This window comes from Blastococcus sp. SYSU D00669, assembly GCF_054050715.1.
In genome coordinates, this window is record NZ_JBJGZV010000002.1 from 112,995 (window position 1) to 170,665 (window position 57,671).

50 protein-coding genes, 1 tRNA gene and 1 pseudogene (2 of these 52 cut by a window edge) are annotated in these 57,671 nt (G+C 75.0%); 8 read left to right on the forward strand and 44 right to left on the reverse strand.

Annotated features, from left to right (window positions below):
* The 8 genes from ACI8AF_RS02845 to lepA all read right to left on the reverse strand — a co-directional run.
* Positions 1–1,234, reverse strand: partial view of an FAD-binding oxidoreductase gene (locus tag ACI8AF_RS02845; RefSeq protein WP_456538146.1) — the 5' portion only. It extends 170 nt beyond the left edge of the window; only the first 1,234 of its 1,404 coding nucleotides appear in the window; the start codon lies at positions 1,232–1,234; its stop codon lies off the left edge, out of view.
* Positions 1,235–1,343: 109 nt separating this feature from the next.
* Positions 1,344–2,723: an FAD-binding oxidoreductase gene (locus ACI8AF_RS02850; protein ID WP_456538147.1), complete on the reverse strand. Its 1,380-nt coding sequence runs from the start codon at positions 2,721–2,723 to the stop codon at positions 1,344–1,346.
* Between the two features lie 13 nt (positions 2,724–2,736).
* Positions 2,737–6,318, reverse strand: coding sequence for a BTAD domain-containing putative transcriptional regulator (locus ACI8AF_RS02855; protein WP_456538148.1), 3,582 nt, complete (start codon positions 6,316–6,318; stop codon positions 2,737–2,739).
* Between the two features lie 57 nt (positions 6,319–6,375).
* Positions 6,376–6,969, reverse strand: coding sequence for a dihydrofolate reductase family protein (locus tag ACI8AF_RS02860; RefSeq protein WP_456538149.1), 594 nt, complete (start codon positions 6,967–6,969; stop codon positions 6,376–6,378).
* A 68-nt stretch (positions 6,970–7,037) separates the two neighbouring features.
* A complete protein-coding gene (locus ACI8AF_RS02865; RefSeq protein WP_456538150.1) occupies positions 7,038–8,780 on the reverse strand; it encodes an MFS transporter in 1,743 nt (580 codons plus the stop codon).
* Positions 8,749–9,438: an LppX_LprAFG lipoprotein gene (locus ACI8AF_RS02870; RefSeq protein ID WP_456538151.1), complete on the reverse strand. Its 690-nt coding sequence runs from the start codon at positions 9,436–9,438 to the stop codon at positions 8,749–8,751. Before ACI8AF_RS02870 ends, ACI8AF_RS02865 begins: the two co-directional genes overlap by 32 nt.
* Before the next feature lie 56 nt (positions 9,439–9,494).
* On the reverse strand, positions 9,495–10,145 hold the full coding sequence (locus tag ACI8AF_RS02875) for an MOSC domain-containing protein (protein WP_456538152.1): 651 nt from the start codon (positions 10,143–10,145) through the stop codon (positions 9,495–9,497).
* Positions 10,142–11,986, reverse strand: coding sequence for a translation elongation factor 4 (gene lepA / locus ACI8AF_RS02880; RefSeq protein ID WP_456538153.1), 1,845 nt, complete (start codon positions 11,984–11,986; stop codon positions 10,142–10,144). The genes ACI8AF_RS02875 and lepA overlap by 4 nt, the downstream gene beginning before the upstream one ends.
* A 61-nt stretch (positions 11,987–12,047) precedes the next feature.
* On the opposite strand from lepA, the gene ACI8AF_RS02885 reads away from it, so the two are divergent.
* Both ACI8AF_RS02885 and rpsT read left to right on the forward strand, forming a co-directional pair.
* Positions 12,048–12,938: an alpha/beta fold hydrolase gene (locus ACI8AF_RS02885; RefSeq protein ID WP_456538154.1), complete on the forward strand. Its 891-nt coding sequence runs from the start codon at positions 12,048–12,050 to the stop codon at positions 12,936–12,938.
* Between the two features lie 98 nt (positions 12,939–13,036).
* The gene (rpsT, locus tag ACI8AF_RS02890) at positions 13,037–13,303 is read left to right on the forward strand and encodes a 30S ribosomal protein S20 (protein WP_456538155.1); all 267 of its coding nucleotides are present in this window, start codon (positions 13,037–13,039) and stop codon (positions 13,301–13,303) included.
* Here rpsT and ACI8AF_RS02895 read toward each other — a convergent pair.
* From ACI8AF_RS02895 to ACI8AF_RS02950, 12 genes and pseudogenes are all read right to left on the reverse strand, one after another.
* Complete coding sequence (locus ACI8AF_RS02895) at positions 13,284–14,141, reverse strand: hypothetical protein (protein WP_456538250.1); 858 nt, start codon at positions 14,139–14,141, stop codon at positions 13,284–13,286. The genes rpsT and ACI8AF_RS02895 overlap by 20 nt on opposite strands.
* Before the next feature lie 128 nt (positions 14,142–14,269).
* The gene (gene holA, locus ACI8AF_RS02900; RefSeq protein ID WP_456538156.1) at positions 14,270–15,271 is read right to left on the reverse strand and encodes a DNA polymerase III subunit delta; all 1,002 of its coding nucleotides are present in this window, start codon (positions 15,269–15,271) and stop codon (positions 14,270–14,272) included.
* A gap of 256 nt (positions 15,272–15,527) precedes the next feature.
* A pseudogene (locus tag ACI8AF_RS02905) lies at positions 15,528–17,627 on the reverse strand (ComEC/Rec2 family competence protein); the annotation flags it as partial.
* Entirely contained in the window at positions 17,624–18,436 is an 813-nt protein-coding gene (locus ACI8AF_RS02910) for a ComEA family DNA-binding protein (protein ID WP_456538157.1), read from the reverse strand. The pseudogene ACI8AF_RS02905 and the gene ACI8AF_RS02910, both read right to left, overlap by 4 nt.
* Before the next feature lie 129 nt (positions 18,437–18,565).
* Entirely contained in the window at positions 18,566–19,471 is a 906-nt protein-coding gene (locus ACI8AF_RS02915; RefSeq protein ID WP_456538158.1) for a DegV family protein, read from the reverse strand.
* Between the two features lie 64 nt (positions 19,472–19,535).
* On the reverse strand, positions 19,536–20,264 hold the full coding sequence (locus ACI8AF_RS02920; protein ID WP_456538159.1) for a histidine phosphatase family protein: 729 nt from the start codon (positions 20,262–20,264) through the stop codon (positions 19,536–19,538).
* Positions 20,261–20,797 carry a ribosome silencing factor gene (rsfS, locus tag ACI8AF_RS02925; RefSeq protein ID WP_456538160.1) on the reverse strand — a complete coding sequence of 179 codons (537 nt, stop codon included), beginning with the start codon at positions 20,795–20,797 and terminating at the stop codon, positions 20,261–20,263. Before rsfS ends, ACI8AF_RS02920 begins: the two co-directional genes overlap by 4 nt.
* Entirely contained in the window at positions 20,794–21,534 is a 741-nt protein-coding gene (gene nadD, locus ACI8AF_RS02930; RefSeq protein WP_456538161.1) for a nicotinate-nucleotide adenylyltransferase, read from the reverse strand. The genes rsfS and nadD overlap by 4 nt, the downstream gene beginning before the upstream one ends.
* 314 nt (positions 21,535–21,848) lie before the next feature.
* Complete coding sequence (locus ACI8AF_RS02935) at positions 21,849–23,279, reverse strand: vWA domain-containing protein (RefSeq protein WP_456538162.1); 1,431 nt, start codon at positions 23,277–23,279, stop codon at positions 21,849–21,851.
* Positions 23,279–24,166, reverse strand: a complete 888-nt coding sequence (locus ACI8AF_RS02940; RefSeq protein WP_456538163.1) for an AAA family ATPase — start codon at positions 24,164–24,166, stop codon at positions 23,279–23,281. The genes ACI8AF_RS02935 and ACI8AF_RS02940 overlap by 1 nt, the downstream gene beginning before the upstream one ends.
* Positions 24,167–24,174: 8 nt before the next feature.
* Complete coding sequence (locus ACI8AF_RS02945; RefSeq protein WP_456538164.1) at positions 24,175–25,428, reverse strand: glutamate-5-semialdehyde dehydrogenase; 1,254 nt, start codon at positions 25,426–25,428, stop codon at positions 24,175–24,177.
* Between the two features lie 37 nt (positions 25,429–25,465).
* Positions 25,466–26,074 carry a TetR/AcrR family transcriptional regulator gene (locus ACI8AF_RS02950; RefSeq protein ID WP_456538165.1) on the reverse strand — a complete coding sequence of 203 codons (609 nt, stop codon included), beginning with the start codon at positions 26,072–26,074 and terminating at the stop codon, positions 25,466–25,468.
* 66 nt (positions 26,075–26,140) lie between these two features.
* Between ACI8AF_RS02950 and ACI8AF_RS02955 the strand changes: the two genes are divergently transcribed.
* Positions 26,141–26,548 carry a RidA family protein gene (locus tag ACI8AF_RS02955; RefSeq protein ID WP_456538166.1) on the forward strand — a complete coding sequence of 136 codons (408 nt, stop codon included), beginning with the start codon at positions 26,141–26,143 and terminating at the stop codon, positions 26,546–26,548.
* A gap of 4 nt (positions 26,549–26,552) precedes the next feature.
* Here ACI8AF_RS02955 and def read toward each other — a convergent pair whose 3' ends face one another.
* The 11 genes from def to ACI8AF_RS03010 form a co-directional block, all read right to left on the reverse strand.
* Positions 26,553–27,035, reverse strand: a complete 483-nt coding sequence (gene def, locus ACI8AF_RS02960; protein ID WP_456538167.1) for a peptide deformylase — start codon at positions 27,033–27,035, stop codon at positions 26,553–26,555.
* A gap of 12 nt (positions 27,036–27,047) precedes the next feature.
* Positions 27,048–28,169: a glutamate 5-kinase gene (gene proB / locus ACI8AF_RS02965; RefSeq protein ID WP_456538168.1), complete on the reverse strand. Its 1,122-nt coding sequence runs from the start codon at positions 28,167–28,169 to the stop codon at positions 27,048–27,050.
* Positions 28,166–29,662, reverse strand: coding sequence for a GTPase ObgE (gene obgE / locus ACI8AF_RS02970; protein WP_456538169.1), 1,497 nt, complete (start codon positions 29,660–29,662; stop codon positions 28,166–28,168). Before obgE ends, proB begins: the two co-directional genes overlap by 4 nt.
* Positions 29,663–29,751: 89 nt before the next feature.
* Complete coding sequence (gene rpmA / locus ACI8AF_RS02975; protein ID WP_456538170.1) at positions 29,752–30,009, reverse strand: 50S ribosomal protein L27; 258 nt, start codon at positions 30,007–30,009, stop codon at positions 29,752–29,754.
* Between the two features lie 7 nt (positions 30,010–30,016).
* Entirely contained in the window at positions 30,017–30,328 is a 312-nt protein-coding gene (gene rplU, locus ACI8AF_RS02980; protein ID WP_456538171.1) for a 50S ribosomal protein L21, read from the reverse strand.
* Positions 30,329–30,499: 171 nt separating this feature from the next.
* Entirely contained in the window at positions 30,500–33,355 is a 2,856-nt protein-coding gene (locus ACI8AF_RS02985) for an Rne/Rng family ribonuclease (protein WP_456538172.1), read from the reverse strand.
* A 252-nt stretch (positions 33,356–33,607) separates the two neighbouring features.
* Positions 33,608–34,366, reverse strand: a complete 759-nt coding sequence (locus tag ACI8AF_RS02990) for a TIGR03936 family radical SAM-associated protein (RefSeq protein ID WP_456538173.1) — start codon at positions 34,364–34,366, stop codon at positions 33,608–33,610.
* Between the two features lie 8 nt (positions 34,367–34,374).
* The gene (locus ACI8AF_RS02995; RefSeq protein WP_456538174.1) at positions 34,375–36,405 is read right to left on the reverse strand and encodes a TIGR03960 family B12-binding radical SAM protein; all 2,031 of its coding nucleotides are present in this window, start codon (positions 36,403–36,405) and stop codon (positions 34,375–34,377) included.
* A gap of 124 nt (positions 36,406–36,529) precedes the next feature.
* Positions 36,530–37,363: an ABC transporter permease gene (locus ACI8AF_RS03000; RefSeq protein ID WP_456538175.1), complete on the reverse strand. Its 834-nt coding sequence runs from the start codon at positions 37,361–37,363 to the stop codon at positions 36,530–36,532.
* Entirely contained in the window at positions 37,360–38,142 is a 783-nt protein-coding gene (locus tag ACI8AF_RS03005; protein WP_456538176.1) for an ABC transporter permease, read from the reverse strand. Before ACI8AF_RS03005 ends, ACI8AF_RS03000 begins: the two co-directional genes overlap by 4 nt.
* 1 nt (position 38,143) lies before the next feature.
* On the reverse strand, positions 38,144–39,103 hold the full coding sequence (locus tag ACI8AF_RS03010) for an ABC transporter ATP-binding protein (protein ID WP_456538177.1): 960 nt from the start codon (positions 39,101–39,103) through the stop codon (positions 38,144–38,146).
* 159 nt (positions 39,104–39,262) lie between these two features.
* Here ACI8AF_RS03010 and ACI8AF_RS03015 point away from each other — a divergent pair, with 159 nt between their 5' ends.
* Positions 39,263–41,605, forward strand: coding sequence for a putative bifunctional diguanylate cyclase/phosphodiesterase (locus ACI8AF_RS03015; RefSeq protein ID WP_456538178.1), 2,343 nt, complete (start codon positions 39,263–39,265; stop codon positions 41,603–41,605).
* Positions 41,606–41,630: 25 nt separating this feature from the next.
* On the opposite strand, the gene ndk is transcribed toward ACI8AF_RS03015, so the two are convergent.
* Positions 41,631–42,053, reverse strand: a complete 423-nt coding sequence (gene ndk, locus ACI8AF_RS03020; RefSeq protein ID WP_456538179.1) for a nucleoside-diphosphate kinase — start codon at positions 42,051–42,053, stop codon at positions 41,631–41,633.
* A gap of 74 nt (positions 42,054–42,127) precedes the next feature.
* Between ndk and ACI8AF_RS03025 the strand changes: the two genes are divergently transcribed.
* The 3 genes from ACI8AF_RS03025 to ACI8AF_RS03035 are packed head-to-tail and all read left to right on the forward strand — an operon-like array spanning position 42,128 to position 43,214.
* Complete coding sequence (locus ACI8AF_RS03025) at positions 42,128–42,349, forward strand: helix-turn-helix domain-containing protein (protein WP_456538180.1); 222 nt, start codon at positions 42,128–42,130, stop codon at positions 42,347–42,349.
* 1 nt (position 42,350) lies between these two features.
* A complete protein-coding gene (locus ACI8AF_RS03030) occupies positions 42,351–42,872 on the forward strand; it encodes a Clp protease N-terminal domain-containing protein (protein WP_456538181.1) in 522 nt (173 codons plus the stop codon).
* A 36-nt stretch (positions 42,873–42,908) separates the two neighbouring features.
* Positions 42,909–43,214: a hypothetical protein gene (locus ACI8AF_RS03035; protein ID WP_456538182.1), complete on the forward strand. Its 306-nt coding sequence runs from the start codon at positions 42,909–42,911 to the stop codon at positions 43,212–43,214.
* Here ACI8AF_RS03035 and ACI8AF_RS03040 read toward each other — a convergent pair.
* Together ACI8AF_RS03040 and ACI8AF_RS03045 are read right to left on the reverse strand one after the other, a co-directional pair.
* Positions 43,211–43,597, reverse strand: coding sequence for a DUF4233 domain-containing protein (locus ACI8AF_RS03040; RefSeq protein ID WP_456538183.1), 387 nt, complete (start codon positions 43,595–43,597; stop codon positions 43,211–43,213). The two genes, ACI8AF_RS03035 and ACI8AF_RS03040, sit on opposite strands and share 4 nt — an antisense overlap.
* Positions 43,594–44,949, reverse strand: a complete 1,356-nt coding sequence (locus tag ACI8AF_RS03045) for a bifunctional folylpolyglutamate synthase/dihydrofolate synthase (RefSeq protein ID WP_456538184.1) — start codon at positions 44,947–44,949, stop codon at positions 43,594–43,596. The genes ACI8AF_RS03040 and ACI8AF_RS03045 overlap by 4 nt, the downstream gene beginning before the upstream one ends.
* Before the next feature lie 42 nt (positions 44,950–44,991).
* On the opposite strand from ACI8AF_RS03045, the gene valS reads away from it, so the two are divergent.
* Positions 44,992–47,538, forward strand: a complete 2,547-nt coding sequence (gene valS / locus ACI8AF_RS03050; RefSeq protein ID WP_456538185.1) for a valine--tRNA ligase — start codon at positions 44,992–44,994, stop codon at positions 47,536–47,538.
* A 52-nt stretch (positions 47,539–47,590) separates the two neighbouring features.
* Here the strand turns inward: valS and ACI8AF_RS03055 are convergent, their stop codons facing one another.
* The 10 genes from ACI8AF_RS03055 to ACI8AF_RS03100 form a co-directional block, all read right to left on the reverse strand.
* On the reverse strand, positions 47,591–47,902 hold the full coding sequence (locus ACI8AF_RS03055) for a DUF559 domain-containing protein (protein WP_456538186.1): 312 nt from the start codon (positions 47,900–47,902) through the stop codon (positions 47,591–47,593).
* Positions 47,903–48,223: 321 nt separating this feature from the next.
* Positions 48,224–48,898 carry a DUF4230 domain-containing protein gene (locus tag ACI8AF_RS03060; protein ID WP_456538249.1) on the reverse strand — a complete coding sequence of 225 codons (675 nt, stop codon included), beginning with the start codon at positions 48,896–48,898 and terminating at the stop codon, positions 48,224–48,226.
* A gap of 134 nt (positions 48,899–49,032) precedes the next feature.
* The gene (gene clpX, locus ACI8AF_RS03065; protein WP_456538187.1) at positions 49,033–50,307 is read right to left on the reverse strand and encodes an ATP-dependent Clp protease ATP-binding subunit ClpX; all 1,275 of its coding nucleotides are present in this window, start codon (positions 50,305–50,307) and stop codon (positions 49,033–49,035) included.
* A 315-nt stretch (positions 50,308–50,622) separates the two neighbouring features.
* The gene (locus tag ACI8AF_RS03070; RefSeq protein WP_456538188.1) at positions 50,623–51,252 is read right to left on the reverse strand and encodes an ATP-dependent Clp protease proteolytic subunit; all 630 of its coding nucleotides are present in this window, start codon (positions 51,250–51,252) and stop codon (positions 50,623–50,625) included.
* 17 nt (positions 51,253–51,269) lie between these two features.
* Positions 51,270–51,905, reverse strand: a complete 636-nt coding sequence (locus tag ACI8AF_RS03075) for an ATP-dependent Clp protease proteolytic subunit (protein WP_456538189.1) — start codon at positions 51,903–51,905, stop codon at positions 51,270–51,272.
* Positions 51,906–52,157: 252 nt separating this feature from the next.
* A complete protein-coding gene (gene tig / locus ACI8AF_RS03080; RefSeq protein ID WP_456538190.1) occupies positions 52,158–53,630 on the reverse strand; it encodes a trigger factor in 1,473 nt (490 codons plus the stop codon).
* A gap of 102 nt (positions 53,631–53,732) precedes the next feature.
* Positions 53,733–53,806 (reverse strand) — tRNA-Pro (locus ACI8AF_RS03085).
* 14 nt (positions 53,807–53,820) lie between these two features.
* Positions 53,821–55,263: an amidase gene (locus ACI8AF_RS03090; protein WP_456538191.1), complete on the reverse strand. Its 1,443-nt coding sequence runs from the start codon at positions 55,261–55,263 to the stop codon at positions 53,821–53,823.
* 28 nt (positions 55,264–55,291) lie between these two features.
* A complete protein-coding gene (locus ACI8AF_RS03095) occupies positions 55,292–57,232 on the reverse strand; it encodes a potassium transporter Kup (protein ID WP_456538192.1) in 1,941 nt (646 codons plus the stop codon).
* Positions 57,233–57,282: 50 nt separating this feature from the next.
* Positions 57,283–57,671: the 3' end of a glycosyltransferase gene (locus ACI8AF_RS03100; protein ID WP_456538193.1), read on the reverse strand. The gene runs 910 nt beyond the window's last position; only the last 389 of its 1,299 coding nucleotides appear in the window; its start codon lies beyond the right edge, outside the window; the stop codon is at positions 57,283–57,285.

Consider the following 57,671-nt stretch of genomic DNA (forward strand, 5'->3'; position numbering starts at 1 on the left):
GGGCGGCGAACACCCGGTCGGCGTCGACCATCGCGCGGGCGGCCATGTCGGCGTCGGCGGCCAGCCCGACGGCGAGCACGCTGAACCCCGCGTCGCGGTGGCAGAAGGAGTTGGGGTGCTCCCCCGGCCGCGCGTACGCGCCGCCCAGGGCACGCACCTCGAGCAGGATCAGCGAGGAGCCCGATCCGGAGCCGGCCACCTCGAGCAGCCGGTCGGCGGCCTCGGCCGGGAACTCCGACAGCAGGATCGCCGGGTCGACCGCGGGCGTCGGGTCGACGGGGTCGGTGTGCACCGAGTCCACCGCGGTGTAGGGCTTGAGCGCGGCGTCGTCGAGGACCACGGGCGCGACGGCGCGCATCCGGTCCAGGTGCCGCGCGCCCTCCTCCGGGTCGCCGGTCCACAGGAAGCGCAGGCTCAGGGTCATCCGGCCGGCCAGCGGCGGCGGGACCTCGGGCAGCGGCGGCAGCTGGAACAGCCCGAACGACGTCGTCCCCTGCTCGGGCAGCTCGGCCGCCCACGTCCGCCAGGCCGCGATGATCCGGGGTGCGTCCGCGGCGTCGAACCAGACCGAGCCGCCGTAGAAGGTGGGCAGGTGCACCAGGTCGAACTCGACCGCGGTGACGATCGCGGTGGTGCCCTTGCCGCCGCGCAGCGCCCAGAACAGGTCGGGGTGCTCGGAGGGCGTCACCCGGCGCAGCACGCCGTCGCCGGTGACGACGTCGAACGCGCGCACCTTGTCGGCCGCGAGACCGAACGTGCGGGCCATCGGGCCGACGCCGCCGCCGGTGGTGTAACCGACCACGCCGACGTCGGTGACCGAGCCGGACAGCGGGGCCAGCCCGTACGGGGCGGCCTCCTGCACGACCCGCAGCCACTTGACGCCCGCGCCGACCCGCGCCCAGCCCTCCGGGTGCACGGTCACCTCGTCGAGGTCGCGGGTGGACACCAGCAGGTGGCCGGCGATGCCGGGGATCGCGCCGTGACCGGTGCCCTGGACGCCGGCGGTCAGGCCGAACGCGCCGGCGAAGCGCACCGCCGCGGCCACGTCCTCCGCCGTCCGCGCGGCGACCACGGCGGCCGGGTGCAGCGGGACGGCGAGGTTCCACGGCGTGACGTGCGCGGCGTAGCCGGCCTCGCCGGGCTGGTGCACGGAGCCGGTGATGACGGCGTCGAGCACGTCGAAGGGGGCGTCGACGGTGAGGTCGGCGACGACGGTGTCGAGGGTGGAGCTCACGGTTTCCTCCTGGATCCGGGGAACGTCGGCGGTGACGTCTGCGGAAACCGTGGCCCCGGGCTCTTGCCCGGCTCTTGCGCACCTCTTGAGGGCGCGCCTCAAGAAGGCGTCAGACGGCGGGGTGCGGGGAGAGGAACAGCCCGTGCGGGTCGACGCCGCGCCGGATCGCCGACAGCCGCGCGTGCACCCCGGGCGGGAACGCCTTCCGGGTGTCGACCGGGTCGTCGAGCATCGGCAGGTACCGCCGGCCGGTCGCCCACGGCTCGACGGCGGACAGGAACCGCGCCGCGTCCACCCGTTGCACCGCCGGGTCGCCCTGGAAGCCGACGCTCAGGGCGAGGAAGCCGCCGTCCAGCGCGTTCAGCGCGCCGCCGGAGGGGTCCGGCCGGGCCAGCGCCCCACCGAGGTGGCGCAGCTCGGCGATGGCCAGGATCGTGCCCGAGCCCGGCCCGACGGCGTCCACGACCGCGGCGATCGCCGGCTCGGGCAGCGACCCGACCAGCGTGCTGCTGGCGTAGGCCGGCGTCGGGCCCTCCGGCTCCAGGTGCAGCCGCGCCAGGCTCGCCGCCGGCACCCGCGCCACCGTGTCGAACTCCGGCCGCAGCGCCCGCAGCGGGGCCAGCACCTCCGCGGCGGCGCCGTCGTCCCCCAGCACGGCGCCGTCGACCATGGCCAGCCGGCGGCCGCGCAGCGGCGGGGGGACGTGGTCCATCACCGGGACGTCGAGCAGCCGGAAGGACGTCGTCGCGGTCGCCGGGGCGGCCGCGCACCACCGCACCCAGGCCGGCAGCACGCGCTCGACCTCGGTCCAGTCCCAGGCGAGGAACCCCGCGACCACCGTGTCGAGCGGGAACAGGTCGAACTCCAGCGCCGTCACCACGCCCAGCGGCGCCGCCCCGCCGCGCAGGGCCCAGAACAGGTCGGCGTCGTCGTCGGCGGTGGCGCGCACGAAGGTGCCGTCGGCGAGCACCAGCTCCACCGCCGTCACGGCGTTGCACTGCAGCCCCCGCCGCCGGGCGTACCAGCCGATGCCGCCGCCGAGGGAGTAGCCGACCACGCCCACGTCGGGCGAGGACGGGTGCAGGGCGGCCAGCCCGCTCAGCCCGGCGGCGTCCGTGAGGTCGCCCCAGAGCACCCCCGCGCCGACGCGGGCGGAGCGCCGGTCGGCGTCCACCACCAGCTCGGTCATCGCCGAGGTGCGCAGCAGCACCGCCTCGGTCAGGTGCCCCTGCAGCGGCGGGGCGCCGTGCCCGGTGCCCTGCGGCGCGACCGCCAGGCCCTCGGCCGCGGCCCGGCGGAGCACCTCGGCGACCTCGTCGGGGAAGGCCGGGTAGACGACCGCCGCCGGGTAGTCGGACATCTGCAGGTTCCACGGCGAGCGGGCCAGGTCGTAGGCCGGGTCGCCGGGCAGGTGCACCGCTCCCCCGCACAGCCCGCGCAGGCCCTCCGCCCGGAGGTGGGCGGGAGCCGGCGTCTGCTGCTGGGTCACGGGTCTCCTCGTCTCAGTGGTGGACAGCGTCCGTCGGCCGACTTGAGGGGAACTTGAGACGCCCGCCGTCGGCCGCCTCGAGGACGGCGCCGACGGTCCCGGGCGTCAGGAACAGCCGCTGGGCGATCTGCACGACGTCGAGGCCCGACGCGGCGAGCGCGAGGACCTGCCGCTCGGCGCCGGACCGCCGGGGCGCGGGCACCGGGTGGTCCTCCCGCACCCCCCGGGCGGCCAGCGCGGCGCACGCCCGGGCCAGGACGCCCTCCGCGCCGAGCTCCGTCGCCGCCTCGACCGCCGCGCGCAGCAGCGGGACGGCCTCGTCGTCGGCGACCTGCGGGGTGGCGCCGAGCGCACAGCGGGCGCGGGCCAGGTCGACCGCGGCGGGGGTCGTGGACAGCAGGTCGACGGCCTCCCGCAGCAGGTCCACCCCGGAGGGGCCGCGCAGCCGGCCGAGCAGGAGCAACCCGTCGCCCAGGTAGCTCGGCGCACCCCACCGGCGCAGCAGCCGGACCTCCTCCTCCGCGAGCCGGACCGCCTCCTCCGTGCGGCCCAGGCCGCGCAGCGCGAGCGCGCCCGTGCCGCGCCAGGGGTGCCAGACGGGGTTGGGGATCGGCACCGGGGCCGCGATCCCGACGACGGCGCCGAGGGCCTCCTCGTAGCGGCGCTCCGCCACCAGCAACCGGGCCACCGCGTGCCGGAAGAAGCGGTACCCGTCCCCGGCGGCCGGCAGCGCGGCCCCGGCGTCCGCCGCGCTCCGGGCCGCGGTGACGTCGCCCCGGTCGAGGTGGCAGGCGATCTCGACCCCGAAGGCGTACGCGTCGCCCAGGCTCTCGTGCCCCCAGATCCGCGCCTGGTCGTGGGCCATGCGGACCAGACCGAGCGCGTCGTCCAGCTCGCCCCGCCGCCAGTGCCAGAGCCCCTGCCAGAGGTTGGTGGAGTGCACGGCGAACACCGATCCGCGGGCGTGCGCGGCGCGGCGCGCCCGGGTCCAGAAGTCGCCCAGGTCGTCGTCGGCGAGCATGCGGACGACGGCGGCGACGATCCAGAACAGCCCGTTGTCGACGGTCCAGAGCCGGTCGCCGGCGAGGGCCGCCCGGGCGAGCCCGACCGCTCGTGAGCGCTGCTCGCCCTCGAGCGTCGCCTCGAACGCCAGCGTGGCGGCGAGCATCAGCGCCCCGGTGCCGTCGCCGCCGGGTTCGGGCAGATCGGCCGTGCGCCACACCGCGGGGTCCACGTCGTGCATGAAGCCGGTGATGCGCTCCAGCGCGGTCAGCGCCTGCCGGTGGTCGTCCAGCTCGGGCGGCAGGGCCAGCCGCGCCTCGCGGGCGAAGGCGGTCGCCACCCCCAGCGCACCGGCGAACACCTGCGTCCGGCCGATGACGACGGCGAGGTCGGCCCGGGTCCGCGGGTCGTCGTGCAGCGCGTAGGCCTGCAGGAGGTGCTCGGCGCCGGCCGCGCCCTCGACCAGCGACTCGAGCAGGCCGAGCTCGGTCAGCACGTCGCGGCGGGCGCCGTCGTCCGCCGGCGGCTCCTCCAGCGCCCGGCGGAGCAGGGTCACCGCGGTCTCCGCGGCGCCGCGCTCGGCGGCCGTGGCGGCGGCCCGGCGCAGCAGCGCGACCGTGCCGGCGTCGCCCCGCCGCGGCGCCCGCAGCAGGTGGGCGGCCACCTGCTCCGCCCCGGCGCCGCCGAGGAGCCGGGCGGCGCGCTCGTGCAGCAGCGCGCGCTCCGCCGCGGGCAGGTCGCGGTACACCGCGTCGCGCACCAGCGGGTGGGCGAAGGCCAGCGGCCACTCGTCCTTGACGACCTCGATGCGGGCCAGCACCGCGAGGGCGGCGGCGGCCTCCTGGTCGGACCGCCCGGCCAGCGCGGCAACCACCGGCAGGGCGGCGCCGTCGCCGAGCACCGCGGCGGCCCGGGCCACCGGCAGCACCTCCGGCGGCAGCCGCCGCAGCCGCATGGTGACCATGCTGGACACGGCCCGGGACCCGACGGCCACGACCCGGTCGGCGTGGGCGGCGTCAGGGCGCACCCGGTCGGCCTCCAGCCCGCGCAGGAGCTGGCGGAGCAGCAGCGGGTTGCCCGAGGTGGTGCGGTGGCAGGCCTGGGCGAACAGCGGCGAGACCGGGTCGCCGAGGCGCTGCGCCACCATGCGGGAGGTCGCCTCGGGAGTGAGCGCGGGCGGGGTGACGACGACGGCGGCGGGTTCGAGCTGCAGCTCGGTCAGCAGCTCCTCGTCGTCGACCTGCTCGCCGGTGCGGATCGTGCCGACGAGCAGGACCGGGACGCCGTCGAGCCGGCGGGCGAGGTAGACCAGCCAGCGCAGCGAGGCGGTGTCGCACCACTGCAGGTCGTCCACGGCCAGCACCACCGGCCCGTCGGCGCCGGCGTTGACCGCCAGCCAGTACAGGCCGTGGAGGACGGCGAACGAGCCGTCGCCCTCGCCCGCGGTGAGGTCGAAGACCCCGCCGGCAGCCGACGCGGCGCCGCGTAGGAGCGCCGCCCGCCGGTCGGCACCGACCAGCTCGGGTTCGAACAGCTGCCGGACGACGCCGAAGCCGAACGCCTTCTCCATCTGGCTGCCGCGGGCGGCGAGCACCCTCAGCCCGCGCTCGGCGGCCAGCCGCCGGGCCTCGGCCAGCAGCCGGGTCTTGCCGATGCCGGCCGGGCCCTCGACCAGCAGGAGCCCCGGGCGTCCCCCCGCGAGGTCGTCCAGGGCGGCGCGGACGGCGGCGAGCTCGCGGTCGCGGTCGACGAGGTCGTCGGGCACGCGGGGCGGGGGCACCGGGGGCCCGGCGCGGGGCGGGGGCTCGGCGCGGGGCGGGGGCACGCGCGGCCGCAGCGCGGGCGACTGGTCGAGGACGGCCCGCTCCAGCTCCCGCAGCGCCGGGCCGGGGTCGACGCCGAGCTCGTCGGCGAGGTTGGTCCGCGCCCGGCGCAGCGCGGCGAGGGCGTCGGCCTGCCGGCCGGCGCGGTAGAGCGCCAGCGCGAGCAGCCGCCAGCGCTCCTCGCGCAGCGGCTCCTCGGCGACCATCGCCTCGAGGTCGGCCACCAGGAGGGCGGCCTCGCCGCCGTCGAGCCGGGCGGCGAGCAGCCGCTCGCGCGCGGTGGCGCGCAGCTCGGCGAGCCGGCCGATCTCGGCCTGCGCCCACGGCGCGTCGGCGTAGTCGGCCAGGGCCGGGCCCCGCCAGAGCCCCAGCGCCTCCTCGAGCAGCGGCACCGCCCGGTCGCGCTCGGCGGCGGCCTGCTGCAGCAGCCGCTCGAACCGCCACGCGTCGACGGCGTCGGCGGGCAGCCGGACGGCGTACCCCGGCCCCTCCCGCACGAGGACCGTCGAGCGGGCCCGCGCGGCGCTGCCCGGCTCGAGCCGGCGGCGCAGGTGCGAGACGTAGGACTGCAGGGCGGCGGTGGTGTCGGCGGGCGGGGCGTCACCCCAGACCGACTCGACGAGCCGGTCGGCGGGCACGATCTCGCCGCGGGCGAGCAGCAGGACCGCCAGGACGGCGCGCTGGCGTGGCCCGCCCAGGTCGAGCGGTGCCCCGTCGCAGGCGGCGGTGAGCTCGCCCAGGAGGTTCACCCGCAGCCGGCCGCCGTCCACCCACCCCTCCTCGTTGGCCGGACAAGGTAGACGAGGACGGCCGTTCCGTGGAGGGGGTCAGACCCGGTCGAAGACCAGGTGCGTGACGCGCCTGCCCCGGACGACCTGCGGGTCGCCGAAGAGCAGGGGCTCGGCGATCCCGCCCGTGCCGAAGAACGGCCGGCCGGCGCCGAACACGGCCGGGACGAGGTTCATCACGACCCGGTCGACCAGCCCCTCGCGCAGCGCCTGACCGCCGATCTGGCCGGCGGCGACCGAGACGTCGCGCTCGCCGGCGAACGCGCGGGCCTGCTCGACGGCGCTGCGCACGCCGTCGGTCACGAAGGTGAACGGCGCCGTCCCGACCTGCGGCCAGTCGGTCGGCGCGGCGTGGGTGACGACGTAGACGTGCTCGCCGCTGGGCGGCCGGCCCTCCCAGCCGTGGGTGATGTCAAACAGGCGCCGCCCGCAGACCATCGCGCCGATGCCCGGCGTGGTGGACCGGAGGAACTCGGCCGTAGTCTCGGTGACGGAGAAGACCCGCTCTTCGTCGGCGAAGGTGAAGGGCACGTCGCCGTTGCCGTACCAGTCGAACAGGGGGCCGACCTCGTCGTGCTCATCGGCGACGAAGCCGTCCATCGACACCGCCGCGAAGGTGATCGTCCTGCCCATGACAGCCCTCCTGGGGTCCGGCGCCGCCCTCGTGCGGCGCGCTGCTCCCTAGGACCGGGCCAGCGTGCTCAACTCATCGGTTGAGCACGACTCCCCCGCAGCAGGAGGAGCGCGGCGACGGCGGCCAGGCCCGCGGCGATCGCGGCACCGGCGAAGACGGTGTGCAGCTGGGTGAGGACGGCGGCGTCGGTGGCGGCGTCGTAGGCGGGGCAGTCGGCGGGCGTCCGCGGGCAGAGCTCGACCGGCGAGCCGATGGCGGCCACCTCGGCGGTGAACCGGCGCAGCGCCACCGCCGTCAGCAGGGAGAGGCCGACCAGCATGCCCACGGTCCGGGCCACCACGGCCAGCGCGCTGGCGCTGCCGTGCACGGCCGGGCCGGTGACGGCGAGCAGGACCGCGTTGACCGGCGCGATCGCCAGGCCGAAGCCGAGGCCGGCGGCGAGCAGCACGGCCCAGGAGGCGGCGCCGTCGAGCGACCGCGCGTCCCACTGCGTCATGGCCGCCAGCGCCAGCGCGGTGAGCGCCGTGCCGGCCGCGGCGACGACCCGCGGCGGTACCCGCCGGCACAGCCAGCCGCCGGCCACCGCGCCGACCGGCACGGCGACGAGCAGCCGGAGCAGCACCAGCGCCGCGCCGAACTGGTCGCCGGGGGTGGTGGTGGCGCGGGCGAACAGCGGGACGTCGACGAGGGCCGCGACGAGCGCGACGCCGACGAGCAGGTTGACCAGCAGGGCGCCCCAGGCACCGACGGGGCGGAGCGCGGCCAGCGGCAGGACCGGGTCGGCGGTGCGCCGCTCGTGCACGACGAAGGCGACCGCCGCGACGGCGGCGACCGGCAGCAGCACCGGTCCGTGCGCGACGACCTGGGTGGCCGGGTCGGCCGCGGCGAAGGCCCAGACCAGGCAGCCCAGCGCCACGACGACCAGCAGCGAGCCGACGACGTCCACCTCGCGCGCCAGCCGCCGCAGCCCGCGCAGCGGCAGCACGGCGCCGTCCGGGTGGGTCAGCGAGCGCACGCCGGTGGCGACCCCGGCGACGACGGCGACGAGCACCAGCGGGGTCGAGGCCGGGACGGCGTCGACGACCGGCACGTAGAGCAGGCCGAGGGTGACGTCCTCGGCGAGCGCGGCAGGCTCGGCCAGCTGCAGGCCGAGCGCGAGCGACGCGAGCGCGGCGAGCGCGGCGCCGACCGGGTCGGGCCGGCGGGCCCGGCCGGTGACCAGCGCGCCGACCGCCAGCGCGAGGCCCAGCAGCAGGTTGAGCCAGAAGATGGCCCGCCAGTCGGCGACGGCGAGCACCGCGGCACCGGCCAGCGGGCCGAGGACGGCGCCGGCCTCCTGCACGGCGCCCACGACGCCGAGCGGCAGGGCGCGGCGCTCGGGCGGCCAGCGGTCGGCGACCAGGGCCAGCGTGGCGGGCACGAGCCCGCCGGCGCCGACGCCCTGCAGCAGCCGGCCGGCGACCGCGGGCCCGAGCGACACCGCCGTCGCCGTCAGCAGGGAGCCGAGGGCGAACAGCAGCAGGCAGCCGACCAGGACCGGCACCCGGCCGCGCAGGTCGGCCAGCCGGCCGAGCAGCGGCAGCGTGGCGGTGTAGCCGAGCAGGAAGCCGCCGACGATGGGGGTGGCCCGCTGCAGCTCGTCGATGCCGACGCCGACCCCGGTGAGGATGTCGGGCAGCGCCAGGACGACGACGTAGGTGTCGGCCGCCGTGACGAGGACGGCGAGCGTCGCGAGGACGACGGCGGCGAGCCCGGGGGCCGCCGGCGCGGCCGCCGCGTCAGCCGGTGGGCGGTGCGCTGATCTCGACATCGGCCTCGAAGTCGCTGAGCTCGAGGGTGTAGGTGCCGTCCTCGTCGGCGGAGAAGAAGGGCCCGGTGAGCTCGGCGCGCCGCAGCTCGCCGCTCTCGGTCGCGATGGCGAACCGGGCCCGGACCGCCTGCTCGGGGTCCTCGCTGGTGAGCAGGTCGGCGACCAGCTGCCCGGGCAGCTCGGCGGTCACCTCTCGCACGACCTCGCCGTCCACCCGGCGCTCGTCGCCGAGCTCCGGGTTCTCGGCCTCGGCCAGCAGCTGCGAGATGCCGGTGTCGGGGTCGAGCAGGGCGCCGGGGTCGCCGAAGCCGAACTGCGCGGGGTCGATCTCGCTCCAGGCCTGCACGAAGGGCAGCTGGGCGTAGACGGTGCCGTCGACGGAGATGACGTCGAGGTCGGCGGTGGCGCCGGAGGTCTGCACCTGCAGGGTGCCCTGGAAGGAGGCCGGCCGGAGGATGTCGCCCTCACCGCCGACGAGCAGGGTGCCGGTGGCCGGGGCGCCGTCGCTGCTGAGCACGAAGTGCGCGCTGTCGGCGGCGTCGAGGGTCTGCTTGGCGCGGTCGAGCAGGTCGGGCGCGGACTCGTCGGAGCCGCCGCCGCACCCGGCGAGCACCAGCCCCACCGCGAGCAGCCCGGCGCCGGCGCGGCGCAGCAGCATGACGACCTCCCCGTCGCCGGCGGGGTCCCGGCGTACCGCGGCGGACAGTACCGGGCTCAGGCGCCGACGCCGGTGCGCGCCGCGATCCGCGCGGCCAGCTTGGGCTGGTCCTTGAGCGGCAGGTGGGGCAGTGCCGGCTCGAGCTCGGGCAGCCGGGCCTGCTGGGTGGTCACGATGCGGAAGGCCTCCCCCACCGTGACCCCGTGGTCGGGGCGGTCGAGCACCAGGACGTCGTCCCCGTCGCCGAGCTCACCGGTCTCGAGCACCCGCAGGTAGGCGCCGGTGGCGCCGTGCGCGGCGAAGCGCTTGACCAGGTCGGGGACGCCCCAGTACCGGGCGAAGTTGGCGCACGGCGTGCGCCAGGCGGTCACCTCGAACAGCGCGGTGCCGATGCGCCAGCGCTCGCCGAGGACGGCGCCGAGCAGGTCGAGGCCGCTTGTGCGCAGGTTCTCGCCGAAGCGGCCGGCCGGCAGCTCGCGGCCGAGCTCCCGCTCCCACCAGGCGGCGTCCTCCTGGGCGTAGGCGTAGACGGCCTGGCCCTCGCCGCCGTGGTGCTTCTTGTTGACCTGCACGTCGCCGTCCAGGCCGAGGGGGTGGACGGTGACCCGGCCGGCCACCGGCTGCTTGTCGATGCCGCTGCGGCGGGTGGGCAGCCGGTAGAGGTCGGTGGTGCCGGAGACGCAGACGGCCTCGACGCGGCCGCTCACTTCTTCGCCGAGGACTGCTCGGAGGAGTTGGACAGCGCGGCGACGAAGGCCTCCTGCGGGACCTCGACCCGGCCGACCATCTTCATCCGCTTCTTGCCCTCCTTCTGCTTCTCCAGCAGCTTGCGCTTGCGGGTGATGTCACCGCCGTAGCACTTGGCGAGCACGTCCTTGCGGATGGCGCGGATGGTCTCGCGGGCGATCACCCGGCTGCCGACGGCGGCCTGGATGGGCACCTCGAACTGCTGCCGCGGGATGAGCTCGCGCAGCTTGCCGGCCATCATCACGCCGTAGCTGTAGGCCTTGTCCTTGTGCACGATCGCGCTGAAGGCGTCGACCGGCTCGCCCTGCAGCAGGATGTCCACCTTGACCAGTTGCGACTCCTGCTCGCCGGCCTCGGCGTAGTCGAGGGAGGCGTAGCCGCGGGTGCGCGACTTCAGCGCGTCGAAGAAGTCGAAGATGATCTCGCCGAGCGGCAGCGTGTAGCGCAGCTCGACCCGGGACTCGGACAGGTAGTCCATGCCGGTGAGGCTGCCGCGGCGGCTCTGGCAGAGCTCCATGATCGTGCCGGTGTAGTCGCTCGGCGCGATGATCGTGGCGTTCACGACCGGCTCGAAGACCGTGTCGATCTTGCCGCTGGGCCAGTCGCTGGGGTTGGTCACCGTGTGCTCGGTGCCGTCCTCCATGACCACGCGGTAGACGACGTTGGGCGCGGTGGAGATGAGGCTGAGCCCGCCCTCGCGCTCCAGCCGCTCGCGGACGATCTCCAGGTGCAGCAGGCCGAGGAAGCCGACGCGGAAGCCGAAGCCCAGCGCCGCGGAGGTCTCGGGCTCGTAGACCAGGGCGGCGTCGTTGAGCAGCAGCTTGTCCAGCGCCTCGCGCAGCAGCGGGTACTCACTGCCGTCGATCGGGTAGAGGCCGGAGTAGACCATCGGCTTGGGGTCGCTGTAGCCGCCGATCGGCTCGGCGGCCGGCTTGTGCTGCAGGGTGACCGTGTCGCCGACGCGGGACTGGCGGACGTCCTTCACCCCGGTGATGAAGTAGCCGACCTCGCCCACGCCGAGGCTGTCGACCGGCTTGGGCTCCGGGGAGATGACGCCGATCTCGAGCAGCTCGTGGGTGGCGCCGGTGGACATCATCTTGATCCGCTCGCGGGCGGAGATGCGGCCGTCGACGACGCGGACGTAGGTGATGACGCCGCGGTAGATGTCGTAGACGGAGTCGAAGATCATCGCCCGGGCGGGGCCGTCGGCGTCGCCGACCGGCGCCGGGATCTCGGCGACGATCTTGTCCAGCAGCTCGGGGACGCCCTCGCCGGTCTTGCCGCTGACCCGCAGCACGTCGCCGGGGTCGCAGCCGATGATGTGTGCGATCTCGGCCGCGTACTTCTCCGGCTGCGCGGCCGGCAGGTCGATCTTGTTGAGCACCGGGATGATGTGCAGGTCGTTCTCGAGGGCCAGGTAGAGGTTGGCCAGCGTCTGCGCCTCGATGCCCTGGGCGGCGTCGACGAGCAGGACGGCGCCCTCGCAGGCGGCCAGGCTCCGGCTCACCTCGTAGGTGAAGTCGACGTGCCCCGGGGTGTCGATCATGTCGAGGACGTACTCGGTGCCGTCGACCTGCCACGGCAGCCGCACGTTCTGCGCCTTGATGGTGATGCCGCGCTCGCGCTCGATGTCCATGCGGTCGAGGTACTGGGCGCGCATCTGCCGTGCCTCGATGATCCCGGTGACCTCGAGCATCCGGTCGGCCAGCGTCGACTTGCCGTGGTCGATGTGGGCGATGATGCAGAAGTTCCGGATGCGGGCCGGGTCGGTGGCAGCAGGAGTCGTCACAGTGCTGCCCATCGTCCCACGGTCCGGGCAATCGCTTCGCCGGCGGCGCGGCGCAGCTGACAGGGTGTCGGCGATGGAGCACCGGATCGCCGTCGCCGAGGGCGTGTCGCTGTGGGCGGAGGACCGCGGCGACCCGGCCGGCACGCCCGTGCTGCTGGTCATGGGCGCCAATGCCAGCGGGGCCACCTGGCCGCCGGCGCTGGTGGACCGGCTGGCCGAGCGGCACCGGGTGGTCGTCTACGACCACCGCGACACCGGCCGCTCGACCCGGGCCTTCGACACCCGGCCCTACGCGATCCGCGACCTGGCCGCCGACGCCGTCCGGGTGCTCGACGCGCTGGGCATCGAACGGGCGCACGTGGTGGGGATGTCGATGGGCGGCACGCTGGTGCAGCTGCTCCTGCTCGACGCCCCGGAGCGGCTGCTCAGCGCGACGCTGTTCGCGACCTCCGCCCTCGGCGCCGGGCTCGCCGACGTCACCGGGGGGTCCGAGCTGCCCGGCCCGGACCCGCGGCTGCTGGAGCTCTGGCAGACGATGGGCGAGGAGCGGGACGAGGCCGCGGAGCTGGAGTGGCGGGTGGCGCACTGGCGGCTCCTGGACGGCGGGGTGCTGCCGTTCGACGAGGCGGAGTTCCGGGCGCTCGAGGAACGTGTGATCGCCCACAGCGGGAGCGCGCGCAACCCCTCGGCGCACGCGCTGGCCGACCAGGGCGGCCTGGACCGGGGTGCGGAGCTGGCCGCCGTGCGGGTGCCCACGCTGGTGATCGAGGCACCGGAGGACCCGGTCAACCCGCCGCCGCACGCGGCGCACCTGGCCTCGGTGATCGGTTCCGCGCGGCTGGAGGTCCTCCCGGGCATGGGGCACGCCCTGAGCGGCCGGATCGTCGGTCCGCTGACCGCCCTCATCTCGGCGCACCTCGACGCGGTGGACGGTGCGGCTGCCGCCGGACGCGGGTTGGGCTGACCGCGACGACGCTGGTAACCTGGCAGGCCGGTCCGCGTGCGCACGTGCGCCCGGACGTTGGACAGCAGGCATCCCCTTCCAGACACCGAGGCTCACGCGTGGCGAACATCAAGTCCCAGATCAAGCGGAACAAGACCAACGAGCGACGCCGGCAGCGCAACGTCGCGGTCAAGTCCGCCCTGAAGACGGCGGTCCGGCGGTTCCGCACCGCTGCCGACGCCGGGGACGCCGAGGCGGCGGCCACCGCGCTCGCGACCGCCAGCAAGGCGCTCGACAAGGCGGCCAGCAAGGGCATCATCCACAAGAACCAGGCCGCCAACCGCAAGTCGGGCATGGCCAAGCAGCTCACCAGCATCCAGGGCTGAGCTCCCGCACCGCTCGCACGAGCCCTCGTCCCCACCGGGGACGGGGGCTCGTCGCATGTCGGGGCCGTCGGCCCGGGGTCACGCGGAGTCGCAGACGTCCTCCAGCGGACGGCGGGGCGCAGGACGCGGCGGTCGGGCCGGCACGCCGAGGCGGAGGACCAGCTGGGGGTGGCCGGTGCTCCGCGTCCTCGCCGGCGGTGCCCGCGCCCACGTCCACGTGCGAGACGACGAACCGGGTCAGCGCACCGGTGACCGGCGGAACGGTCAGGCCGTCGCCGCGGCGACGGGGATGCATCCACGCCGCGAGCTCGCGCCGCCACGACGGGTCGTCGAACCGGGCCCGGTCGGCCTCGGCCACCAGGTCCGCCGGCGCGGCGCGGTCCGCGTCGCCGGTCACGACGTAGAGGGCCACACCCAGGTCGGCGCAGCCTCGCGCCATCCGGGCCAGCGTGCCGTCGGCCGGCCCGTCGGCGAACTGCTCGCGGTACGTGTGGCGGGCGGGGATCGCCGCTGCCAGCTCCCGCTCCGCCCGGTCCCCGGTTGCACGCAGGACCACCCGGGCCAGCAGGTCCGTGTCGCCGGGGTCGGGCACCACCTCGACCGCCGGCTCGAGGCCGCCGGCCCGCGCCGCGACGACCAGGTTCGCCAGCGCGGCTCCGCAGCCGATCGTGAGTTCGCGGTCGACGGGGTCGTTGACCGGCAGCTCGCGGGTGCGGTCGGCGAGGAGGTCGACGGTGTCGCCTCGAACCCGGAACCTCCACGGCTGGGTGTTGTGCGACGACGGAGCGAGCGTCGCGGCCTCGACGGCCCTCCTTGTGCCGGTGAGCAGCTCGGTCATCAGCACCTCCCGCGGCCCACCGTCGCCGCGCGCGGACGGCCGGACCAGTGGCGATAGCCCTGCCCCGACGGGCCGAAGGGGCGGCGCGACCGCTTCTGAGGGCGGCAGCCGATCGACCGGATCGCGGGTCAGCGACCGCGGACGGCGCGGTCCCGGCGGGTCTCGGTGCGGATCTCGATGATCCGGCGGACCGCCCGCTCGAGGGCGTAGTCGGCGCTGGCCGCCGCACCCTTGACGTCGGCGTTCAGCTCGGCGGTGACGCCGATGGCCCGCTGCAGCCCGTCGATGCTCCAGCCGCGGGACTGCGCCTGGGCCCGCTTCACCTTCCAGGGCGGCATCTTCAGCGCCCGGGCCAGGTCGCCGGGGTTGCTGCTGTTCAGGCTGGCCACCCGGGCCGCGGTCCGCACGCCGTCGGCGATCGCGTCGGCGATGAGCACGTGCGCGACACCGCGCTCCAGGGCCCAGCGCAGCGTCTCGACGGCCCCCTGCCGGTCGCCCACCAGCACCTTCTCGGCCACGGTGAACCCGGTGACCTCCGCCTGGCCGCGGTGGAATCGGGCGACCGCGTCGGCGTCGATCGTGCCGCCGAAGTCGGAGACCAGCTGGCTGGCCGCCGACGACAGCTGCCGCAGGTCGTTGCCGACCGCCTCGACCAGCGCGGCCAGGGCGTCGGCGGTGATCCGCCCGCCCGCCGACCGCACCTCGTTGCGCACGAAGTTGGCGCGGTCGCCGGGTGAGGTGATCTTGGGGCACTCGTCGACCGCGGCGCCCGCGGCCCTGAACGCCTTGACCAGCGCCTCGTTGCGCTTGCCGCCGGCGTGCACGATCACCAGCGTCAGGTCGGGATCGGGGTCCTTGGCGAAGGCGGTCAGCGCGTCGGCCAGGGCGCCCGCCGCCTCGTGCACGCCGCTGACGGTGACCAGCCGGTGCCCGCCGAACAGCGACGGAGCCAGCACGTCGGCGAGGTGGCCCACGGGGAGGCCGGCGGCTACGAGGTCGTGCTCCTCGGCGTCGGGGTGGCGCTCGAGCACCGCGGCGCGCACGGCGCTGACCGCGCGGGCGCGCAGCAGCTCCTCCTCCCCCACCACGACCCGGAGCCGGGAGGTCGGTGCCGGAGGTGCCGCTGCCACGCCTGCATGGTGTCACGGCGCGCCGACGGTCCCGGCCCGGCGCGGGGGTGGCGACCGCGACGCCCCACTCCTCCGCGGTGCCGGCGACGGCGACGTCGCCCTGGCGGTCGGTGCGGTAGACCCGCATCCCGTCGCGGGCCAGCAGGCGCAGCGCGGTGGCGGTCGGGTGGCCGTAGCCGTTGTCGGCGCCGACCGACACCAGCGCCACCCGTGCACCGCTCGCGGCGAGGAAGGCCGGGTCGACGTCGGCGCTGCCGTGGTGCGGCACCTTGAGCACGTCGGCCCGCAGGTCGACGCCGCGGGCGAGCACGCGGGCCTGCGCCTGGGCGCTGAGGTCGCCGGTGAGCAGCACCCGCACCCCGTGCACCGTGACGCGGGCGACCACCGAGAGGTCGTTGGGCTCGGCGCCGGCGGTGGCGATCTCCGGTGGGGGCGCCAGCACCTCCAGTCGCGCCCTCCCGAGGGTGCGCCGGTCCCCGGGCACCAGGACCTCGCGGCGGGCGCCGGACGCGGCCGTGAGCCGGTCGACGGCGGTGCCCCGCTCGTCGGCCGGGGACAGGGTGCCGGTCGCCACCACGTCCACCCGGCGGCCGCCGAGCGCGCCGGCCAGGCCGCCGGCGTGGTCGGCATCGAGGTGGGAGAGCAGGACCATGCGCAGCCGGTCGACGCCGAGCCGGTCCAGGCAGCGGTCCACCGCCCCGATGTCGGGCCCGGCGTCGACGAGCAGCGCCTCCCCCGGGCCGGTCGGGAGGACGAGGGCGTCGCCCTGGCCGACGTCGCAGGCGACGGCCACGGTGGACGGCGGCGGCCACCCGCGCACCGCCTGGCGCAGCGGCCAGCCGACCACGACGAGGCCGACCACGACCGCCAGCGCGAGCGGGCGCGTGCGCGGGAAGCGCCACAGCACGGCGGCGCAGCCCAGGAGCAGCACGGTGAGACCCACCGCGCCCGCGGTGCCGGCGGTCCACCCCACGGCGGCGTCGGGCAGCGCCGCACCGCGCTCGGCCACGACCACCAGCCAGCGCACCGGCCAGCCGGCCAGCCACACCAGGACGTCACCGGCCGCCGGGCTGACCGGGGTGGCCAGCGCCGCCAGCAGCCCCAGCACGGTGGCCGGGGCGACGGCGGGCGCGGCGAGGAGGTTGGCCGGCAGCGAGACCAGGCTGACCTGCCCGCTCAGCGCGGCCACGAGCGGCGCGGTCGCCAGGCCGGCCGCCGCGCTGACCGCGAGCGCGTCGGCGACCGGCGTCGGGACGCCGCGCTGGCGCAGCGCCCGGGACCAGCGGCGGGCGAGGAGGACGATCGCGGCCGTGGCGGCGACCGAGAGCGCGAAGCCAGGGTCGGCAGCCAGCGCCGGCTCCACCAGCAGCAGGACCAGCACGCCGGCGCACAGGGCCGGCACCGCGGCCCGCTCCCGCCCCGAGGCGAGGGCGATCAGCACGACCGCGCCCATGGCCGCGGCCCGCAGCACGCTCGCGCTCGGCCCGGCCAGCACCACGAAGCCGGCCAGGCCGGCCGCCCCGGCCAGCGCCTGCACCCGCCGGTCGACCGCCCGGCGGCGCAGCGGCCACAGCACGCCGGCGACCACGATCGCCACGTTGGCCCCCGAGACCGCGGTCAGGTGTGCCAGGCCGGTGCGCCGGAAGTCCTCCCGGAGCACCGGGTCCATGCCGCTGGTGTCGCCGACCACGAGCCCCGGCAGCAGTCCCGCCGGTCGCGGCGGGAGCACCCGTGCCGACGACGCGGCCAGGCCCTCGCGCACACCGGCGGCGACGCGCTGTGCCCGGCCCGGCGGCCCGACGAGCTCCGGTGGGCCCCGCGCGCCGAGCACGGCCACCAGGTGCCCGTCGGGGGGCAGGGACGCACGGACCGGCGCCCGCACCGGCTGACCGGGCGGCAGGTCGGCCCAGGCCTCGGCGGGGGCGAACAGCAGGACGTCGTCGTCCACCCGGGTCGTCGTCCCGCCCACCCGGACCGCGCGCACGGTCGCGTCCGCGACGACGCGGGAGGCGCCGGCGCCGGTCAGGCGCCGCGGCACGTCGTCGAGCACCACCTGCACCTCGACGGTCCGGTCCCGCTCAGCCGCGGCGCGCAGCGGAGAGGCGTCCCGCTGCAGACCGCGGACCGCACCGGCGGTCGCGGTCAGGGCGAGCGCGGCGAGCACGCCCAGCGCGACCAGCGCCGGCGCCCGGCGGCTCCGGACGGCCAGCACGAGCCCGGCCACCCCCGCGGCCGCGGCGACCACCGCCAGCGCCCGCACGGGCACGAACGGGACCGTCAGGGTGGCGAGCCACGAGGCGGCCGCCGCGGGGACGAGCCGGAGGTCCAGCCACGTCCACTGCGCGCCGGTGCTCACACGGTCACCAGGTCAGCGAGCTGGGCGTAGATCGCCGGGCCGATGCCCGGCACGTCGTCGAGCTGCTCGACGCTGGCGAAGCGGCCCTGCCGGTCGCGGTGGGCGACGATGCGCTGGGCCAGCACCGGGCCGATGCCCGGCAGGGCGTCCAGGTCGGTCTCGGTGGCGGTGTTGAGGTCCACCAGGCCACCGCCGGCCGTCCCGCCGCCGGCGGTCTCGCCGGCCGGACCGCCGGCCGCGCCCGCCACGCCCACCGCCACCTGCTGGCCGTCGGTGACGACCGCGGCGAGGTTGACCGAAGCCGGATCGGCCTCCGGCAGCAGCCCGCCGGCGGCGGCGATCGCGTCGGCCACCCGAGCGCCGGTCGGCAGCGTGACCAGCCCCGGCCGCGCCACCAGCCCCACGACCGACACCACGACGGTCGTCGCCGTCCCGGCGGCCTCGCCCACCTCCGGGGCGGCCGGCGCGGTGGTGCCGCCGGGTTCGGCCGGCTCGACGGGTTCGACGCGGGGGCGGTCCAGCCAGGTCCAGACGACGAGCAGCAGCCCGGCGAGCAGTCCCGCGATCCACAGCGCGCGGGCACCGCGACGGCCGGGGTCGAGCCGCACGGCCGTCGCGGGCGCCCGGTGCCTGCCGATGCCGGGTGGCGCTCCCCCGCCGTCCTCGTCGGCGTCCTCCGGCTCCGGTGGGTCGGGGTCGGGGTCGTCGTCGGGCACCCAGCCACCGGCCCGCTCGCTCTCGGCCAGGAGGGCGCGCAGCCGGGCGCGGATCACGTCGGCGTCGTCGATGCGGCGGGAGGAGGAGCGCACCGGCGCGACGCTAGGGACCGGGCAGCCGTCCGGGCGGCGCTCAGGCGGATCTGTGGACGCCGCCCCCGGCTGTGGACGACGGACGACGCGCGGGCCGGGGCGTGGGGCAGGGTGCCCGCCGTGCCGTCCTCACTCCGCCGCGGGCTCTCCCCGGTCGCCGTCCTCGGCCGGGCCGTCCGGCGCCTCCTCGGCGGGCGCCGGCACCACCACGACGCCCACCGCGCCGGGGCCGACGTGCGCGCCGATCGCGGCGCCCAGCTCGCTGACGTACAGCTCCGTGGCCTCGGGCAGCCGCTGGCGCAGCTCGGCGGCGAGGCGCTCGGCCCGCTCCGGCGCCGCCAGGTGGTGCACCGCCAGGGAGGCGGGGCCGGTGCCGGCCGTCTCCACCGCCCGCTGCACGAGCCGGTTGAAGGCCCGGGCCGAGGTGCGCACCTTCTCGAGGGGGACGACCTTGCCGTCGACGACGTGCAGCACCGGCTTCACGGCCAGCGCGGAGCCGAGGATGGCGGCGGCGGCCCCGATCCGGCCGCCCCGGCGCAGGTGCTCGAGGGTCTCGACGACGAACAGCGTCCTGGTGGCCGCGGCGGTGTCGCGGGCCGCGTCCGCGACCGCGTCGGCGGGGGCGCCGTCGGCCGCGGCGCGGGCGGCGGCCAGGACGGCGAAGCCCGTGGCCATCGCGGTCGCCCGCGAGTCGATCACCGTGACCACGTGCTCCCCGACCTGCGCCGCGGCCAGCCGTGCGGCGTCCCAGGTGCCCGACAGCTCCGCGGAGAGGTGCACCGAGACGATCCGGTCGGCGCCGCCGTCGAGGCAGCGGCGGTAGGCGGCCACGAAGTCGCCGGGGGTCGGGCGGGAGGTCGACACCTGGCCGCGGGCGGAGAGGGTGGCGGCGACGTCGTGGGGCCCGATGTCGCGGCCCTCGCTGCCCGAGCGGCCGGGCAGCACCACGTACAGCGGCACGACCTCGATGCCGTACCGCTCCACGAGGTCCGCGGGCAGGTAGGCCGTCGAATCGGTGACGACGGCGACGGACACCGGCCGAGGCTAGCCCGCCTGCGCGCCGATGCCGCACCAGCGGCGGCGAGGTCGCCCGAAAGGCTCAGACGGCGTCGGCGTCGGTGGGCCGCGCCGGCGCGCCTTCCTCGGGCGTCGCCCCCGCCGGCGGTGCCGCGCCCGGTGCCGGACCGGCGCCCTCGACGCTCGCCGGCACCCAGCTGTTGTGGCGGACCAGCCGCCAACGCGGGTCCTGGAAGCGCAGCTCGCTCCACGCGCAGTTGGCGAGCGGACCGAACACCCGCCGGTGCTCCGAGCCCAGCCCCAGCAGAGCCTCGAGCATCCGGCCGGCCGTACCGCCGTGCGTCACGACGACGGCCGCCGCGGCCGGCGGAAGGTCGGCGAGGGCGGCCAGGGCGCGCTCGGCGACCTGCGCGGCCTCCTCCCCGCCGCGGCCGAGCACCGGACGGCCGGTCATCCAGTCGGCGTACTGGTCGGGGTAGCGCTCGGCCACCTCGTCGCGGGTGAGGCCCTCCCAGCAGCCCAGGCCGTGCTCGCGCAGCCGGGCGTCCACGCGCAGCGGGATCCCGAGCACCTCGGTGAGCGCGCCGGCGGTCTCGACGGCCCGCCCGAGGTCGCTGGACACCACGACCGCGTCACCGGCCGGCAGCACCCCGGCCAGGAGGGGGGCCACCCGGGCGGCCTGCCGGCGGCCCTCGTCGTCCAGCGGCGGGTCCAGCTGGCCCTGGAAGCGGCCGGTCGCGTTCCACTCCGTCCGGCCGTGCCGCCAGAGCACCAGACGCGGTACCGGCAGCGCGGCGGGCGCGGCGGTCACCGCTCGGTCGGGTCCGCGGCCGGCGGGGGCTCCAGCGGCGTCGGGTCGGCGCTACCCGGGTCGACGTCGTCGGCCGACAGCGTGCCCGCCCCGTCGCCGGCGGCGGGACCACCGACGGCAGTGCCACCGACAGCCGGGCCACCGGTGTCGATGCCGGCCGCGTGCCGGGCGGCGTCGCGGTCGACGAACGGGATGGTCGGGCAGTCCTTCCAGAGCCGCTCGAGCGCGTAGTACGCCCGCTCCTCGGCGTGCTGGACGTGCACCACGACGTCGACGAAGTCGAGCAGCACCCAGCGGGCCTCGGCCACGCCCTCGCGGCGGACCGGCTTGATGCCCTGCTGGCGCAGCCGCTCCTCGACCTCGTCGACGATCGCCTGCACCTGCCGCTCGTTGGGAGCGGAGGCGAGCACGAACGCGTCGGTGATGGCCAGCCGGTCGCTCACGTCGACAATCGAGACGTCGGTGGCGAGCTTGTCGGCGGCGGCCTGGGCAGCGGCCAACGCGGTCTCGCGCGCCTCGGTGGAGGCGGTCATCGGGGCACCTCGACTGTATGGGGGGACGGTGGTTCGGAGGACGGCGGGCGGCCGGGTCCGCCGTTGGCCGATGGTGGCGGCCGGTCGTAGGTCGGGCGGTCACCGGCGGGGCGGCCGTCGAGCACGTCGCCGGCCCGACGGGCGGGCCGGCCCTGGCGGTAGAGCCCGCGCTTCTCGATGTACTGGACGACCCCGTCGGGCACGAGGTACCAGACCGGCATGCCGCGGGCGACGCGCTCGCGGCAGTCGGTGGAGCTGATCGCCAGCGCGGGCACCTCGACGAGGCTCACCACGCCCTCGGGCAGGTGGGCGTCGGCCAGCGTGAACCCGGGCCGGGTGACGCCGATGAAGTGCGCCAGCGAGAAGCACTGCTCGCTGTCGCGCCAGCTCAGGATCTGGGAGAGGGCGTCGGCGCCGGTGATGAAGAAGAGCTCGGAGTCGGGCCGCTGGACCTTCAGGTCGGTGAGCGTGTCGATGGTGTACGTCGGCCCGCCGCGGTCGATGTCGACCCGGCTCACCGAGAAGCGGGGGTTGGAGGCGGTCGCGATGACCGTCATGAGGTAGCGGTCCTCGGCCGGGGCGACCTCGCGGTCGCTCTTCTGCCACGGCTGACCGGTGGGGACGAACACCACCTCGTCGAGGCCGAACAGCCCGGCGACCTCGCTGGCGGCCACCAGGTGGCCGTGGTGGATGGGATCGAACGTCCCGCCCATCACCCCGATCCGCCCACCTGCCACCGATCGAGCCTAACCGGTGCTCGCCGGGGCCGGTCCGGGCGGGACCGGCCCCGACGGGCCGCCACGGTCCCCGCCCGGGCGGGGACCGGTGCGCGACCGGCTCCCCCGTGCAGCCGGTCGCCGCCCGCCGGCGGTTCCGGGGTGGACCGCCGGGTGGACGGGGGCCGCCGGTGCGGAGCAACGGCGCCGCACTGGAGAACGCCACACGTGTCGTTCGGTTACGAGCCCCGGCCGGGATCACCGTCCCGGGCGTGTCGAGGCGCCGACAGGTCGCCGTGTCGACGAGACGACACGGCGGCAGGGAGCGGCGCGGCTCAGAGGGTGGTGACGAAGTCGGCGAGCTGGGCGGCGTTGCGGCACTCGACCATGTCGATGACCTCGCCGTACTGGTCGGCGGCGGAGTCGCCGCTCCCCCACAGCCGCTGCGGCTCGGGGTTCAGCCAGTGCGCCGACCGGCTCCGCTTCACCATCTCGGCGAGCACCGGCAGGCCCGGGCGGCGGTAGTTGGTGCGCCCGTCCCCGAGCACGAGCAGCGACGACTTCGGCCCCAGCGCCGTCGGCCACCGGTCGAGGAACACCTCGAACGCGTTGCCGTAGTCGCTGTGCCCGTCGAAGGAGACGACGTCGGCCTCCCGCCCGATCCGGGACACCGCGTCGACGACGTCGGCGCCGGGCCGGAAGAACCGGGTGACCTCGTCGGTCGAGTCGACGAAGGCGAACGCCCGCACGCCGGTGAAGTGCTCGCGCAGCGCCTGGGTGAGCATCAGCGTGAAGTGGCTGAACCCGGCGACCGAGCCGGAGATGTCGCAGAGCACCACGAGCTCGGGCTTGTGCACCTTGCGCGGCCGGTGGTGGGTCACGACCGGCACGCCGCCGGTGCCCAGCGACGCCCGCACCGTCTTGCGGAAGTCCAGCCGCCCCTCCCGGCCGTGCCGGCGCCGCGCCGACAGCCGCACCGCCAGCCGGCGGGCCAGCGGCGCCACCGTCCGGCGCAACTCGGCCAGGTCCGACTGCTGGGCCCGCAGGAAGTCCACCTGGTCGGCCAGCGGCCGCACCGCGCTCTTGGCCACCCGGTCGCGGCCGCGCTGCTCGGCCGAGCGCCGCCGCACCTCCGCCTCCACCGCCGCCCGGAACGCCGCCAGCCGCTCGCGGATCGTCTGCCGCGCCACCTGCTCGGCCAGCCCGCCGCGCTCCCCGCCGTTCAGCAGGCCGGCCAGCAGCTGGGAGACCAGCGTGTCCGGGGAGAGCGCCCGCATCACCCGGTAGCTGAAGAACGACTGCCCCGACGGCGACGGCGCCGCCTGCCCCAGCAGGTCGACCGCCTGGCGGGCGAAGCGCCGCAGCGCCTCGTCGTCGCCGTCGAGCAGCAGCTGCAGCAGCTGCTCGCGCATAAGCTCGGTCATCCGGCCGGGATCGCCGTCGTCGGGCAGGTCCAGCGTCGTCCCGGGCTCGCCGTCGCCGTCCCCACCGGACGGCTCGCCGGCCGCCGGCCGGTCGCCCAACGGCCACCACAGGTCGAACAGCACGTCGTAGGCCGGGCGCTGCGCGGCCCGCTGCAGCAGCACCGCCGCCAGCCCGTGCCGCAGCTGCTCCCGGTCGAGCAGGTCCACCGCGGTGAGGATCTCGGCCGCGTCGACCGCCTGGCTGATCCCGACCGGGATCCCGGCCTCGCGGACCGCGCGCACGAAGCCGTCGAGGTGCCCGGCGAGCCCGCCGGGCTCCCGCGAGGCGGACGGCGCGCCCATCAGTTCAGCCGCAGCTCGGCCGCGGCCCGTTCCTGGTCGCTGGCGTGCTTGAGCACCACGCCCAGCGTCGACCTCACGGCGCCCTCGTCCAGGGTGTCCAGGCCCAGCTCCAGCAGGGTCTGCGCCCAGTCCAGCGTCTCGGAGATCGACGGCGACTTCTTCAGCTCCAGCGCCCGCAGCGCCCGGATGGTCCGCACCAGCTGCTCGGCCAGCCCCGGCGCCAGGTCGGGCACGCGGGAGAGCACGATCTCCCGCTCCCGCTCGGCCGACGGGTAGTCCAGCGCCAGGTACAGGCAGCGCCGCTTGAGCGCCTCCGACAGCTCGCGGGTTGCGTTCGAGGTGAGGACGACGGTGGGCCGGCGGGCCGCGGTGACCGTGCCGAGCTCGGGGATGGTGACCTGGAAGTCGCTGAGCACCTCCAGCAGCAGCCCCTCCACCTCGACGTCGGCCTTGTCGGTCTCGTCGACGAGCAGCACGGTCGGCTCGGTGCGCCGGATCGCGGTCAGCAGCGGCCGGGAGAGCAGGAACTCCTCGCCGAAGATGTCGTCGTGCACCGTGTCCCAGTCGGCGCCGTCCGTGCCCTGCGCCGCCTGGATCCGCAGCAGCTGCTTCTTGTAGTTCCACTCGTACAGCGCCCGCGCCTCGTCGAGGCCCTCGTAGCACTGCAGCCGGATCAGCTCCGAGCCCGTCGCCGCCGCCAGCGCCTTGGCCAGCTCGGTCTTGCCGGTGCCCGCCGGCCCCTCGACCAGCAGCGGCTTGCCCAGCCGGTCGGCGAGGAAGACGGTCGTGGCGATCTGCGCGTCGGGCAGGTAGCCGGCCGTCGACAGCCGCTTGCTGACGTCCGCGACCGAGGAGAACTGCGGGGACTGCGTCGGCGGGAGGGGCAAAGGAACTCCTAGCGGGTGTGGCCGTTCCCGGTGACCACGTAGGTGGTCGAGGTCAGTTCCGGCAGCCCCAGCGGCCCCCGGGCGTGCAGCTTCTGCGTGGAGATGCCGATCTCGGCGCCGAACCCGAACTCGCCGCCGTCGGTGAACCGGGTGGAGGCGTTCACCATCACCGCGGCCGCGTCCACCCCGGCGGTGAACGCCGCGATCGCCGTCGCCGAGTCGGCGACGATCGCCTCGGTGTGCCCGGTGCTCCACCGGGCGATGTGGTCCAGCGCGGCCGGCAGGTCGTCCACGACGCGCACGGCCATGTCCATCGACAGGTACTCGGTCGCCCAGTCCTCGTCGGTGGCCGGGCGGACGGCGTCGTGCGCGGCCCGGGCGGCGTCGTCGCCGTGCAGCGTCACGCCGGAGTCGGCCAGCGCGGCGAGCAGCCGCGGCAGGAACGGCACGTCGCGGTGCACGAGCAGCGTCTCGGCGGAGTTGCAGACGCTCACCCGGTGCGTCTTGGAGTTGAGGACGACGGCCTCGGCGATCGCCGGATCGGCGGAGGCATCGACGTAGACGTGGCAGTTGCCCTCGCCGGTCTCGATCACCGGCACCTTCGCCTCGTTCACCACCCGCTGGATCAGCGAGCCGCCGCCGCGCGGGATGACGACGTCGACGAACCCGCGGGCGCCCAGCAGCTCCCCGACCGACGCTCGGTCGGCCGGCAGCAGCCCGATCGAGCCCTCGGGCAGCCCGGCCTTGGCCGCCGCCTCGGTCATCACCGCCACGAGCACGGTGTTGGTGCGGAACGCCGACGCCGAGCCCCGCAGCAGCGCCGCGTTGCCGCTCTTCAGGCACAGGCCCGCGGCGTCGACGGTCACGTTGGGCCGCGCCTCGTAGACGATGCCGACCACGCCGAGCGGCACGCGGACCTGCTTGAGCTCCAGCCCGTTGGGCAGCCGCGACCCGCGGACGACGTCGCCCACCGGGTCGGGCAGCGCGATGAGCGTGCGCAGCGCGTCGGCGACCCCGGCCACCCGGCCGGCGTCCAGGCGCAGCCGGTCGACCGTCGACTCCGGCGTCCCGTCGGCGCGGGCGGCGGCCACGTCGGCGGCGTTGGCCTCGAGGATCTCGTCCACCCGCTCGACCAGCGCGTCGGCGATGGCGGCCAGGGCGCCGTCCTTCACGTCGGTGGGCAGGGTCCGCAGCACGCGGGAGGCCGCGCGCGCACGCAGCGCGGCGGCACCGATCAGCGGCAGGTCGGCGACGTCGGGCACGTCCGCGAGGGTACGCGGCCCGGTTCGCACCCAGAACTCAGCGCGGGACCTCCCACCCGGCGGTCACCGAGCGGCGGACCCGCTCCGGCTGGTCGCCGGCCTCGAGGAACACCGCGGTGGCCAGCGCCGGGCCGTGCACGTCCAGTGCGTCGCCGCCCAGGACGCCGGTGACCACCAGCATCGCCAGGCCGTGGCCGGCCGCCCAGAAGCGGACGGCGACGTCGTCGGGAGACGCCGTGAAGCGCCCGTCCGCCCGCGCCCGCTCGGCGCACCCGGCCAGCGCGGCCAGGCCCGCTCCCGCCGCCTCCGGGTCCTCCAGCTCCGCGGCGGCGTCGAACATCGCCCGGTACAGGTGCGGGACGGCCACCGCGACCCCGCAGTACGCCGAGCCCAGGGCGGCGAGGTCGCGCACCGGGTCGTCGGTGCGCGGCACGGCCTCCAGCGCGGCGTTGAGCCGGGTGAAGCCCTCCTGCCGGACCGCCCGCCACAGCCCCGGCATCCCCCCGAAGTGCGTGTAGACCGCCATCGTCGAGGTGCCGGTCGCCTCGACCAGCCCGCGCAGGGTCACCGGCTCACGGCGGGCGAGCAGCTCGGCGGCCCGCTCGACGAGAGTGGTGCGGACGGCGGGATCGGCGGCGCGCGGCACTTGCCCAGGATACATAGACCTGTTATACATAACACTGTCATGCAACCCCGAGGAGGGATCCCCGTCATGCCGGTCCAGCTGCTCGACCCCGCCGCCCTGCCCCAGCCCGAGCACTACCGCCAGGTCGCCGTGGCCACGGGCTCGCGCACCGTCTACCTCGCCGGCCAGGTGGCCCGCACCGCCGACGGCACGCCGGTCGGCGAGGGCGACCTCGCCGCGCAGGTCGAGCAGGCCTACCTCAACGTGTCCGCGGCCCTCGAGACCGTGGGCGGCAGCTTCGACGACGTCGCCAAGCTGACCGTCTACGTCGTCGACTGGAGCGCCGACAAGCTGGCCGCGCTCGGCGAGGGCGTGGCCCGGGCCGCGGCCCGCATGGGCAAGGACCCCGTCAAGCCGGTCACCCTGCTGTCGGTCTCCGGCCTCGGCGAGCCCGACCTGCTGGTCGAGGTGGAGGCCGTCGCCGTCCTACCGTGAGCTGTCAGCGGGCGCGCAGTGCCCGCAGCGCGTTCTTGCGGGCGTCGCCGGTCAGCCGGTCGAGGAAGACCTTGCCGTCGAGGTGGTCGACCTCGTGCTGCAGGCAGCGGGCCATGAGCCCCTCGCCCTCCAGCCGCAGCGGCTTGCCGTTGACGTCGAAACCCTCGGCGACGCACCACATCGCGCGCACGGTCGGCGCCCAGATGCCGGGCACCGACAGGCACCCCTCGTCGCCGTCCTGGGTCTCCTCGGAGCGCTCGGTGATCACCGGGTTGACCAGGTGCCCGATCTCGCCGTCGATGTTGTAGGAGAAGACCCGCAGGCTGACGCCGATCTGCGGGCCGGCCAGCCCGGCCCGCCCGGGGTGGTCGACGGTCTCCTCGAGGTCGCGGACGAGGGCGGCGAGGTCCTTGTCGAATGCCTTGACCTCGTCGGCGGGCGTGCGCAGCACCGGGTCGCCGAGCTCGCGGATGGGTCGGACGGTCACGGTCGCAGTCTGTCAGCCCAGTGACGGGCGCCGGACCAGCACCATCTCGTCGCGGTGGACGACCTCGCGCTGGTACTCCGGCTCCAGCTCGGTCGTCTTGCGGCCGAGCAGCGCCGGCAGCTCCCGGGAGTCGTAGGCGACCAGACCCCGGGCGACGACGACGCCGTCCGGTCCGACCAGCTCGACCGGGTCGTCGGCGAGGAACTCCCCCACCAGGCCGGTGATGCCGGCGGCGAGCAGCGAGGCGTGCCGCTCGCGGACGGCGGCCACCGCGCCCGCGTCCAGCAGCAGCCGCCCACGCGGCCGGGTGGCGAACCGCAGCCAGAACTGGCGCGTCCGCGGCCGCGGCGCCATGACCGCGAAGTGGGTGCCCACCTGCTCGCCGGCCAGCGCGGCGGCGGCCTGGGGGGTGGAGGTGACGACGACGGGCACGCCGGCGTGCGCGGCGATCAGCGCCGCCTCGACCTTGGTGGCCATGCCGCCGGTGCCGACCCCGTTGCGCTTGGCGGTGCCGAGCTCCACGGCGTCGAGCACCGCCGGGTCGGTCACGGTGTCGATCAGCCGGGCCGGGCCCTTGCGCGGGTCGCCGTCGTAGACGCCGTCGACGTCGGAGAGGAGGACGAGCGCGTCGGCCCTGACCACGTGCGCCACCAGGGCGGCCAGCCGGTCGTTGTCGCCGAAGCGGATCTCCTCGGTGGCCACGGTGTCGTTCTCGTTGACGATCGGCAGGGCGCCGAGCGCGATCAGCCGGTCGAGGGTGCGCTCGGCGTTGCGGTAGTGACTGCGCCGGGTGAGGTCGTCGGCGGTGAGCAGCACCTGCCCGACCGTGACCCCGTGCCGGGCGAAGGCGTCGGCGTAGGTCTCCACGAGCCGCAGCTGGCCGACGCTTGCCGCCGCCTGGGCGGTCGCCAGGTCGCGTGGCCGGCCGGAGATGCCCAGCGGCGCGAGCCCGGCGGCGATGGCGCCGGAGGAGACCAGCACGACCTCGCGGCCGGCGGCGCGCAGCCCGCCGAGGACGTCGACGAGCGCGGTGAGCCGCTCGGCGTCCAGCCCGCCGGGCAGCGTGGTCAGCGACGACGACCCGACCTTGACGACGACCCGCTGCGCCTTGGCGATCTCCGGGCGCGCCGTCACTCCAGCTCCTCCAGGTCCTCGTCGGTCCAGCCGTCCTCGGTGACCTCGTAGGGCACCCGCCGGGCCTTCTTGGCCGCGAGCCGCTCGGCCGCGCCGACCCGCTCGGTCGTCTCCAGCCGGTTGTCGGTGCCGCGGCCGCCGAGGCCGGCGGCCTCCTCGGCCGACAGCGTGCCGGCCGGCAGCGTGGGCACCCAGTCGAAGGTGACGTCGCCGATGGTGACCGCGTCGCCCTCGACCGCGCCCGCCCGGGCCAGCTCCTCCTCCACACCCAGCCGGTTGAGCCGGTCGGCGAGGTAGCCCACGGCCTCGTCGTTGGCGAAGTCGGTCTGCCGCACCCAGCGCTCGGGCTTGGCGCCGCGGACGACGAACGCTCCGCCCTCGCCCAGCCCCGCCCCGGCCGGGTCGCGCTCGACGGTGAACCCCGAGTCGTCGACCGCCCGCGGGGTGAGCGTCACCCGCACCGGCTCCGGCGGCGGCAGCGTGGCGCGGTGCTCCTCGACCGCGGCGGCCAGGGCGTAGCCCAGCTCGGGCAGCCCCTCGCCGGTGGCCGCGCTGACCGGGAAGACCCGCAGACCGAGCTTCTCCAGCGACTCGCGCACCAGGTCGACCAGGTCGCGCGCGTCCGGCACGTCGATCTTGTTGAGGACGGCGAACCGGAGCCGTCCCACCAGGTCGAGCTCGTCGCCGCCGTACTCGCGCAGCTCGTGGGTGAGCACCTCGATGTCGGTCTCCGGGTCGCGGCCCGGCTCCATGGTCGCCATGTCGACCACGTGCACCAGGACGGCGCAGCGCTCGACGTGGCGGAGGAACTGCAGGCCGAGACCCTTGCCCGTGGAGGCGCCCGGGATCAGGCCGGGGACGTCGGCCATGGTGAAGGTGACGTCGCCGGCGCGGACGACACCGAGGTTGGGCACCAGCGTGGTGAACGGGTAGTCGGCGATCTTGGGGCGCGCGGCCGACATCGCGGCCACCAGCGACGACTTGCCGGCCGACGGGTACCCGACCAGGCCGACGTCGGCGATGCTCTTGAGCTCCAGGACGGCGTCGACCGCCTCGCCGGGCTCGCCGAGCAGGGCGAAGCCGGGGGCCCGGCGCCGCGGGTTGGCCAGCGCGGCGTTGCCGAGGCCGCCCTTGCCGCCGGCGGCGAGCACCACGCGGGTGCCGGCGCCCATCAGGTCGGCGACGACCTCGCCGTCCACGACGACGACCGTGCCCTCGGGGACCCGCAGCACGCGGTCCTCGCCCTTCGCGCCGTTGCGGTTGCTGCCGGCGCCGGGGCGGCCGTTGCCGGCTTTCTGGTGCGGGCGGTGGTGGAAGTCCAGCAGCGTGTGCACGCTGGGGTCGACCTCGAGGACGACGTCCCCGCCGTCCCCGCCGTTGCCGCCGTCGGGCCCGCCGAGCGGCTTGAACTTCTCCCGGTGGACCGACGCGACGCCGTGGCCGCCGTTGCCGGCGGCGACGTGGACCGTCACCCGGTCGACGAACGCGGCCACTGCTGCGGTCTCCTACCTGCTGCTACGAAACGCGGGCACCCCGACGTCGTGCCGACGCCGGGGTGCCCGTGAGGGGAACTGGGAGGTGCTCAGGCCTCGACGGCGGTGATCGACACCGTCTTGCGGCCCCGGCGGGTGCCGAAGGTCACGGCACCGGGCTCGAGCGCGAACAGCGTGTCGTCGCCGCCACGGCCGACCCCGAGACCGGGGTGGAAGTGGGTGCCGCGCTGGCGGACGATGATCTCGCCGGCCTTGACGACCTGGCCGCCGAAGCGCTTGACGCCGAGCCGCTGGGCGTTGGAGTCGCGGCCGTTGCGGGAGGACGAGGCGCCCTTCTTGTGTGCCATCTCGGCGTCAGCCCTTCGTGATGTCGCGGACCACGACGTCGGTCAGGGGCTGACGGTGCCCCTGCCGCTTGTGGTAGCCGGTCTTGTTCTTGAACTTGTGGATCTTGATCTTCGGGCCCTTGCCGTGGCCCACGATCTCGCCGGTCACGGTCACCGTGGCCAGCGCGGCGGCGTCGCTGGTGACGCTGTCGCCGTCGACCAGCAGGATCGCCGGGAGGGTGACGGTGTCGCCCGCCTCACCGGCCAGGCGGTTGACCGTGAACCGGTCCCCGACAGCCACCTTGTGCTGGCTGCCGCCGGCCTTCACGACTGCGTACACCACTGACTCCTCGTTCTTCCTCTAGCTCTGTGTCCTGCGCGCACGATCCGGTTCGGCGCCGGGTGCTGGACGGGTCGCGCTCGCCGGCGCGGCGGCACCGGGAGGTGCGCAGCCGGGGCGGTGCAACCCGACCAGCGTACCCGAGGGACGCCGGGCCGGTCGAACCCGCCCTCAGGCGACCGGCGGTCCGGCCGGGCGGCTGGCGGCCCGCCGGCGGCGCGGCCGCGGCACCGACCCGACCTCCGGGGGCACCTCGGCGTCCGCGGCGGGCGCCGGCTCCTCGGTCACCGGCTCGATCGCGGCCTCGTCGGTCACCGCGACGGTCTCGCCCGGCAGCTCGACGACGTCCTCCACGACCGCCTCGGCGGCCGGCTCGGGAGCCGGCTCGGCCTCGACGGCGATCGCCTCGTCGCCGGCCGGCGGCTCCTCGGTCGCGGCGGCGTCGGCGCCGACCTCGACCGGCACCTCGTCCAGGGTCGCGGTGAGCACCGCGGCGTCCTCGGCGGCGCGCTCCTCCCCCGACTGGCCGCGGTTGCGCCGGCCGCGGTTGCGGCGGCCGCCGCCGGCGCGGACGACCTCGCCGTCCTCGTCGGTCGTGACCTCGGCCGCGGGAGCCGCGGGCGCCTCGGGCTCCTTGGCCTTGTCCGCACCCTTGTCGGCGCCCTTGTCGGCGCCCTTGTCGCGGTCGCGCTCGGCGCGGCCGGAGTCGCGCCGGCCGTTGCCGCCGCCGTTGCTCCCGCCGCCGCCACCCCCGCGGCGCTTCTCGTCGACGGGGTCGGTGTGCACGAGCACGCCCCGGCCGCGGCAGTGCTCGCACGGCTCGGAGAAGACCTCGAGCAGGCCCTGGCCGACCCGCTTGCGGGTCATCTGCACCAGGCCCAGCGAGGTGACCTCGGCGACCTGGTGCTTGGTCCGGTCGCGGCCCAGGCACTCGGTGAGCCGCCGCAGCACGAGGTCGCGGTTGCTCTCGAGCACCATGTCGATGAAGTCGATGACGATGATGCCGCCGATGTCGCGCAGCCGGAGCTGGCGGACGATCTCCTCGGCCGCCTCCATGTTGTTGCGCGTGACGGTCTGCTCGAGGTTGCCGCCGGAGCCGGTGAACTTGCCGGTGTTGACGTCGATGACCGTCATGGCCTCGGTGCGGTCGATCACCAGCGAGCCGCCCGAGGGCAGCCACACCTTGCGGTCGAGGGCCTTGGCGAGCTGCTCGTCGACGCGCAGGTCGGCGAACACGTCGCCGGTGCCGGCGTAGCGGGTCAGCCGGCCGACCAGCTCCGGGGAGACGTGCGCGACGTAGGCCTCGACGGTGTCCCAGGCGTCGTCGCCCTGGACGACGAGCTCCTTGAAGTCCTCGTTGAAGACGTCGCGGATGACCCGGATCGCCAGGTCGGGCTCGCCGTACAGCAGGGTCGGCGCGTTGCTGGTCGACGAGGCCTTCTGGGAGATGACCTCCCACTGCGCCTTGAGCCGGTTGACGTCGCGGGTGAGCTCCTCCTCCGAGGCGCCCTCCGCGGCGGTCCGGATGATCACGCCGGCGTCCTCGGGGACGATCTTCTTGAGGACGTCCTTGAGCCGCTGCCGCTCGGTGTCGGGCAGCTTGCGGCTGATGCCGGTCATCGAGCCGCCGGGCACGTAGACCAGGAACCGGCCGGGCAGGTTGATCTGCTGGGTCAGCCGGGCACCCTTGTGCCCGATCGGGTCCTTGGTGACCTGCACCAGCACCTTGTCGCCGGACTTCAGCGCGGTCTCGATCGAGCGCTGCTTGCCCGACAGGCCGGCGGCGTCCCAGTTGACCTCGCCGGCGTAGAGGACGGCGTTGCGGCCCTTGCCGATGTCGACGAAGGCCGCCTCCATGCTCGGCAGCACGTTCTGCACGCGGCCGAGGTAGACGTTGCCGGCGAACGAGGTCGCCTGCGCCTGGGTGACGTAGTGCTCGACGAGGATGTCGTCCTCGAGGACGGCGATCTGCGTGCGCTCGCCGCGCTGGCGGATGACCATCTTGCGGTCGACGGCCTCGCGGCGGGCGAGGAACTCGGACTCGGTGAGGATCGGCGTCCGCCGCCGGCCGTTGTCGCGGCCGTCCCGTCGGCGCTGCCGCTTGGCCTCGAGGCGGGTCGAGCCGGTGACCCCGCGGACGTCGTCGTCGCTGGTGGTGCGGCCGTCGCGGCCGGCCCGCTCGGGGCGCTCGTCGTCGCCGGTCTCGCCGCGGTCCTCGCTGCTCCCCCGGCGACGGCGGCGGCGCCGGCGGCGGGTGGTGGAGCCGGTCTCGGCCTCCTCGGTGTCGCCGTCCTCGTCGGCGTCGCCCTCGGTCTCGTCGACGTCCTCGGTGTCGTCGGCCTGCTCGTCGCGGGCCTCGTCGGTCTCCTCGCCGTCCTCGTCGGAGTCGCCGTCCTCGCTGGTGCGGCCCCGCCCGCGGCCGCGGCGGCCGCGCCGGCGGCGCCGGCTGGCGGTGGTCGAGCTCTCGTCGCGGTCGGCGTCGTCGTCGCCGGCCTCGTCGGTCTCCTCGACGTCCTCGTCCTCGGTGGTGGTCACCTCGACGTCCTCGGGCTCGGGACGGCGGCGGGACCGGCTGCGCCGCGGCCGGGACGGCGCCGCGTCCTCGTCGGCGGCGGGCTCGGGCGCGAGGTCGGCGTCCTCGACCTCCGGGCTCTCGGCGGGCCGGCGGCTGCGGCGCCGCGGTGCGGGGGCGGCCTCGGCGTGCGGGGCCACGAAGCTCACGAACGCGGGGACGGCCGCCGCCGGCGGGACGACCGGCTCGACCGAGTCCGGGTCGGGCGCGGCGACCGGGCGGGTGGCCCGGCGGCGGGGGCGGGCGACGACCGCGGTCGGCTCCGGGGAGCTGAACTGGGCCCCGAACGGGGAGACCGGCTCGTGCTCGTGCTCGGGCTCGGGTTCGGATCCGGCGACCTCGGCGGTGGCCTCCTCGGCCTCCTCCTCGGGCACCGGGGTCTCGTCGCGGAGCGGCTGCTCGGCGCCGTCCGCCTCCGGGGCGGCTGCGGTCGTGTCGTCGTTCTGGTCTGCCACGAGGGCCTCCTCGTACGTCCCCGGGCGCCGATCTCTCGACTGGCGGCCGCGCAGGAACGCGGGGTCAGGGCGGGGCTGGGCGACCGCACGGGGTGCGGCGGGTCGCCCGACCCGCGAAGTCTGTGGGCGGTCCCTGCGCGGCGGTTGCCGGCCGGGGACCGGTGGTGCGGGGTGCTGCGGTGGTGCCGGGTCTTCGGGTGCGGCACGCCTGGCAGCCGTGCGCGCGTACGGCGCGGGGCGCCGGTTCGCCGGTCAGACCGCCGCGTGCTCCCCCTGGCAGCGGGTGCGCGCCGCACGGTCGGGACCGAGCGGATCGGCCACGGTCCCGTCGTCGTCGAGCCGGCCTTGCGCCTCACGCACGGCCCGTGGGGGCGACGGCGGGCGCAGGTCGGCGACGGCAGCGAGAGCGGCCACCACGTCGTCTGGTCGAACAGCGGGCGTCACCTGCCGGACGACCACGTCCAGTATGGCACAACCTGCCTCCTCGCCCGCCGACGCGCGGGCGACGGCGGCCCGCGCGTCGACGTCGCGCAGGCCGTTCTTGGTGCGCCGCGGCACGGTGACCTCGTCGCGGACCAGGAACTCCGCCACGGCCGCCGCGAGCGCGGCGGGCGGCACGCCGGGCAGCTCGACCCGCCAGCGGGACGCGTCGATCCGGTCGGCCAGCGACCCGGTGCCCTCGGCGGCCTCCACGCACTCGAGGACGGCGACGTCGGGCGGGAGCGCGGCGTCCAGGGCGGCCCGGACCTCCTCCGGGTCGCGCCGCTCGGCCAGCCCGAGCTCGACGTACTCGGCCTCGCTGGCCGCGCCGGTCGGCGCCGCGCCGAGGTAGGAGATCTTGGGGTGCGGGGTGAACCCGGCGGAGAAGGCCATCGGCACCCGGGCGCGCCGCAGCGCCCGCTCCAGCGCCCGGGCGAGGTCGCGGTGCGAGGCGAAGCGCAGCCGGCCGCGCTTGGCGTAGCGCAGGCGCAGCTTCTGCACGGTCGGGGGCGGCGGCGGCCCCTCGGGCATGCGGGCCACTAGCGGCCGACCACCGTCAGCGGCAGCAGGCTGCGCCCGGTCGGGCCGATCTGGATCTCGGTGCCCATGGTCGGGCAGACACCGCAGTCGTAGCAGCCGGTCCAGCGGCAGTCGCCGACCTCCTCCTCGGAGATCGCCTCCTGCCAGTCCTCCCAGAGCCACTCCTTGTCCAGCCCGGAGTCGAGGTGGTCCCAGGGCAGCACCTCGTGCTCGGTGCGCTCGCGGGTGGTGAACCAGTCGAGGTCGATGCCGAACACGGCGAGCTCCTCGGCGGCGGCCGCCGTCCACCGCTCGAAGGAGAAGTGCTCGCTCCAGCCGTCGAACCTCCCGCCCTCGCGCCAGACCCGCTCGATCACGCGGCCGACGCGGCGGTCGCCGCGGGAGAGCAGGCCCTCGACGATGCCGGGCTTGCCGTCGTGGTACCGCAGGCCGATCGCGCGGCCGACCCGCTTGTCGGCGTTGATCGCCTGGCGCAGCACGCGCAGCCGGTGGTCGATGGTCTCGGCGCTGGCCTGCCCGGCCCACTGGAACGGGGTGTGCGGCTTGGGCACGAAGCCGCCGATCGAGACGGTGCAGCGGATGTCGCGCGACCCGCTGGCCTCGCGGCCGGCGCGGATGACCTCGACGGCGAGCTCGGCGATCTCGAGGACGTCCTCGTCGGTCTCCGTGGGGAGCCCGCACATGAAGTAGAGCTTCACCTGCCGCCAGCCGTTGGCGTAGGCGGTGGTGACCGTGCGGACGAGGTCCTCCTTGGACACCGTCTTGTTGATCACCCGCCGGATCCGCTCGCTGCCGCCCTCGGGGGCGAAGGTGAGGCCGCTGCGCCGTCCGTTGCGGGACAGCTCGTTGGCCAGGGTGACGTTGAAGGCGTCGACGCGGGTCGACGGCAGCGACAGCCCGGTGTTGGTGCCCTCGTAGCGGTCGGCGAGCTCCTTGGCGACCTGGCCGATCTCGGAGTGGTCGGCGCTGGACAGCGACAGCAGCCCGACCTCCTCGTAGCCGGTGGCGCGCAGGCCCTGGTCGACCATGGAGCCGATGCCGGTGATCGTCCGCTCGCGCACCGGGCGGGTGATCATCCCGGCCTGGCAGAAGCGGCAGCCGCGGGTGCAGCCGCGGAAGATCTCGACGCTCATCCGCTCGTGGACGCTCTCGGCCATCGGCACCAGCGGCGTCTTCGGGTAGGGCCACTCGTCGAGGTCCATCACCGTCCGCTTGGACACCCGGGGCGGGACGTCGTCCCGGGTGCGGTTGACGGCGGCGATGGTGCCGTCGGGGGCGTAGGAGACGGCGTAGAAGCGGGGCACGTAGACGCCCTCGACCCGGGCCAGCCGGGCGAGCAGCTCCTCCCGCCCGCCGGGGCGGCCCTGCTGCTTCCAGGCACGGACGACGTCGGTGATGTCGCCGACGACCTGCTCCCCGTCGCCGAGGACGGCGCAGTCGACGAAGTCGGCGATCGGCTCGGGGTTGAACGCCGCGTGCCCGCCGGCGACCACCACCGGGTGGGTCTCGTCGCGGTCGACCGCGTGCAGCGGGACGCCGGCGAGGTCGAGCGCCTCGAGCAGGTTGGTGTAGCCGAGCTCGGTGGCGAAGCTGACGCCGAGCAGGTCGAAGTCGCGCACCGGCCGGTGGCCGTCGACGGTGAACTGGCCGACGCCGTGCTCGCGCATGAGCGCCGCGAGGTCCGGCCAGACCGCGTAGGTGCGCTCGGCCAGGGCGTCGGGCCGCTCGTTGAGCACCTCGTAGAGGATCATGAGGCCCTGGTTGGGCAGCCCCACCTCGTAGGCGTCGGGGTACATCAGCGCCCAGTGGACGTCGACGGCGTCCCACTCCTTGACCTGGGAGTTCAGCTCACCGCCCACGTACTGGATCGGCTTCTGGACCTGGGCCAGGAGCGGCTCGAGGACGGGGTACAGCGACTCACCAGACATGACCGGTCCAGGGTAGCCGCCGCCGGCGCGGCCTCCCCCGGCCCGCTGCGGGTTGATCATCGGCTCGGTGCCGCCGGACACGCCGCCGCCCGGCGCGTCCAACGGCAACGACTCCGTGATCGAGCAGGCACCACCACGATCCTCGAGTACTGGATCCCGGCCGAGTCGACCATCGGCAGGTGGCTGGTCGACACGCCGGCGAGGGCAGCCACCCGCCGATGATCAACTACTTCAGGAGCAGGTTGCCCAGGCGGCGGGCGCCGATCGCGAGCCCGACCAGGCCCATGACCAGCAGGTACGCCGCGTGGCCCAGCAGCGACCAGCCGACGTCGCCGGTCACCAGTCCGCGCACCAGCTCGATGCCGTGGTACAGCGGCGTGCACCGGACGACGACCTGCAGCGGCTCGGGGTAGGTCGACAGCGGGTAGAAGGTCGTGGAGAACAGGAACAGCGGCAGCAGCGCCAGCTGGACGAACTCGAAGTCCTGCCAGCCGCGCAGGAACGTGGTCGCGGCCAGGCCGACGGCGGCGAACGCGAAGCCGATGAGGATCGCCGCCGGCAGCGCCAGCACCGCCCACCACGAGCCCACCAGCCCGAGCACGGTCATGATCACCAGGAACGCCGCCGAGTAGGTGGCGCCCCGCAGCAGCGACCAGATGGTCTCCCCCACCGCGGCGTCGGGCGCCGACAGCGGCGTGGCCAGGACGGCGTCGTAGAGCTTCGAGTACCGCAGCTTGAAGAACAGGTTGAAGACCGAGTCGTAGATCGCGCCGTTCATCGCCGCGGCCGCCATCAGCCCCGGCGCCACGAACTGCTGGTAGGTCAGCGCCGAGCCGGAGTCGGTGACCACGGTGCCGACCAGCCCGCCGATGCCCACGCCGATGGACAGCAGGTAGAAGAACGGCTCGAAGAGCCCGGAGACGAACAGCAGCCAGGTGCGCCGGGCGACCAGCAGGTTGCGGGCGACCAGGTGTCCCGCCCGGCGGGCCGACAGCGGGTAGAGCGGGAAGACCCGCCACAGCAGCGCCTGCCGCGGGGCCGCGGCCTCGACGGCGGTCACGTGACCAGCCGCCGGCGGAACGCGCGCCCGGCGAGACGCACGCCGACGAGGAACCAGAGCAGCAGGTAGCCGACGCTCACCAGCGCCGGCCCCGCCTCCAGCGTGCCGAGCGCCAGCCCGCGGGACAGCGCGACGCCGTGCCACAGCGGGGTCGCGTAGGCGATCCACTCGAAGACCGCCGGCAGCTGGCTGACCGGGAAGAACGTCCCCGAGAACAGGAACATGGGCAGGATCAGGAACCGCTGCAGCCCGGCGAACCCGGAGTCGTTGTCGAGCGTGGCCGCGAACGCGGTGATGGGCGCGGCGAACGCCAGCCCGGTGAGCAGCGCGGCCGGAAGCGCGAGCAGCACCAGGGCGCTGTCGGCGGCGCCGAAGAGCACGAGCACGCCGAGGAACAGCGCCGCCGACGTCCCCACCCGGAACGAGACGTACAGCAGGTGCCCGACCAGCAGGTCGCGGACGCCGGCCGGGGTAGCCAGCACCGCCTCGTAGGTCTTGTCCCACTTGATCGAGCCGAGCACCGGGTAGGTCGACTCGAAGCTGGCCAGCTGCATCGCGGCGGCGGCCAGGAGCCCCGGCGCCAGGAACGACAGGTAGCTCACGCCGCCGGGCAGCTCGCCCGGCCCGCGGTCGACGAGCACCCCGAGGGTCAGCCCCATCGCGGCGAGGAACAGCGCCGGTTCCAGCACGCTGCTCACCAGGCTGCTGCGCCAGTAGTGCCGGTAGGCGGTCAGCCGGTGGGCGGCGAAGGCCAGCGCGCCGGGCGCGGGAGCGGTCACCTCAGTCGACCAGCGTCCGGCCGGTGAGCCGGAGGAAGACGTCCTCCAGCGAGCTGCGCCGCACGAGGCTGGACAACGGGTGCACGCCGCCGGCGGTCACCGCCGAGAGCGCCGCGTCGCCGTCGGCGGTGTAGAGCAGCAGCCGGTCGGGCAGCACCTCGACCCGGTCGACCGCGCCCCGCTCCACGACCGGGTCGAGCTCGGGCACGTACCGCTCCGGTCCGGGCTGGCCCTCCAGCAGCGGGAACCGCAGCTCCAGCACCTCACGGGTGGAGTACCGGCGGATCAGCTCGGCCGGCGAGCCCTCGGCGGCGATCCGCCCCTTGTCCATGACCACCAGCCGGTCGCACAGCTGCTCGGCCTCGTCCATGTAGTGCGTGGTGAGCACGAGGGTGACCCCGCGCTGCTTGAGCCGGTACAGCCGCTCCCACAGCACGTGCCGGGCCTGCGGGTCCAGCCCGGTGGTGGGCTCGTCGAGGAGGACGACGTCGGGCTCGTTGATCAGCGAGCGGGCGATGGTCAGCCGCCGCTTCATCCCGCCGGAGAGCGGCTCGACCTTGTCGCCGGCGCGGTCGGCGAGCTGCACGAACTCCAGGAGCTCGGCGGCCCGCTCGCGCAGCAGCGGCTTGGGCAGCCCGAAGTACCGGCCGTACACCAGCAGGTTCTCGGCGACGGTGATCTCGAGGTCGAGGTTGTCGGTCTGCGGGACGACACCCAGGCGGGCGCGGATCGCCGGGCCGTCGACGGTCGGGTCGAGCCCAAGCACCCGCAGCTCCCCCGCCGTCGGCGGTGAGACCGCGCCGATCATGCGCATCGTCGAGCTCTTGCCGGCGCCGTTGGGGCCGAGGAACCCGAACGACTCCCCCGGCGCCACGTCGACGTCGATGCCGTCGACGGCGGTGAAGTCGCCGAACTTCTTCACCAGGCCGCGCGCGCTGATGAGGGCCGTCCGCCGTTCCACGCGCCGCACCCTAGTGACGCGCACCGACAGCGGACGAGCGAGTTCCGCAGGAGAAGTGGTGACGGTCACGTCGCCCTCGGGTGGCCGCCGGCGGCCGGACCCGCCAGGATCGGGAACGTAACCTTCCGGCTACGGTCCGTGAAAGGTCAAGGGGACCAGGTGGACGCAGCAGCGCAGATCTCCGCTGCCGGTGGCCTGACCCGTCTCCGCCGTCCCTTCCTCGGCCGCGAACTGCCCGACGAGCAGTGGGCCGAGCACCACGGCTTCGTGCTGCGCACGCTGGTGGCGCTCTGCGTCGCCGTCGCCGGCTACGCCGTCGTCCGGGGCCACCCGCCGCTGCACTCCGCCGCGCACGCCGCGCCCCTCGTCGCGCTGACCCTCGCCGCCCGCGCGACGGTGCTACCCCGGGTCCACCGGGCGGCGGCCGGGGCGGCGGCCCTGATGACCGCCGCCGCGCTGGTCGTGCACCTCTCCGGCGGGCGGACCGAGGCGCACTTCCTCTTCTTCGCGCTGCTGCCGCTGGCCACGCTCTACGCGACGCCGGTGCCGTTCGTGCTCGCGGTCGCCTACGTCGCGGTGCACCACTTCGTCTTCGGCTCGCTGTTCCCGGGGTCGGTCTTCGCCGACGACGTGACGCCGCTGGGGATGGCCGCCGTCCACGCCGCCTTCGTCGTCCTCGAGAGCTGGGCGTGCGTGGTGGCCTGGCGCCGGTTCGAGGACCGGCGGACCCGCGTCGAGTCGCTGGTGACCAGCCGGACGGCGGAGCTGCGGGCGCAGCGCGACGAGCTCGCCCGGCTGGCCGCCGTCGTCCAGTCGACCGACGACGCCGTCGCCACCCTCGCCCCCGACGGCCGGATCCTCACCTGGAACCCGGGTGCGGAGAAGCTCTACGGGTGGACGGCGGAGGAGGCCGTGGGCCGGACCGTGGCGATCCTGGTCCCCGACGACCAGCCGCGGTCGTCGCGGGCGATCCTCGACGAGGTCGTCACCAGCAACGGGCTCAGCGTCGAGCGGGTCCACCGCCGCCGCGACGGCCGGCGTTTCGACGCGCTGCTGACGCTCTCGACCATCCGCGGCGACGACGGCGCGCTCACCGGCATCGCCGCGATCGCGCGGGACATCAGCGGCCAGAAGCGCAGCGAGGCCGAGGCGCTGGCCGCCGCCCACCGCCTGCAGGAGCAGGCCGACGAGCTGGCCCGCCTGGCGCTGCACGACCCGCTCACCGGGCTGGCCAACCGCGCGCTGATGCGCGACCGGCTCGAGCACGCGCTCGCCGCGCGCCGGGTGCCGCGCCGCGACGCCGTCCTCCTGCTCGACCTCGACGACTTCAAGTCGGTCAACGACGTGTTCGGCCACGGCGCCGGCGACGCCGTCCTCACCGAGGTGGCCCGCCGGCTGCAGGCCTGCGTGCGCCCCGACGACACCGTCGCGCGGCTGGGCGGCGACGAGTTCGTCGTCCTCATGGAGGACGTCGACGGCCGCGGTGACGCGTGCGCCGTCGCCGAGCGCCTGCTCTCGGCCATCGCGCGGCCGGTGCCGTGGGGCACGGAGCGGTTCGAGGTCGGCTGCAGCATCGGCATCACGCTCACCGGGACGCTGGACCGCCGCGGCCCCGACGAGCTGCTCCGCGACGCCGACATCGCCATGTACGCGGCCAAGGCGGCCGGCCGCAACCGGGCGCGGGTGTTCGAGCCCGGCATGCACGACGACGTCGTGGCGCACAACCGGCTGGTCGGCGAGCTGCGCGAGGCGATCCCCGGCGGTCAGCTGCGGCTGCTGTTCCAGCCGCAGGTCGACCTCCGGTCGGGCCGGGTGGACGGCGTCGAGGGGCTGGTCCGCTGGGAGCACCCCGAGCGCGGGCTGCTGGCGCCGGACGCCTTCCTGCCGGTGGCCGAGAGCACCGGGCTGGTCGACGAGATCGACGACTGGGTGCTCGAGAGCGCCTGCACGCAGCTGCGCGCCTGGGCCGACGCCGGGCTGGCGCCGCTGCGGATCGCGATCAACGTCTCGGCGCGCACGCTGGCCCGCGGCGACCTGCCGGCCGCGGTGGCCGCGCGCAGCGACCGGGCCGGGGTCGACGTCGGCCGGCTGGAGCTGGAGGTCACCGAGACCCTGGCGATCGGCTCGGACACCGACGCCGCCGAGACGCTGGACGGCGTGCGGCGGCTGGGCACGTCGGTCGCGATCGACGACTTCGGCATGGGCCACTCGTCGTTCAGCCGGCTGCAGGCCTTCCCGCTGGACCGGCTGAAGATCGACCGGTCGTTCGTGGCGCCGCTGGGGCCGGGGACGGCGGAGCGCTCGATCGCCGGCGCCATGATCGCGCTGGGCACCAGCCTCGGGCTCGGCGTGGTCGCGGAGGGCGTCGAGACCCCCGAGCAGCTGGCCGCGCTGCAGGAGCTGGGCTGCCGCAGCGCCCAGGGCTTCCTGTTCTCGCCGCCGGTGCCGGCCGACGAGGTGGAGCGCCTGGTGCGCGCCGGCGCCCCGCTCCTGCCGCGCTAGGAGCGGCGGGCCGGGTCGAGCCGGCTCAGCCCAGGTCGGGGAAGAAGAGCTTCACCTCGCGCGCGGCCGACTCCGGCGAGTCCGAGCCGTGCACGATGTTCGACTGCACCTCGAGGGCGAAGTCGCCGCGGATGGTGCCCGGCGTCGCCTTGACCGGGTCGGTGGCGCCGGCCAGCGCGCGGAACGCCTCGATGGCCCGCGGGCCCTCGACGACCAGCGCCAGGAGCGGCCCGCTGGTGATGAACTCGACGAGCGAGCCGAAGAACGGGCGCTCGCGGTGCTCGGCGTAGTGGGTCTCGGCGACCTCGGCGGTCAGCGTGCGCAGCTCGGCGGCGACGAGCCGCAGACCCTTGGCCTCCAGCCGGGAGATGACCTCGCCGACCAGGCCGCGGGCGACGCCGTCGGGCTTGACCAGGACCAGAGTGCGCTCAGCAGTGGGTGCGGACACGAGGCGGCAGCCTACGGGACGCCTCCTGTCAACTCGGGTTGACAGACCAGGAGTGTCAACCTACGTTGACAGCCATGGCCTCACCCACCGACGTCACCACGGCCGCGGCCGCCGACGACCCGGACACGGGGTTGCGGGCGGTGCGGGCGCTGCGCGACCTCGCCGAGCGCCTCGAGGTGCTCCAGGTGCGCAACGCCCGCGACCGCGGCTGGTCGTGGCAGCAGATCGCCGACGCCCTCGGCGTCACCCGGCAGGCCGTGCACAAGAAGCACGCCCGCGGCAGGAAGGACGGCTGACGTGTTCGAACGCTTCACCGAGGAGGCCCGCTGGGCCGTCGTCCACGCGCAGGAGGAGGCACGCGACCTCCGGGCGTCCCGGATCGAGCCGGTGCACCTGCTGCTCGCGCTCGGCCGAGACCCGGCCCGCGGCGGCAGCGCCCTGCGCGCCGCCGGGGTGGACGCCGACCGGCTGCGGTCCGCGCTGCGGCGGTCGGCCGGGCTGGACGCCGACGCGCTCGCCGCCGTCGGCATCGACCTGGACGAGGTCCGCGCCGCCGCCGAGGCCGCGTTCGGCCCGGGCGCGCTCGACCGCGGCGGGGCCCGCTCCCCCGGCCACCTGCCGTTCACCCGCGACAGCAAGAAGGCGCTGGAGGAGTCGCTGCGCGCCGTCGTCCGGCACAAGGGGCGGCGGATCGACAGCGGGCACGTGCTCTCCGGCGTCCTCGCCGTCGACGACGCGACGGTCACCCGCGTGCTGCGGCAGCTGGGCGTGGACACCGACGCGCTGCGGCAGCGGCTCGAGGGCCCCGCCGCCGCCTGAGAAACGGGTCGCGCGCCGGCCGCCGGCCCGGTCAGGGTGGGCCGGTGCGCGAGGTGTGGTTCGACGAGCGGGTGGCGGCCGGCTACGACGAGGACTCGCGCCGAGCACCTGGGGTTCGACGAGTACGACGTCGTCACCCAGATCGTCCGGTCGCACCACTACCGGCTCGCCGACGGCCGGGCGGAGGTGCTCTCGGCGCCGTTCCGCTACGTGTGGCCGGCCGAGCTCGACCTCATGGCCCAGCTCGCGGGGCTGGAGCCGGAGCACCGCTGGGCCGACTGGGGGCGCTCGCCCTTCGGCGCCGACAGCACCGCGCACGTCTCGGTGTGGCGGAAGCCTTAGCGCTCGCCGTCCTCGGGCGCCGGCGTGGGCGGGCCGAACGTGCTGCCCAGCAGCTCCTTGCGCACCTGCAGCAGGTACAGCCAGATAAGCGCGAAGATCCCGCCCAGCAGCCACATCACGCTGTTGAACAGCCCGGTGAGGACGACGGGCACCTGCAGCACCGTGCCGATCAGCAGCCCCTGCGGCCGGCGCTGCAGGCCGGCGGCCACCACCAGCAGCACGAACAGCACCAGCAGCGCCGTCAGCCGGAAGCCGGTCAGGCCCGGGCCGGACTGCGCGATGCCGCGCGGCACGAACAGGACGACGACGGCCTCGAGGAGCAGCGCGGCGGCCGCCCCGCCGTTGAGCGCCTTGGCGGCGCGCGCCGGGTCGAGCGCCCTCACGAGGAGGCACCTCCGAGCAGGGCCCGGGCCTCCCCCGCGGTGATCACGCTGCCGGTGACCAGGACGCCGGAGCCGCCGAGCGCGTCGTCGGGACCGGCCTCGGCCAGCTCGATCGCCGACTCCAGCGCCTCGGGCAGCAGCGGGTGCACGCTCACCCGGTGGGCGCCGAAGACGTCGACGGCCAGCGCGCCGAGCTCGTCGGCCGGCATCGCCCGCGGCGAGCCGTTCTGGGTGACGACCAGCTCGGCGCAGATGTCCTCGAGCGCGGCGAGCATGCCCGGTACGTCCTTGCCGCGGACGCAGCCGACCACACCCACGAGCCGGGTGAAGTCGAACGACTCGCGGATCGCGCCGACCGTGGCTGCCATCCCGGCCGGGTTGTGCGCGGCGTCGACCAGCACGGTCGGCGAGCTGCGCACCCGCTCCAGCCGCCCGGGCGAGCGGACGGCGGCGAACGCGGTGCGCACCGTCTCGACGTCGACCGGCCCGGTGGCCGCACCCGCGCCGAGGAACGCCTCGACGGCGGCCAGCGCGGTGCTGGCGTTCTGCGCCTGGTGGGCGCCGAAGAGCGGGAGGAACACCTCGGGGTACTCGCCGCCCAGGCCCTGCAGCCGCAGCAGCTGGCCGCCGACGGCGACCTTGCGCTCGAGCACGCCGAACTCGGTGCCCTCGCGGGCCAGCGTCGCCTCGACGTCGACCACCCGGCGGACCAGCGCGTCGAGCGCGGCCGGCTCCTGGTGGGCGAGGACGGCGATCGAGTCGCGCTTGATGATCCCGGCCTTCTCGCCGGCGATCGTGCCGACGTCGGGGCCCAGGTACTCGGCGTGGTCCAGCGCCACGGGGGTGACGACGGCGACCCGGGCCTCGGCGACGTTGGTGGCGTCCCACGTGCCGCCCATGCCGACCTCGATGACGGCGACGTCGACCGGGGCGTCGGCGAACAGCGCGTACGCCATGCCGACCATCACCTCGAAGAACGACATCGGGACGTCGGAGCCGTTGTCGACCAGCTCGACGTACGGGGCGATGTCGTCGTAGGTCTCGACGAAGCGCTCGGCGCTCACCGGCTCGCCGTCGAGCACGATCCGCTCGCGGATCGACTGCAGGTGCGGGCTGGTGAAGCGGCCGACGCGCAGCCCGAAGCCGCGCAGCAGCTCGTCGACCATCCGCGCCGTCGTCGTCTTGCCGTTGGTGCCGGCGACCTGGACGACGGGGTACGCCCGGTGCGGAGCGCCGAGCAGGTCGACCAGGGCGTTGATGCGGGTGAGCGAGGGCTCCAGCCGGCTCTCCGGCCACCGGGCGAGGAGGGCCTTCTCGACGCGCGCCGTCTCGCCGTGCTCGGTGCTGCTCATCCTCTCCAGGATGCCAGCCGCCCGGTTCCTAGGATGGAGGGCATGGAAACCCGCGGCGTGCCCGAGAAGCCGTCCCTGGACGGGCTCGAGGAGAAGTGGATCAAGCACTGGGCCGCGGAGGACACCTACGCCTTCGACCGCGCCGCCGCGCTGGCCGCGCCCCGCGAGCGGCTCTACTCGATCGACACGCCGCCGCCGACCGCCAGCGGCTCGCTGCACGTGGGGCACGTCTTCAGCTACACCCACACCGACATCGTCGCCCGCTACCAGCGGATGCTCGGCAAGCACGTCTTCTACCCGATGGGCTGGGACGACAACGGCCTGCCCACCGAGCGCCGGGTGCAGAACTACTACGGCGTCCGCTGCGACCCGTCGCTGCACTACGACCCGTCCTTCACCCCGCCGGAGAAGCCCGGCAAGGACCAGCAGCCGATCTCCCGGCGCAACTTCGTCGAGCTGTGCGAGCGGCTGACCGAGGAGGACGAGCGCGCCTTCGAGCAGCTGTGGCGCCGGGTCGGGCTGTCGGTGGACTGGTCGAACGTCTACCGCACGATCTCCGAGACCTCGCGCGCCACGGCGCAGCGGGCGTTCCTGCGCAACCTGGCCCGCGGTGAGGCCTACGCCCAGGAGGCGCCGACCCTCTGGGACGTCACCTTCCGCACCGCCGTCGCCCAGGCCGAGCTCGAGGACCGCGAGCGGCCCGGCGCCTACCACCGGATCTCGTTCCACGGCCCGTCCGGACCGGTCTTCATCGAGACGACCCGGCCGGAGCTGCTGCCCGCCTGCGTCGCGCTGGTCGCCCACCCCGACGACGAGCGCTACCAGCCGCTGTTCGGGCAGACGGTGACGACGCCGGTGTTCGGCGTCGAGGTGCCCGTGGTCGCCCACCGCCTGGCCGAGCCGGACAAGGGCTCGGGCATCGCGATGATCTGCACCTTCGGCGACCTCAACGACGTCACCTGGTGGCGGGAGCTCGACCTGCCCACCCGGGCGATCGTCGGCTGGGACGGCCGGCTGGTCGCCGAGGCGCCGGCCGGGGTGCCCGCCGGCCCGTACGGCGAGCTGGCCGGGAAGACGCCGTTCAGCGCCCAGCAGCGCATGGTGGAGATGCTGCGCGAGTCCGGCGACCTCGACGGCGAGCCGCAGCAGATCAGCCACCCGGTCAAGTTCTACGAGAAGGGCGACCGGCCGCTGGAGATCGTCACCACGCGGCAGTGGTACATCCGCAACGGCGGCCGCAACGCCGACCTGCGGGACGCGCTGGTCGCGCGCGGCCGGGAGATCCAGTGGGTGCCCGAGCACATGCGGCACCGCTACGAGAACTGGGTCGAGGGGCTCAACGGCGACTGGCTGATCAGCCGGCAGCGATTCTTCGGCGTCCCGTTCCCGGTCTGGTACCGGCTCGACGAGTCCGGGGAGCCGGTGCACGACGACCCGATCGTGGCCGCCGAGGAGACGCTGCCGGTCGACCCGTCGTCCGACGTCCCGCCGGGCTTCGACGAGTCGCAGCGGGGCGTGCCCGGAGGGTTCGTCGCCGACCCCGACGTGATGGACACCTGGGCGACGTCGTCGCTCTCGCCGCAGGTGGCCTCCGGGTGGGACACCGACCCGGAGCTGTTCGCGCACGTCTTCCCGATGGACCTGCGCCCGCAGGCGCACGACATCATCCGCACCTGGCTGTTCTCGACGGTCGTGCGCTCGCACTACGAGTTCGGCACGGTGCCGTGGACGCACGCGGCGATCTCGGGCTTCGTCGTCGACCCCGACCGCAAGAAGATGTCGAAGTCGAAGGGCAACGTCGTCACCCCGATCGACGTCCTGGAGCGCTACGGCACCGACGCGGTGCGCTGGCGGGCCGCCGGCGCCCGGCCGGGTGCCGACTCGCCGTTCGACGAGGCGCAGATGAAGGTCGGCCGGCGGCTGGCCATCAAGATCCTCAACGTCGGCAAGTTCGTGCTGGGCCTGGGCGCCTCGGCCGGGCTGACCGCCGACCAGGTCACCGAGCCGCTCGACCTCGCGCTGCTGGCCGGGCTGGCCGACGTCGTCGACGAGGCGACCGCGGCCATGGACGCCTACAACTACACCCGGGCGCTCGAGGTCGCCGAGACCTTCTTCTGGTCGTTCTGCGACGACTACGTGGAGCTCGTGAAGTCGCGGGCGTACGGCTCGGGCGCCGCCGCCGAGTCGGCCCAGGCGAGCCTCGCGTTGGCGTTGTCGGTGCTGCTGCGGCTGTTCGCGCCGGTGCTGCCGTTCGTCACCGAGGAGGTCTGGTCCTGGTGGCAGGGCGGCTCGGTGCACCGGGCGCTGTGGCCGCGGGCGACCGAGCTGCCGCGCGGCGGCGACCCGGCGCAGGTGGGCGTGGTCGCGGCCGCGCTGGCCGGTGTGCGCAAGGCGAAGTCCGACGCGCAGGTGTCGATGCGGGCCGACGTCGAGTCGGCGACGGTCACCGCGCCGGCCGCGCAGGTGTCGCTGCTGGAGGGCGCGCGGTCCGACCTGGTCGACGCCGGGCGGATCGCCTCGCTGAGCATCGAGCCCGGCGAGGGCGAGCTGCGCGTCTCCGTCGTCCTGGCCCCGCCCGCGGAGGCCTGACCCGGCGCAACGGAGTGTGCTGAGGCGGGGTTCTGCGGTCCGGGACCCCGCCTCAGCGCACTCCGAACAGGCGACGGCGCGCCTCGTAGGTGGCGAGGATGTCGCGGCGGCACGCATCCGGCTCGGCGGTGAGGCGGGCGTAGCTGTACCGCGGCGTCTGCCAACCGATGGTCGCGACCAGGGCGTCGCGGCGGATGTCGCTCTCCCGTTGCCGCCGCGAGCCGTGCCAGGCGGCGCCGTCGAGCTCGACGGCCGGCATGACCTCCTCGTAGGCGGCGTCGAGGAAGAACCGCTCCCCCGCCACGACGACCGGCCGCTGCTGGACGAAGGCGGCATGCCGGGGTGCTGCAGCACCTGCAGACATCCCAGATCTCCAGCTCGCTGCGGCACCCCTGGATCAGCAGCCGCACGAGCTCGGCAAGCTCGGCGCGTCGGTGCAGCCTGGGCTGCCGTTCCAGCTCGTGGGCCAGATCTGCGGGACGGAAGACCCGCCGGCGGACGGCGTCGATCGCCGCTGCTCGCACTGCCGGACGAGGCACCGCCCCTTGCCGGCCCCAGGTGTCGACGACGGCCCGCTCCGCGCAGGTGACAGGGATGCCCTCGTACGCCGCGCCACGACGTGCGCCGAGGCGGGGTTCCGAGCGTGGGAACCCCGCCTCAGCGCACTGTGATCGGTGCGGTCAGATCAGGCGGGGTCGTCCTCGAAGGTCACGGTGAGCTCCTCGACGCCGAAGCCGGCCGCGAGCGAGGTCAGCATGTCGCGGGTGTTGTCCTCGGCGCGCTCGCGCAGGTCGCTGGCCGCGGCGGCGGACGCCAGCCGGTCCTCGGCCTCGGCGTAGAGCGCGGTGTCGTCGGTGGTGTCGCCGCCGATCGCGTCGCCCACCCGCTGCACCAGGCCGCGGTCGCGGTCGAGCACGCGGCTCTCCGACGGGTCGATGCGGGGCTCGGCGAGCTCGGGCGCCGGCAGCACGAGGGTCGCCGTCCGCCCGTCGGCCGAGAGCTCGACGGCCTCGCCGACGCCCTCGAGGTCGACGTAGGCGTCGACGGTGCCGGTGGCGAGGAAGCTGGTCCGCTCGCCGCTGATCGCCGAGGGCAGGTACGGGGTGTCGCGCTCCTGGTCGATCACGACCTGGAAGCTGCCGGTGGCCGCGTGGTAGTCGTGCAGGTCGGCCAGCGCCAGCAGCAGCGGGGTGGTGCTGCGGTCGACCACCTTCTCCTCGAAGGGGTTCTCCCAGCCGACGAGGGTCTGCAGCCCGACCCCGGCGGCGGCGAGGGCCGCGGCGCCCACGAGGAGGCGGCGGCCGCGGAGGCGGCGCCGGCGCGGCGGGAGGGGGGCGGGGATCGGACGGTCCAGCAGCATCGGCACGCGCGGGCTCCCTGCGTTCGATCGGGGGGATTGTGTCGTACAGCACCGGATGCCGCCCCGCCATTCCCGCCCGAGCAGAGAAAACGGCCCGCCTCCCAGCAGGGAGGCGGGCCGCGGACGAGCGGGGGCTACGCCGACTTCTCGCGCGGGGCGCGGGCCGGCTTGCGCGGCACGATCGTCGGGTTGACGTGCTCGAGCACGACCTCCTTGGAGATCACCACGGTGGCGACGTCGTCCCGGCTCGGGACGTCGTACATCACCGACTGGAGCACCTCCTCCATGATCGCGCGCAGCCCGCGGGCGCCGGTGCCGCGGAGGATGGCCTGGTCGGCGATCGCCTCGAGGGCGTCGTCGGTGAACTCCAGGTCGACCCCGTCGAGCTCGAAGAGCTTCCGGTACTGGCGGACCAGGGCGTTCTTGGGCTTGGTGAGGATCTGGATCAGCGCCTCGCGGTCCAGCGCCTGCACGCTGGTGATCACCGGCAGCCGGCCGATGAACTCGGGGATCATGCCGAACTTCAGCAGGTCCTCGGGCATGACCTCGGCGAAGGCGTTGGCCTCCTCGATCTCCTTCTTGCTGCGGATCTCGGCGCCGAAGCCGATGCCCTGCTTGCCGATCCGCTGCTCGATGACCTTCTCCAGACCGGCGAAGGCGCCGCCCACGATGAACAGCACGTTCGTCGTGTCGATCTGGATGAACTCCTGGTGCGGGTGCTTGCGGCCGCCCTGCGGGGGCACCGACGCCGTCGTCCCCTCGAGGATCTTCAGCAGCGCCTGCTGCACGCCCTCGCCGGAGACGTCGCGGGTGATCGACGGGTTCTCGCTCTTGCGGGCGATCTTGTCGACCTCGTCGATGTAGATGATCCCGGTCTCGGCGCGCTTGACGTCGTAGTCGGCGGCCTGGATCAGCTTCAGGAGGATGTTCTCGACGTCCTCACCGACGTAGCCGGCCTCGGTGAGGGCGGTGGCGTCGGCGATGGCGAACGGCACGTTGAGCATGCGGGCCAGGGTCTGCGCGAGGTGGGTCTTGCCGCAGCCGGTCGGGCCCATGAGCAGGATGTTGGACTTGGCCAGCTCGACCGAGTCGTCGCGGCTGCCGCGCTCGCCACCGGCCTGGATCCGCTTGTAGTGGTTGTAGACGGCGACGGAGAGCGTGCGCTTGGCCTTCTCCTGGCCGATCACGTACTGCTCGAGGAAGTCGTGGATCTCCTTGGGCTTGGGCAGCTCGTCGAACTTCAGGTCCGACGACTCGGAGAGCTCCTCCTCGATGATCTCGTTGCACAGGTCGATGCACTCGTCGCAGATGTAGACCCCGGGGCCAGCGATGAGCTTCTTGACCTGCTTCTGGCTCTTCCCGCAGAACGAGCACTTGAGCAGGTCGCCGCTCTCACCGATTCGTGCCACCTGCTGACCTCCACCTCGGGTTTCGGAGCCTGGGAAGCGGCCCCGTGTGTGCATGTCGTGCTGCTGTGCCCCGCTGCCGTGCCCCGCTGCCAGCTGACGGCCTGAGGCGGCTCGCCCCGCGAGGCTCTCCTCCCGGCTTCGTCCGCCGGGGATCGGGTCTCGCCGACCGTACCTGCTCCCCCGGACCCGGTCGGGCAATGACGCACCCGGCCGGACGGGCGAACCACATCTGTCGCCTGTGCTCCCTGCGCCCCTTGACGGTACGGGCCGAGACCCCGACTCGCGAAGCCCCGGCCCGCACCGAATTGCCGCCGATCAGGCGGGGAGGGCGTTCAGCTTCCGGCTCTGGATGACCTCGTCGACGATGCCGTAGGCCTTCGCCTCCTCGGCGGTGAGGATCTTGTCGCGCTCGATGTCGGCGCGGACCTGGTCCAGCGACTGGCCGGTGTGCCGGGCCAGGATCTCCTCCATCTGCGACCGCACGCGCTGGATCTCCGCGGCGTGGATCTCGAGGTCGGACACCTGGCCGCCGGACTCGCCGGAGGGCTGGTGGATCAGCACCCGGGAGTAGGGCAGCGCCAGCCGCTTGCCCGGCGTGCCGGCCGCGAGCAGGACGGCGGCGGCGGAGGCGGCCTGGCCCATGCAGACGGTCTGGATGTCCGGGCGGACGAACATCATCGTGTCGTAGATGGCCATCAGCGAGGTGAACGAGCCACCGGGCGAGTTGATGTAGATCGTGATGTCGCGGTCGGGGTCGGCGGACTCCAGCGTGATCAGCTGGGCCATCACGTCGTTGGCCGAGGCGTCGTCGATCTGCACCCCGAGGAAGATGATCCGCTCCTCGAAGAGCTTGTTGTAGGGGTTGCTCTCCTTCATGCCGTAGCTCGTGCGCTCCACGAAGGAGGGCAGGACGTACCGGCTGGAGGGCATCTGGAAGCCGCTCATGATCAGTCCCTCCGGACTCAGTTGTCGGTGACCGGGTTGGCGCTGTCGGTCATGGCCGCACGGCTGACGACGTGGTCGACGAAGCCGTACTCGAGGGCCTCCTGCGCGGTGAACCAGCGGTCGCGGTCGGAGTCCTTCTCGATCTGCTCCACGCTCTGGCCGGTGTGGAAGGACTGCAGCTCGTTGAGCTCGCGCTTGGTCCGGCGGAACAGGTCGGCCTGGATCGCGATGTCGGACGCGGTGCCGCCGACGCCGGCCGAGGGCTGGTGCATCATGATCCGCGCGTGCGGCAGGGCGTAGCGCTTGCCCTTGGTGCCGGCGGTGAGCAGGAACTGGCCCATCGAGGCGGCCAGGCCCATGCCGTAGGTGGCCACGTCGCAGTCGATGAACTGCATCGTGTCGTAGATCGCCATGCCGGCCGTCACCGAGCCGCCGGGCGAGTTGATGTAGAGGTGGATGTCCCGCTTGGGGTCCTCGGCCGACAGCAGCAGCATCTGCGCGGCCAGCTGGTTGGCGATGACGTCGTCGACCTGGCTGCCGAGGAAGATGATCCGCTCGCGCAGGAGACGCTCGTAGACCGAGTCGTTGAGATTCATCCCTCCGGCGGCGGCACGCATCAGGGGCGCGCCCGCCGGGATCGGGTCGGTGCTCACGGGTGGAATGACCTCCGTAGGACTGTTGCGCGGTCGGACTGGCGAGTGGTGCCGGGCCCCTCCGGGGCCTCCGGCGGGCGGTACCCGCCGGGTTTCGCCTGAGTCACGTCGACCCTAACGCGCGCACCGGCGGCGGCAGTCCTCCGCGGGCCGGTGTTCGCCGTGAGCGCAGCGATGTCCCCCGCGGACGCGACGACGCCGCCCTCCCTGCGGAAAGGGAGGACGGCGTCGTACCGGATCGAGCGCCGGGGCTCAGGCCTTGGCGGTGTCCCCGGTCTCCTCGTCGGCGGTGACGACGTCGGCCTCGACGGCCTCCTCGGTGGCGGCCTCGGCGTCGGCGATCTCGGCCTCGTCGCCGGGCTCCTCGGACTCGACAACCGGCTCGGAGGCCGGCGCCTGGACGGTCTGCGGGCGCAGCGCCTCGAGGTCGACGACGTTGCCCGACTCGTCGGTGATCGTCGTCTGCTCCAGCAGCTGGGCCAGCGCCTTGGTGCGGCGGACGTCGGCGACGAACTCGGCGATGTTGCCGCCCTGCTGCAGCTGCTGGGCGTACTGCTCGGGGCTCACCCGGTTGCGCTGGGCCTGGGCCACGATCTGCGCCGAGAGGTCGTCGTTGTCGACGGTGACCTCACGGGCGTCGGCGATCGCGTCGAGGATGAACTGCGTCTTGACCGCGTCGACGACGTTCTTGCGGGCGTCCTCGTCGTAGGCCTCGCGGCTCTCGACGCCGGCCGCCGACAGGTAGGCGTCCCAGTCCATGCCGGCCTGGGCGAGCTCCTGGCCCAGCGCGTTGGCGCGCCACTCGACCTCGCGGTCGACCAGGTTCTCGGGGATCGGCACCTCGACGGTCTCGATCAGGTGCTCGACCAGCTTGTCGCGGGCCTGCGCCCCCTGCTGCATCGTCTTCACCCGCTGCAGCCGCTGGCGCACGTCGTCGCGCAGCTCCTCGAGGGTGTCGAACTCGCTGGCGGTGGAGGCGAAGTCGTCGTCGAGCTCGGGCAGCTCCTTGGCCTTGACCGAGCGGACGGTGACGGTGACGTCGGCCTGGTGGCCGGCGTGGGGGCCGGACAGCAGCGGGGTGCTGAAGGTCGTCGACTCGTCGGCGGACAGGCCGCGGACGGCCTCGTCGAGACCGGCCATCAGGCTGCCCGTGCCGACCTCGTAGGACATGCCCGTGGTCGAGCCGTCCTCGAGCACCTCGCCGTCGAGCTTCGCCTCGAGGTCGATGGAGACGAAGTCGCCGTCCTCGGCCGCGCGCTCGACGCCGGTGAGCATGGCGAACCGCTCGCGCATGACGTCCACCTGCTGGTCGATCTCCTCGTCGGTGACCTCGACGTCGTCGACGGTGACCTTCAGGTCGTCGAGGGCGGGGAGCTCCAGCTTCGGCGCGACGTCGACCTCGGCGGTGAAGGCCAGGGTGTCGTTGTCGTCGAGGCGGGTCACCTCGATGTCGGGCTGACCGATGACGCGGACCTGGTTCTCGCGGACGACCTCGGAGTACACCTCGGGGATCGCGTGCTGCACGACCTGCTCGAGCACGAGCGGGCGGCCGACCCGCTGGTCGAGCACCTTGTTCGGGACCTTGCCGGGGCGGAAGCCGGGCACCCGGACCTGCTTCTTCAGCTCCTTGTAGACCTCACCGAAGGCGTGGTCCAGGTCGCCCCACGGCACCTCGATCGCCATCCGGACCCGCGTGGGGCCCAGTTCCTCGATGGTGCTCTTCACAGCGGCAGTGCTCCTCGGTAGACGTTCTGCGGGGGTGGGCACCGGTCAGGGCGGACGGCGCCGGGTCGGCCCACGAGTCTAGAGACGTCGCGGAGCGTCGCGTCGGGGTGGCGGGATTTGAACCCACGGCCCCCCGCTCCCAAAGCGGGTGCGCTACCAAACTGCGCCACACCCCGTGGCCCCCGCGAGTCTAGGCGTGCACCGCCGGGCGCCGTCCGGCCCAGGGCGACGCCTCCTCCAGCGCGGCCGCCACCCGCACCAGGAGGTCCTCCCGGCCGGCGGCGGCGACCAGCTGCACGCCGACGGGCAGGCCGTCGTCGGTCTCCGCCAGCGGCAGGCTGACCGCCGGCTGACCGGTGACGTTGAACTGCGCGGTGTACGGGATGAAGCTGTTGATCCGGCGCCCCTCGGCCTCCGGGCCCTCGGCGGTGAACCAGCCGAGCTCCGGCGGCGGCGCGCCGACGGTCGGCGTCACCAGCAGGTCGAACCCGCGGCCGCCCAGGTCCGGCGGCGCCCAGAACGCCGCCACCCGCCGGGACCACGAGCCGAGCCACATCCGGGCGCCCAGGTAGTCCTCGGCACCGAGCTTGCGGCCGACGGCCCGGTAGGTCACGTTGCGCGGCTCGAGCTCCTCGTCGGCGATCTCCCGGCCGAGGGTGAACCGCTCGAACGCCGAGATCGTCAGCGCGGTGTCGGCGGCGATCGTGGTGGTGAAGAAGCGCGGGAACAGCGGGTCGAACATGCCGTCCGGCGAACCGGGCTCCACCGCGCAGCCGAGCTCCTCCAGCAGGCGGCCGGTGGCCTCCACCGCCGTCCGGCAGGCGGGGTCGTCGAGGTACTGCTCCCCCGGGTCGGCGTCGAGCAGGGCGACGCGCAGCCGGCCGACCGGGGCGCCGACCTCCTCGGCCAGCGGGCGCGGCAGCGGCGGGGCGACGTACGGGTCGCCGGGCATCGGCCGGCCGATCCGGTCGAGGACGGCGGCGGTGTCGCGGACGGTGCGGGTGACGACGCCGTCGATGGTGGCGCCGGCCCACGACTCGCCGATCTCCGGCCCCTGGCTGACCCGCGCGCGGGTGGGCTTGAGGCCGACCAGGCCGCACAGCGCGGCGGGGATCCGGATCGACCCGCCGCCGTCGTTGGCGTGCGCGACCGGCACCAGGCCGGCGGCGACCGCGGCCGCCGACCCGCCGCTGCTGCCCCCGGTGGAGTGCGCCGGGTTCCACGGGTTGCGGGCCGGGGCGTGCCAGGCCGGCTCAGTGGTCACCGTGGTGCCGAGCTCCGGCACGGCGGTCCGCCCCACGGCGACGAAACCGGCCTCGCGGAAGAGCCGGGCCAGGTAGCTGTCACCCGGCCAGCGGACCCCGGCGAGGAACGACGTCCCGTAGCGGGTCTCCTCCCCCGCCACGTGGCAGCCGAGGTCCTTGAGCAGGATCGGCACCCCGCGGAACGGGCCGTCGGGGAGCTCGCCGGCCGCCTCGGCCCGGGCGGCGTCGAAGCGGTCGCGGACCACCGCGTCGAGCTGCGGATCCACCTTCTCGATGCGGGCGATCGCCGCCTCGACGAGCTCGGCCGGGCTCGCCTGCCCGGTGCGCACCAGCTCCGCCTGCGCCGTCGCGTCCAGCCACTCGGTCACCTGCCGGACCGTATCGGTCGGCGCCGGCTCAGATGTCGACCTGGGCGCCCATGACGACGGTCCGCTCCTCCGGCAGGTGCAGCGCCTCGGCCGGACTCGCGGCGTTGCGCGCGAGGACGACGAACAGCCCCGTGCGCCAGGCGCCCAGGCCGGGGCGGCGGGTGCGCCGCAGGGTGATCCGCGAGAGGAACCACGAGACGCCGTCCGGGTCCACGGGCGCCCCGCCGTCCTCCCGTGCCGTCGCCCGGCGGAGCAGCGCGGGGAGGTCGTGGCGGTCGGCGAAGCCGAAGTCGGCCGTCACGTGCACGATCCCCTCGCCGAGGTGGGAGACGGTGAACCGGTCCGACCACGGGACGTGCGCGACGGTCGCCGTCCGCCCGGTCAGGACGACGACGCGCTCGTGCAGCACGTGGTTGTGCCGCAGGTTGGCGCGCAGCGCCAGCGGGACCGTGCCCTCGGTCGCGTGCGGGAACACGGCGGTGCCCGGGACCCGCAGCACCGTCCCGGCGCGCACCTCGTGGAGGAAGTCCGACAGCGACCCCTCGAGCGCGGTCCGCTGCGCGGTGACCAGCTCCCGGCCGCGGTGCCACGTCGTCATCACGGTGAAGACGACGGCGGCCACCAGCAGCGTCAGCCACCCGCCGTGGGTGACCTTCGTGAGGTTGGCGCCGAAGTAGGTGAGCTCCACGGTGCCGACGACGACCCCGAACGCCACGAGCCGCCAGGTCGGCCAGCGCCAACGCCGCCGCGCCACGACCAGGAGGAGCCCGGTCGTGATGAGGAAGGTGCCGGTGACCGCGACGCCGTACGCGGTGGCCAGCCGGTCGGAGGCCCGGAAGACCAGCGTCACGGTGAGCACCGCGGCGAACAGCCCCCAGTTGACGCCGGGGACGTAGACCTGCCCCTCCTCCGACGCCGAGGTGTGCCGGATCCGCAGCGGCGGCAGGTAGCCCAGCGCCACCGCCTGCCGCGACACCGAGAAGGCGCCCGCGATCACCGCCTGCGCGGCGATCACCGTGGCCGCGGTGGCCAGCACGACCATGGGCAACTGCGCCCAGGAGGGCAGCAGCAGGAAGAACGGGTTGGCCCGGGCGGCGGGGTCGCGCAGCACCAGCGAGCCCTGCGCCAGGTAGTTGAGCGTCAGCGCGGGGAAGACCACCGCGAACCACGCCCGGCGGATCGCCGGCCGCCCGAACTGCCCCATGTCGGCGTAGAGGGCCTCGGCGCCGGTGATGGCCAGCACCACCGCGCCCATCGCGACGACCGCCGTCCCCGGGTGGGCCACCACGAACCCGAGGGCGTAGGTCGGCGACAGCCCGCGCAGGATGCCGGGGCGGGCCACCACCTCCACCAGCCCGGCCACGCCGAGGGCGGCGAACCAGACCAGCATCACCGGGCCGAACGCGGTGCCCACCCGGTGCGTGCCCCACCGCTGCACGGCGAACAGCAGCGTCAGGACGACGACGGCGACCGGCACGACGACGTGCGCCAGGCCGGGCGAGCTGACCTCCAGGCCCTCGACGGCGGACAGCACCGAGATGGCCGGGGTGATGGTGCTGTCGCCGAAGAACAGCGCGGCGCCGGCCACCCCGAGCGCCATGACCGCCGCCCGCCGGCGCCGGGACGCGCCGGCCAGCGCCCGCCGCACGAGGCCGGCCAGCGCCAGGACGCCGCCCTCGCCGCGGTCGTCGGCCCGCAGCACGACGACGACGTACTTGACCGACACCACCAGCGTGATCGACCAGAACACCATCGAGACGACGCCGTAGACGTCGCCCGGCGTCGGCCGCACGGCGCCGTCGCCGATGGAGAACACCGAGCGCATCGCGTACAGCGGGCTGGTGCCGATGTCGCCGTAGACGACGCCGAGGGCCGCCAGCGCGACGCCGGCGCGCAGCGGGGTCACCGCCCGGGCCGGGGCGGGACCGCGCTGCCCGGCGGCTTCTTCACCGGGGACCACGTCGGTCACCTGCACACCATCGCGCTCGCGGGGCCCCGGTGGGGCGGATCGCGGCGCGGTCAGCCGACCGGCTGGACGGCGCCCGCCACCTCCAGCACGGCCTCGGCGGCCCGCCGCGCGCCGGGGTGGGCGGCGTAGGCCTCCTGCAGCTGCCGGGCCCGGGCGCGGTAGGAGGGGGTGGCGAGGACGTCGGCCACGGCCGTGCGGACCTGCGCCGCCGACGGGGTGTCGGTGCCCAGCGCGACCCCGACGCCGGCCCAGGTGATCCGGGCCGAGACCTCGGCCTTGTCCTCGGTGGTGCCGGCGATGACGACCGGCACGCCGTGCGCCAGCGCGGTCTGCACGCCGCCGTAGCCGCCGTTGGTGACGAAGACGTCGGTCAGGTGCATGACCTCGCCGTGCGGCAGGAACCGGGTCATCCGGAGGTTGGCCGGCCGCCGGTCGGGCG

What these genes read in the sequence shown, in the direction of transcription:
- ACI8AF_RS02860 (WP_456538149.1), bottom strand. Translation starts at nt 6,969, where the DNA reads ATGGGCAGGACGATCACCTTCGCGGCGGTGTCGATGGACGGCTTCGTC.
- ACI8AF_RS02865 (WP_456538150.1), bottom strand. Translation starts at nt 8,780, where the DNA reads ATGTCGAGATCAGCGCACCGCCCACCGGCTGACGCGGCGGCCGCGCCG.
- ACI8AF_RS02870 (WP_456538151.1), bottom strand. Translation starts at nt 9,438, where the DNA reads ATGCTGCTGCGCCGCGCCGGCGCCGGGCTGCTCGCGGTGGGGCTGGTG.
- lepA (WP_456538153.1), bottom strand. Translation starts at nt 11,986, where the DNA reads ATGGGCAGCACTGTGACGACTCCTGCTGCCACCGACCCGGCCCGCATC.
- ACI8AF_RS02885 (WP_456538154.1), top strand. Translation starts at nt 12,048, where the DNA reads ATGGAGCACCGGATCGCCGTCGCCGAGGGCGTGTCGCTGTGGGCGGAG.
- ACI8AF_RS02895 (WP_456538250.1), bottom strand. Translation starts at nt 14,141, where the DNA reads ATGACCGAGCTGCTCACCGGCACAAGGAGGGCCGTCGAGGCCGCGACG.
- rsfS (WP_456538160.1), bottom strand. Translation starts at nt 20,797, where the DNA reads ATGACCGCCTCCACCGAGGCGCGCGAGACCGCGTTGGCCGCTGCCCAG.
- ACI8AF_RS02935 (WP_456538162.1), bottom strand. Translation starts at nt 23,279, where the DNA reads ATGGGCGCGCCGTCCGCCTCGCGGGAGCCCGGCGGGCTCGCCGGGCAC.
- ACI8AF_RS02955 (WP_456538166.1), top strand. Translation starts at nt 26,141, where the DNA reads ATGCCGGTCCAGCTGCTCGACCCCGCCGCCCTGCCCCAGCCCGAGCAC.
- rpmA (WP_456538170.1), bottom strand. Translation starts at nt 30,009, where the DNA reads ATGGCACACAAGAAGGGCGCCTCGTCCTCCCGCAACGGCCGCGACTCC.
- ACI8AF_RS02990 (WP_456538173.1), bottom strand. Translation starts at nt 34,366, where the DNA reads ATGCCCGAGGGGCCGCCGCCGCCCCCGACCGTGCAGAAGCTGCGCCTG.
- ACI8AF_RS03025 (WP_456538180.1), top strand. Translation starts at nt 42,128, where the DNA reads ATGGCCTCACCCACCGACGTCACCACGGCCGCGGCCGCCGACGACCCG.
- ACI8AF_RS03045 (WP_456538184.1), bottom strand. Translation starts at nt 44,949, where the DNA reads ATGAGCAGCACCGAGCACGGCGAGACGGCGCGCGTCGAGAAGGCCCTC.
- valS (WP_456538185.1), top strand. Translation starts at nt 44,992, where the DNA reads ATGGAAACCCGCGGCGTGCCCGAGAAGCCGTCCCTGGACGGGCTCGAG.
- ACI8AF_RS03055 (WP_456538186.1), bottom strand. Translation starts at nt 47,902, where the DNA reads ATGTCTGCAGGTGCTGCAGCACCCCGGCATGCCGCCTTCGTCCAGCAG.
- ACI8AF_RS03060 (WP_456538249.1), bottom strand. Translation starts at nt 48,898, where the DNA reads ATGCTGCTGGACCGTCCGATCCCCGCCCCCCTCCCGCCGCGCCGGCGC.
- ACI8AF_RS03070 (WP_456538188.1), bottom strand. Translation starts at nt 51,252, where the DNA reads ATGAGCGGCTTCCAGATGCCCTCCAGCCGGTACGTCCTGCCCTCCTTC.